This window comes from Ligilactobacillus equi DSM 15833 = JCM 10991, assembly GCF_000615765.1.
Classification (GTDB): domain Bacteria; phylum Bacillota; class Bacilli; order Lactobacillales; family Lactobacillaceae; genus Ligilactobacillus; species Ligilactobacillus equi.
The window spans coordinates 1-55,262 of record NZ_BAMI01000002.1; the positions used below are offsets into that span (position 1 = coordinate 1).

67 protein-coding genes and 9 pseudogenes (1 of these 76 running past the window's edge) are annotated in these 55,262 nt (G+C 39.6%); 7 read left to right on the plus strand and 69 right to left on the minus strand.

The annotated features are described in order from the left end of the window. The 12 genes and pseudogenes from JCM10991_RS00905 to JCM10991_RS00965 all read right to left on the minus strand — a co-directional run. Window positions 1-376 (minus strand): glycosyltransferase (locus JCM10991_RS00905; RefSeq protein ID WP_025020285.1); only part of this gene is annotated, 376 nt, incomplete at its 3' end. Window positions 377-516: 140 nt separating this feature from the next. Then, on the minus strand, window positions 517-1,350 hold the full coding sequence (locus tag JCM10991_RS00910; RefSeq protein WP_025020286.1) for a glycosyltransferase family 8 protein: 834 nt from the start codon (window positions 1,348-1,350) through the stop codon (window positions 517-519). 71 nt (window positions 1,351-1,421) lie between these two features. Beyond that, complete coding sequence (locus tag JCM10991_RS12040; protein ID WP_035187759.1) at window positions 1,422-2,651, minus strand: glycosyltransferase family 4 protein; 1,230 nt, start codon at window positions 2,649-2,651, stop codon at window positions 1,422-1,424. A 121-nt stretch (window positions 2,652-2,772) separates the two neighbouring features. Then, window positions 2,773-3,258: pseudogene (gene msrA, locus JCM10991_RS00920) on the minus strand (peptide-methionine (S)-S-oxide reductase MsrA); the annotation flags it as partial. Between the two features lie 322 nt (window positions 3,259-3,580). Next, on the minus strand, window positions 3,581-4,342 hold the full coding sequence (locus JCM10991_RS00925; protein WP_025020288.1) for a polysaccharide deacetylase family protein: 762 nt from the start codon (window positions 4,340-4,342) through the stop codon (window positions 3,581-3,583). Between the two features lie 490 nt (window positions 4,343-4,832). Continuing rightward, the gene (locus tag JCM10991_RS14240; RefSeq protein WP_161628289.1) at window positions 4,833-5,864 is read right to left on the minus strand and encodes an acyltransferase family protein; all 1,032 of its coding nucleotides are present in this window, start codon (window positions 5,862-5,864) and stop codon (window positions 4,833-4,835) included. A gap of 23 nt (window positions 5,865-5,887) precedes the next feature. Beyond that, window positions 5,888-6,148, minus strand: a pseudogene (locus JCM10991_RS14755) (type ISP restriction/modification enzyme); the annotation flags it as partial. 292 nt (window positions 6,149-6,440) lie between these two features. Next, on the minus strand, window positions 6,441-6,833 hold the full coding sequence (gene rpsI, locus JCM10991_RS00945; RefSeq protein WP_025020289.1) for a 30S ribosomal protein S9: 393 nt from the start codon (window positions 6,831-6,833) through the stop codon (window positions 6,441-6,443). A gap of 17 nt (window positions 6,834-6,850) precedes the next feature. After that, window positions 6,851-7,294, minus strand: coding sequence for a 50S ribosomal protein L13 (gene rplM / locus JCM10991_RS00950; RefSeq protein ID WP_023859603.1), 444 nt, complete (start codon window positions 7,292-7,294; stop codon window positions 6,851-6,853). A gap of 166 nt (window positions 7,295-7,460) precedes the next feature. Continuing rightward, entirely contained in the window at window positions 7,461-8,636 is a 1,176-nt protein-coding gene (locus JCM10991_RS00955) for an SAM-dependent methyltransferase (protein WP_025020290.1), read from the minus strand. Between the two features lie 82 nt (window positions 8,637-8,718). After that, entirely contained in the window at window positions 8,719-9,966 is a 1,248-nt protein-coding gene (locus tag JCM10991_RS00960; RefSeq protein ID WP_023859601.1) for a TIGR00341 family protein, read from the minus strand. An 18-nt stretch (window positions 9,967-9,984) separates the two neighbouring features. Continuing rightward, window positions 9,985-12,162 (minus strand): AAA family ATPase, encoded by a 2,178-nt coding sequence (locus JCM10991_RS00965; RefSeq protein WP_025020291.1) that lies wholly within the window; start codon window positions 12,160-12,162, stop codon window positions 9,985-9,987. A 111-nt stretch (window positions 12,163-12,273) separates the two neighbouring features. Between JCM10991_RS00965 and JCM10991_RS00970 the strand changes: the two genes are divergently transcribed. Beyond that, window positions 12,274-12,597 carry a DUF454 family protein gene (locus JCM10991_RS00970; protein ID WP_025020292.1) on the plus strand — a complete coding sequence of 108 codons (324 nt, stop codon included), beginning with the start codon at window positions 12,274-12,276 and terminating at the stop codon, window positions 12,595-12,597. Window positions 12,598-12,631: 34 nt separating this feature from the next. On the opposite strand, the gene JCM10991_RS00975 is transcribed toward JCM10991_RS00970, so the two are convergent. Continuing rightward, the gene (locus JCM10991_RS00975) at window positions 12,632-14,710 is read right to left on the minus strand and encodes a DNA topoisomerase III (RefSeq protein WP_025020293.1); all 2,079 of its coding nucleotides are present in this window, start codon (window positions 14,708-14,710) and stop codon (window positions 12,632-12,634) included. Window positions 14,711-14,758: 48 nt separating this feature from the next. Between JCM10991_RS00975 and JCM10991_RS12050 the strand changes: the two genes are divergently transcribed. The 3 genes and pseudogenes from JCM10991_RS12050 to JCM10991_RS12060 all read left to right on the plus strand — a co-directional run bounded on the left by JCM10991_RS12050 (window position 14,759) and on the right by JCM10991_RS12060 (window position 16,786). Continuing rightward, window positions 14,759-15,331, plus strand: a complete 573-nt coding sequence (locus JCM10991_RS12050; protein ID WP_225349898.1) for a sugar O-acetyltransferase — start codon at window positions 14,759-14,761, stop codon at window positions 15,329-15,331. Window positions 15,332-15,396: 65 nt separating this feature from the next. Next, window positions 15,397-16,076 (plus strand): annotated as a pseudogene (locus JCM10991_RS12055) (VIT1/CCC1 transporter family protein). A 3-nt stretch (window positions 16,077-16,079) separates the two neighbouring features. Beyond that, window positions 16,080-16,786: pseudogene (locus JCM10991_RS12060) on the plus strand (VIT1/CCC1 transporter family protein). 70 nt (window positions 16,787-16,856) lie between these two features. Here the strand turns inward: JCM10991_RS12060 and truA are convergent. The 10 genes and pseudogenes from truA to infA all read right to left on the minus strand — a co-directional run bounded on the left by truA (window position 16,857) and on the right by infA (window position 22,969). Continuing rightward, a complete protein-coding gene (gene truA, locus JCM10991_RS00995; RefSeq protein WP_023859595.1) occupies window positions 16,857-17,615 on the minus strand; it encodes a tRNA pseudouridine(38-40) synthase TruA in 759 nt (252 codons plus the stop codon). 5 nt (window positions 17,616-17,620) lie between these two features. Continuing rightward, window positions 17,621-18,418 (minus strand): energy-coupling factor transporter transmembrane component T family protein, encoded by a 798-nt coding sequence (locus JCM10991_RS01000; protein WP_025020294.1) that lies wholly within the window; start codon window positions 18,416-18,418, stop codon window positions 17,621-17,623. Continuing rightward, a pseudogene (locus JCM10991_RS12065) lies at window positions 18,411-19,280 on the minus strand (energy-coupling factor ABC transporter ATP-binding protein). The gene JCM10991_RS01000 and the pseudogene JCM10991_RS12065 overlap by 8 nt, the downstream one beginning before the upstream one ends. Next, window positions 19,256-20,095: an energy-coupling factor ABC transporter ATP-binding protein gene (locus JCM10991_RS01010; protein ID WP_025020295.1), complete on the minus strand. Its 840-nt coding sequence runs from the start codon at window positions 20,093-20,095 to the stop codon at window positions 19,256-19,258. The pseudogene JCM10991_RS12065 and the gene JCM10991_RS01010 overlap by 25 nt, the downstream one beginning before the upstream one ends. Window positions 20,096-20,361: 266 nt before the next feature. Beyond that, on the minus strand, window positions 20,362-20,742 hold the full coding sequence (rplQ, locus tag JCM10991_RS01015) for a 50S ribosomal protein L17 (protein WP_023859591.1): 381 nt from the start codon (window positions 20,740-20,742) through the stop codon (window positions 20,362-20,364). Window positions 20,743-20,765: 23 nt separating this feature from the next. Next, the gene (locus JCM10991_RS01020) at window positions 20,766-21,710 is read right to left on the minus strand and encodes a DNA-directed RNA polymerase subunit alpha (RefSeq protein ID WP_023859590.1); all 945 of its coding nucleotides are present in this window, start codon (window positions 21,708-21,710) and stop codon (window positions 20,766-20,768) included. A gap of 83 nt (window positions 21,711-21,793) precedes the next feature. Beyond that, window positions 21,794-22,180 carry a 30S ribosomal protein S11 gene (rpsK, locus tag JCM10991_RS01025; RefSeq protein WP_023859589.1) on the minus strand — a complete coding sequence of 129 codons (387 nt, stop codon included), beginning with the start codon at window positions 22,178-22,180 and terminating at the stop codon, window positions 21,794-21,796. A 30-nt stretch (window positions 22,181-22,210) separates the two neighbouring features. Beyond that, window positions 22,211-22,576, minus strand: a complete 366-nt coding sequence (gene rpsM, locus JCM10991_RS01030; RefSeq protein ID WP_023859588.1) for a 30S ribosomal protein S13 — start codon at window positions 22,574-22,576, stop codon at window positions 22,211-22,213. Window positions 22,577-22,601: 25 nt separating this feature from the next. Beyond that, a complete protein-coding gene (gene rpmJ / locus JCM10991_RS01035; RefSeq protein ID WP_025020296.1) occupies window positions 22,602-22,715 on the minus strand; it encodes a 50S ribosomal protein L36 in 114 nt (37 codons plus the stop codon). Between the two features lie 35 nt (window positions 22,716-22,750). Then, window positions 22,751-22,969 carry a translation initiation factor IF-1 gene (gene infA, locus JCM10991_RS01040; RefSeq protein WP_003689399.1) on the minus strand — a complete coding sequence of 73 codons (219 nt, stop codon included), beginning with the start codon at window positions 22,967-22,969 and terminating at the stop codon, window positions 22,751-22,753. A gap of 351 nt (window positions 22,970-23,320) precedes the next feature. Between infA and JCM10991_RS01045 the strand changes: the two genes are divergently transcribed. Further along, window positions 23,321-24,205: a LysR family transcriptional regulator gene (locus JCM10991_RS01045; protein WP_023859586.1), complete on the plus strand. Its 885-nt coding sequence runs from the start codon at window positions 23,321-23,323 to the stop codon at window positions 24,203-24,205. A gap of 73 nt (window positions 24,206-24,278) precedes the next feature. Here JCM10991_RS01045 and JCM10991_RS01050 read toward each other — a convergent pair whose 3' ends face one another. From JCM10991_RS01050 to JCM10991_RS01185, 28 genes and pseudogenes are all read right to left on the minus strand, one after another. After that, window positions 24,279-25,550 (minus strand): 2-hydroxycarboxylate transporter family protein, encoded by a 1,272-nt coding sequence (locus JCM10991_RS01050; protein ID WP_023859585.1) that lies wholly within the window; start codon window positions 25,548-25,550, stop codon window positions 24,279-24,281. A 27-nt stretch (window positions 25,551-25,577) separates the two neighbouring features. Next, the gene (locus tag JCM10991_RS01055; RefSeq protein WP_023859584.1) at window positions 25,578-27,203 is read right to left on the minus strand and encodes a malolactic enzyme; all 1,626 of its coding nucleotides are present in this window, start codon (window positions 27,201-27,203) and stop codon (window positions 25,578-25,580) included. A 165-nt stretch (window positions 27,204-27,368) separates the two neighbouring features. Beyond that, entirely contained in the window at window positions 27,369-28,025 is a 657-nt protein-coding gene (locus JCM10991_RS01060) for an adenylate kinase (protein WP_023859583.1), read from the minus strand. A gap of 84 nt (window positions 28,026-28,109) precedes the next feature. Beyond that, window positions 28,110-29,438, minus strand: a complete 1,329-nt coding sequence (gene secY / locus JCM10991_RS01065) for a preprotein translocase subunit SecY (RefSeq protein WP_023859582.1) — start codon at window positions 29,436-29,438, stop codon at window positions 28,110-28,112. Beyond that, the gene (gene rplO / locus JCM10991_RS01070) at window positions 29,438-29,872 is read right to left on the minus strand and encodes a 50S ribosomal protein L15 (protein ID WP_023859581.1); all 435 of its coding nucleotides are present in this window, start codon (window positions 29,870-29,872) and stop codon (window positions 29,438-29,440) included. The genes secY and rplO overlap by 1 nt, the downstream gene beginning before the upstream one ends. Before the next feature lie 35 nt (window positions 29,873-29,907). Beyond that, window positions 29,908-30,090, minus strand: coding sequence for a 50S ribosomal protein L30 (gene rpmD, locus JCM10991_RS01075; protein ID WP_023859580.1), 183 nt, complete (start codon window positions 30,088-30,090; stop codon window positions 29,908-29,910). 13 nt (window positions 30,091-30,103) lie between these two features. Next, the gene (rpsE, locus tag JCM10991_RS01080) at window positions 30,104-30,604 is read right to left on the minus strand and encodes a 30S ribosomal protein S5 (RefSeq protein ID WP_023859579.1); all 501 of its coding nucleotides are present in this window, start codon (window positions 30,602-30,604) and stop codon (window positions 30,104-30,106) included. A 21-nt stretch (window positions 30,605-30,625) separates the two neighbouring features. Then, window positions 30,626-30,991, minus strand: coding sequence for a 50S ribosomal protein L18 (gene rplR, locus JCM10991_RS01085; protein ID WP_023859578.1), 366 nt, complete (start codon window positions 30,989-30,991; stop codon window positions 30,626-30,628). Window positions 30,992-31,024: 33 nt separating this feature from the next. Then, window positions 31,025-31,561 (minus strand): 50S ribosomal protein L6, encoded by a 537-nt coding sequence (gene rplF, locus JCM10991_RS01090; RefSeq protein ID WP_025020298.1) that lies wholly within the window; start codon window positions 31,559-31,561, stop codon window positions 31,025-31,027. 31 nt (window positions 31,562-31,592) lie between these two features. Continuing rightward, the gene (gene rpsH, locus JCM10991_RS01095) at window positions 31,593-31,991 is read right to left on the minus strand and encodes a 30S ribosomal protein S8 (protein WP_025020299.1); all 399 of its coding nucleotides are present in this window, start codon (window positions 31,989-31,991) and stop codon (window positions 31,593-31,595) included. Between the two features lie 35 nt (window positions 31,992-32,026). Continuing rightward, window positions 32,027-32,211: pseudogene (locus JCM10991_RS14765) on the minus strand (type Z 30S ribosomal protein S14). Window positions 32,212-32,225: 14 nt separating this feature from the next. Beyond that, window positions 32,226-32,768, minus strand: a complete 543-nt coding sequence (gene rplE, locus JCM10991_RS01100) for a 50S ribosomal protein L5 (protein WP_023859575.1) — start codon at window positions 32,766-32,768, stop codon at window positions 32,226-32,228. Between the two features lie 29 nt (window positions 32,769-32,797). After that, window positions 32,798-33,103, minus strand: coding sequence for a 50S ribosomal protein L24 (gene rplX / locus JCM10991_RS01105; RefSeq protein ID WP_023859574.1), 306 nt, complete (start codon window positions 33,101-33,103; stop codon window positions 32,798-32,800). A gap of 36 nt (window positions 33,104-33,139) precedes the next feature. Further along, the gene (gene rplN, locus JCM10991_RS01110; protein ID WP_023859573.1) at window positions 33,140-33,508 is read right to left on the minus strand and encodes a 50S ribosomal protein L14; all 369 of its coding nucleotides are present in this window, start codon (window positions 33,506-33,508) and stop codon (window positions 33,140-33,142) included. Window positions 33,509-33,580: 72 nt separating this feature from the next. Continuing rightward, entirely contained in the window at window positions 33,581-33,847 is a 267-nt protein-coding gene (gene rpsQ / locus JCM10991_RS01115) for a 30S ribosomal protein S17 (RefSeq protein ID WP_023859572.1), read from the minus strand. A 26-nt stretch (window positions 33,848-33,873) separates the two neighbouring features. Continuing rightward, entirely contained in the window at window positions 33,874-34,068 is a 195-nt protein-coding gene (gene rpmC, locus JCM10991_RS01120) for a 50S ribosomal protein L29 (protein ID WP_023859571.1), read from the minus strand. Further along, window positions 34,058-34,492, minus strand: coding sequence for a 50S ribosomal protein L16 (gene rplP, locus JCM10991_RS01125; RefSeq protein WP_023859570.1), 435 nt, complete (start codon window positions 34,490-34,492; stop codon window positions 34,058-34,060). Before rplP ends, rpmC begins: the two co-directional genes overlap by 11 nt. Beyond that, a pseudogene (gene rpsC / locus JCM10991_RS01130) lies at window positions 34,458-35,155 on the minus strand (30S ribosomal protein S3). The gene rplP and the pseudogene rpsC overlap by 35 nt, the downstream one beginning before the upstream one ends. 13 nt (window positions 35,156-35,168) lie before the next feature. After that, window positions 35,169-35,516, minus strand: coding sequence for a 50S ribosomal protein L22 (rplV, locus tag JCM10991_RS01135; protein WP_023859568.1), 348 nt, complete (start codon window positions 35,514-35,516; stop codon window positions 35,169-35,171). A gap of 18 nt (window positions 35,517-35,534) precedes the next feature. Next, window positions 35,535-35,819 (minus strand): 30S ribosomal protein S19, encoded by a 285-nt coding sequence (gene rpsS / locus JCM10991_RS01140; RefSeq protein WP_025020301.1) that lies wholly within the window; start codon window positions 35,817-35,819, stop codon window positions 35,535-35,537. 51 nt (window positions 35,820-35,870) lie between these two features. Further along, window positions 35,871-36,704: a 50S ribosomal protein L2 gene (gene rplB / locus JCM10991_RS01145; RefSeq protein WP_025020302.1), complete on the minus strand. Its 834-nt coding sequence runs from the start codon at window positions 36,702-36,704 to the stop codon at window positions 35,871-35,873. 27 nt (window positions 36,705-36,731) lie between these two features. After that, window positions 36,732-37,016 (minus strand): 50S ribosomal protein L23, encoded by a 285-nt coding sequence (rplW, locus tag JCM10991_RS01150; RefSeq protein WP_023859565.1) that lies wholly within the window; start codon window positions 37,014-37,016, stop codon window positions 36,732-36,734. Then, window positions 37,016-37,639, minus strand: a complete 624-nt coding sequence (gene rplD / locus JCM10991_RS01155; protein ID WP_023859564.1) for a 50S ribosomal protein L4 — start codon at window positions 37,637-37,639, stop codon at window positions 37,016-37,018. Before rplD ends, rplW begins: the two co-directional genes overlap by 1 nt. Window positions 37,640-37,664: 25 nt before the next feature. Further along, window positions 37,665-38,288 carry a 50S ribosomal protein L3 gene (gene rplC, locus JCM10991_RS01160; RefSeq protein WP_023859563.1) on the minus strand — a complete coding sequence of 208 codons (624 nt, stop codon included), beginning with the start codon at window positions 38,286-38,288 and terminating at the stop codon, window positions 37,665-37,667. A gap of 58 nt (window positions 38,289-38,346) precedes the next feature. Then, window positions 38,347-38,655, minus strand: coding sequence for a 30S ribosomal protein S10 (gene rpsJ / locus JCM10991_RS01165; RefSeq protein ID WP_023859562.1), 309 nt, complete (start codon window positions 38,653-38,655; stop codon window positions 38,347-38,349). A gap of 565 nt (window positions 38,656-39,220) precedes the next feature. Further along, window positions 39,221-39,874 carry an aggregation-promoting factor gene (gene apf, locus JCM10991_RS01175; protein WP_023859561.1) on the minus strand — a complete coding sequence of 218 codons (654 nt, stop codon included), beginning with the start codon at window positions 39,872-39,874 and terminating at the stop codon, window positions 39,221-39,223. Window positions 39,875-40,351: 477 nt separating this feature from the next. Beyond that, a complete protein-coding gene (locus JCM10991_RS01180; RefSeq protein ID WP_025020304.1) occupies window positions 40,352-41,032 on the minus strand; it encodes a TVP38/TMEM64 family protein in 681 nt (226 codons plus the stop codon). 5 nt (window positions 41,033-41,037) lie between these two features. Further along, a complete protein-coding gene (locus JCM10991_RS01185; protein WP_025020305.1) occupies window positions 41,038-41,775 on the minus strand; it encodes a hypothetical protein in 738 nt (245 codons plus the stop codon). Window positions 41,776-41,875: 100 nt separating this feature from the next. Between JCM10991_RS01185 and JCM10991_RS01190 the strand changes: the two genes are divergently transcribed. Then, window positions 41,876-42,964: a DHHA1 domain-containing protein gene (locus tag JCM10991_RS01190; protein ID WP_025020306.1), complete on the plus strand. Its 1,089-nt coding sequence runs from the start codon at window positions 41,876-41,878 to the stop codon at window positions 42,962-42,964. Between the two features lie 107 nt (window positions 42,965-43,071). On the opposite strand, the gene JCM10991_RS01195 is transcribed toward JCM10991_RS01190, so the two are convergent. Both JCM10991_RS01195 and JCM10991_RS01200 read right to left on the minus strand, forming a co-directional pair. Further along, on the minus strand, window positions 43,072-43,806 hold the full coding sequence (locus tag JCM10991_RS01195; RefSeq protein ID WP_025020307.1) for an amino acid ABC transporter ATP-binding protein: 735 nt from the start codon (window positions 43,804-43,806) through the stop codon (window positions 43,072-43,074). Next, on the minus strand, window positions 43,799-45,304 hold the full coding sequence (locus JCM10991_RS01200; RefSeq protein ID WP_025020308.1) for an ABC transporter substrate-binding protein/permease: 1,506 nt from the start codon (window positions 45,302-45,304) through the stop codon (window positions 43,799-43,801). Before JCM10991_RS01200 ends, JCM10991_RS01195 begins: the two co-directional genes overlap by 8 nt. A 227-nt stretch (window positions 45,305-45,531) precedes the next feature. Here JCM10991_RS01200 and JCM10991_RS01205 point away from each other — a divergent pair, with 227 nt between their 5' ends. After that, window positions 45,532-45,714 carry an SPJ_0845 family protein gene (locus JCM10991_RS01205; protein ID WP_025020309.1) on the plus strand — a complete coding sequence of 61 codons (183 nt, stop codon included), beginning with the start codon at window positions 45,532-45,534 and terminating at the stop codon, window positions 45,712-45,714. On the opposite strand, the pseudogene JCM10991_RS12070 reads toward JCM10991_RS01205, so the two are convergent. From JCM10991_RS12070 to JCM10991_RS01280, 16 genes and pseudogenes are all read right to left on the minus strand, one after another. Further along, window positions 45,701-45,999 (minus strand): annotated as a pseudogene (locus JCM10991_RS12070) (nucleoside triphosphate pyrophosphohydrolase family protein). The gene JCM10991_RS01205 and the pseudogene JCM10991_RS12070 sit on opposite strands and share 14 nt — an antisense overlap. Window positions 46,000-46,004: 5 nt before the next feature. Then, the gene (gene yihA / locus JCM10991_RS01215; protein WP_025020310.1) at window positions 46,005-46,604 is read right to left on the minus strand and encodes a ribosome biogenesis GTP-binding protein YihA/YsxC; all 600 of its coding nucleotides are present in this window, start codon (window positions 46,602-46,604) and stop codon (window positions 46,005-46,007) included. Between the two features lie 167 nt (window positions 46,605-46,771). Continuing rightward, window positions 46,772-46,948, minus strand: a complete 177-nt coding sequence (gene rpmF, locus JCM10991_RS14770; protein ID WP_081708776.1) for a 50S ribosomal protein L32 — start codon at window positions 46,946-46,948, stop codon at window positions 46,772-46,774. Window positions 46,949-47,027: 79 nt separating this feature from the next. Next, the gene (locus JCM10991_RS01220) at window positions 47,028-47,573 is read right to left on the minus strand and encodes a YceD family protein (protein WP_025020311.1); all 546 of its coding nucleotides are present in this window, start codon (window positions 47,571-47,573) and stop codon (window positions 47,028-47,030) included. 76 nt (window positions 47,574-47,649) lie between these two features. Continuing rightward, window positions 47,650-48,809, minus strand: a pseudogene (locus JCM10991_RS12075) (nucleotidyltransferase). After that, complete coding sequence (locus JCM10991_RS01230; RefSeq protein WP_023859551.1) at window positions 48,797-49,531, minus strand: class I SAM-dependent DNA methyltransferase; 735 nt, start codon at window positions 49,529-49,531, stop codon at window positions 48,797-48,799. The pseudogene JCM10991_RS12075 and the gene JCM10991_RS01230 overlap by 13 nt, the downstream one beginning before the upstream one ends. A gap of 5 nt (window positions 49,532-49,536) precedes the next feature. Beyond that, window positions 49,537-49,893 carry a ribosome silencing factor gene (gene rsfS, locus JCM10991_RS01235; RefSeq protein WP_025020312.1) on the minus strand — a complete coding sequence of 119 codons (357 nt, stop codon included), beginning with the start codon at window positions 49,891-49,893 and terminating at the stop codon, window positions 49,537-49,539. 11 nt (window positions 49,894-49,904) lie between these two features. Beyond that, window positions 49,905-50,498 carry a bis(5'-nucleosyl)-tetraphosphatase (symmetrical) YqeK gene (yqeK, locus tag JCM10991_RS01240; RefSeq protein WP_023859549.1) on the minus strand — a complete coding sequence of 198 codons (594 nt, stop codon included), beginning with the start codon at window positions 50,496-50,498 and terminating at the stop codon, window positions 49,905-49,907. Then, a complete protein-coding gene (locus JCM10991_RS01245) occupies window positions 50,479-51,129 on the minus strand; it encodes a nicotinate-nucleotide adenylyltransferase (protein ID WP_025020313.1) in 651 nt (216 codons plus the stop codon). The genes yqeK and JCM10991_RS01245 overlap by 20 nt, the downstream gene beginning before the upstream one ends. A gap of 9 nt (window positions 51,130-51,138) precedes the next feature. After that, window positions 51,139-51,459, minus strand: coding sequence for a ribosome assembly RNA-binding protein YhbY (gene yhbY / locus JCM10991_RS01250; protein ID WP_025020314.1), 321 nt, complete (start codon window positions 51,457-51,459; stop codon window positions 51,139-51,141). A 10-nt stretch (window positions 51,460-51,469) separates the two neighbouring features. After that, window positions 51,470-52,588, minus strand: a complete 1,119-nt coding sequence (gene yqeH, locus JCM10991_RS01255; protein WP_023859546.1) for a ribosome biogenesis GTPase YqeH — start codon at window positions 52,586-52,588, stop codon at window positions 51,470-51,472. Further along, window positions 52,575-53,114 carry a YqeG family HAD IIIA-type phosphatase gene (locus JCM10991_RS01260; protein WP_023859545.1) on the minus strand — a complete coding sequence of 180 codons (540 nt, stop codon included), beginning with the start codon at window positions 53,112-53,114 and terminating at the stop codon, window positions 52,575-52,577. The genes yqeH and JCM10991_RS01260 overlap by 14 nt, the downstream gene beginning before the upstream one ends. A gap of 142 nt (window positions 53,115-53,256) precedes the next feature. Then, window positions 53,257-53,613, minus strand: a complete 357-nt coding sequence (gene rplT, locus JCM10991_RS01265) for a 50S ribosomal protein L20 (RefSeq protein WP_023859544.1) — start codon at window positions 53,611-53,613, stop codon at window positions 53,257-53,259. Window positions 53,614-53,721: 108 nt separating this feature from the next. Next, window positions 53,722-53,922: a 50S ribosomal protein L35 gene (gene rpmI, locus JCM10991_RS01270; protein ID WP_025020315.1), complete on the minus strand. Its 201-nt coding sequence runs from the start codon at window positions 53,920-53,922 to the stop codon at window positions 53,722-53,724. Between the two features lie 35 nt (window positions 53,923-53,957). Continuing rightward, window positions 53,958-54,458, minus strand: a complete 501-nt coding sequence (gene infC, locus JCM10991_RS01275) for a translation initiation factor IF-3 (RefSeq protein WP_025020316.1) — start codon at window positions 54,456-54,458, stop codon at window positions 53,958-53,960. 225 nt (window positions 54,459-54,683) lie between these two features. Next, on the minus strand, window positions 54,684-55,262 hold the 3' portion of the coding sequence (locus JCM10991_RS01280) for a YdeJ family lipoprotein (protein ID WP_025020317.1). The gene runs 543 nt beyond the window's last position; only the last 579 of its 1,122 coding nucleotides appear in the window; its start codon lies off the right edge, out of view; the stop codon is at window positions 54,684-54,686.

Below are 55,262 nucleotides of genomic sequence, written 5' to 3' on the forward strand. Positions count from 1 at the left end.
CCTTGGCAGTCTCAGGTAAAACATCATCATCCATAACCCAAACATAATCATACTTTTCCGATAAGCTGGTGGCCAGTTCGATAGCCTTAGCAAAGCCTCCAGAGCCCCCCGCATTGAACTCATTTTGATAAAAGTACTGATAACCCCTTGCGTCATGATTCATATAGAGTTGCGATTTTTTAACATCTTCTTTTAAGAATCCCTGGGCTTTCAAAGCCGGGATAGTCTCATCGGTACTACAATTATCTAAAATCAAAATTCCCGCCGGCTGATGACTTTGTTGCATTAACGCTGCTAAAGTCTTGAGCAAGGTTGCCTGGCGATTATAGGTCACCAAGACCACCAAAACTTGGACGGCATCCTTTTTATCATACATATTTTCTTCCTCAAATTTATCGTTATTATTTCTTAATATCATACCACGGAGTTTACTTTGATAAAAAACCTTAGGAAATCATCGCTTTTAGAACCTGATTTCTTAAGGTTTTTGACTTGTAAAATTTTTTCCGTCTTAATTTAGCATTCCATTTTAGCGACCAAATGCTGGTAATGTTTGTATAAATCAAAGAAATTTCCCCGAGGATTATCGGAGAGCCATGGCTTTTCTCGCCCACAAAAATGCAAGAAAACCGTTTCTTTAATTACCCGATCTAAATTCCAGTAGCCCTTACTTTGTAATTCATACTGGGTAAAGTAGCGAGTATCAAAATTATAAATTTCTTCCGCCACTTGGAAAATTTTATGGCCGTACAAAGCATTTAGAACATCCTGGTCCGGCAAAAATAACCTGTAATCATTATGACGAATATAGTCTAAAATATCTTGGCGTTTAACTTCCTGACGAATCTTCTTTAAATTCATCAATAACGTTCCAGAGTTATAATAAGTCTTTGCCTGATAATTTTCTAGGCGCACCTTATTAGCAATATCCACCAAACCATTTTCATTAACGTGACTCGCTGCCGCATACAAATAATCATTAATTTCTAAATCATAAAGTGGGGAAATATCATTGGTTACTAAAATATCGGCGTCTAAATACAAAATTTTGTCCAATGTCTCTGGTAAATATTCATGTGCTAATAAACGATAGTAAATAGTTTCCGGATAGCGATCAGTTGTTGGTGCATCTTCAAAGGCTCTCTCCCCAATAATAATTGGGTGATAGTTAATTTCGAGTTGATTACAAAATTTCTGAATCTCCACCGTTTTAGCAAGCTTTTGCTTTTGCAAAACATAGACATCTAACTCCGGATTATCTGAATTTTGATACAAGGAATAAAGTGTCACCTTAAACTGTTCGACATAACCATCATCAATCGAAAAGAGAATATTCATCGGTTCCTTCATTCCCAAGGATAATTCTGATCTACTCGGCGTTATCTGTTCGTCATGCATATTATGACTGCTATTACGTTTAGTTAAATACTTAAAAACCCGCTTGGTAAGTAAGTCAGAGCCTTCGGAAAAGACTTCTCCCCACCATAACTAGCTAAGCGAAAATTATTATGCGCAATGAGCTCACCATAGTATTTTTCCAACTCTTGCCCGAAGTGAGTCGCAGAAATTTCGAAACATTTAGCTTGATAAGCGTCAGCCGTCATTGTTGGTGTTTGACTCACCGCCGTTAAAATTGCCTCCGCTAAATCCCCTTCGTCAGCATAGAGATAGCCAAACATAGGATCAGAAATCACATCATCCAAATATGCATTACTTTGAGCAATAACTGGTGTCTGGGACGCAATAGCTTCTAAATAAGTTAGCCCTTGAGTTTCACTAGTGGAAGCCGAAATGAAGAAGTTCGCCGCTTGGTAGTAGAGCACTGTTTGATCTGAAGGTACCATCCCAGTAAAAACTACATTTTCTTCAATCCCATTTTCTCTCACTAAATCCTCTAGGCGTTTGCGATATGGACCATCTCCAACCACAACCAGTTTAATTTTCGGATTAACTGCTAAAGCTTGAGGTAAAGCCTGAATCACCGCTTGAATGTTTTTCTCGTAGGAAATCCGCGACAAACTCAAGAGCATAATCTCATCATTAGCTATTCCGAGTTCTTGACGTTTAGCCTGAATCTCAGTTGCTGCAAATCGGGTTTGAAACTTCTCCAACTCAATCCCGGTTGAAATCACTCGCATCGGCGGTTTCACTTGATAACCTTGTAAAATATTTTTGACGATACCACTAGGACAAATCACCCCGTCAACGTCACTCAAAAATCCGCGTACAATATATTTAACCATACTAGGCCGAATTAAAAGCCCATTAGCAATGTAACGCGTGTAATCTTCATATTGCGTGTGATATGTGTGAACCACGGGAATTTTTAATTTATTAGCGATTGAAATCCCCATTAAGCCCAAAGAAAATTCAGTTTGGGTATGGATAATATCTAAATTATGTTCGCGAGCAATTTCTAAAGCTTCACTGGCTCCAGCAAAAGCTATTCGCCGATCGGTGAAAGCAAAGAAGGGAATACTTGGCAGTCTTACGATATCTTCATCTTCTTCAACGTCTACCCCCTTATCGGTGGTGGTGAAAATAATTACTTTATGCCCAAGCTTTTCAAGCTCTTCTTTGGCTGTACGAATACTAGTCGCCACCCCAGATACTTGTGGAAAGTATGTATCTGTAAAAAGTCCAATATTCAAAACATAAGCCTCCCATTTTAAATTCTTCTATCCATTATACCACGCTTTACTTAAAGCTAAGTTAATTTTTAGCAAAAGAAAAAGCCCCCAAAAATGAGAGCTACTTCTAATCTTTTTAACGTAACGGTACTTTCGCCAAGTTCAAATCAATGTGGCAGTAACCATAAGGATTCTTAATTAAGTAATCTTGATGATAATCTTCGGCTACAATGAAATTTTGCAAAGGTTCTAATTGCACCGCTAATTTTCTTCCGTCATGCTTAGCACTTACTCCATCCATCATTGCTTGAGCAATAGGGGCATCAGTTTGATCAACATAATAAATTCCAGTCCGATACTGACGCCCACGATCATTTCCTTGACGATTAACAGAAAATGGATCGATAATACGGAAATAATGCTGCAAAATTTCCTTAAGACTGATAATTTCAGGATTATATTTAAGATGAATAGTTTCCGCATGGTCCGTTAAAGCAACTAACTGGTAGTTAGTCTTAGTTGAAATTCCATTAGCATACCCCACTTCAGTCTCGATAATCCCAGACAGTTGACGGAAATAACCTTCTACTCCCCAAAAGCAACCAGCTGCTAAATAAATTTCTTTCATTAAGATTCATCCTTTCGCAAAAACATTGTACACGTCATAATTTAAATATACGCTTCCAGCCTCCAGCAGTCAAAATTTTTGCTTTAGAATCTCTTGGTGTATTCTGAAGTGCTAATACCATTTAGCTAATCATATCCAACGATCAATTTTTGTAACTTATCAATCCTCTGGGATCCTACCAACTCAAACTATCCCCTAATTTCTCTATTCGTTCCTACTTAGTCTTGAGTTTGCGATTACATATCTCATAACTATCCCCTAAACAAATAAACAGGCACTGAAAATTGCATTACCTGCTAATGCTTTTTCAGCGTCTGTTTGATTATTTATATGCAACTGATTCAATAAATGAATCTAATGTCATTTGTGCAGGAATTCGAACTCGCTTCAAGTCATAAAGTCCATCAGAAGCTTTAGCCCAACCTGGCTGAGTAGTTAATGCTACCTTGTAGCCCGCATTTTTAGCAGCAACTTTTGAATAATCATTATAACGACCGGCAGGATAACAGTAGGATCGACTGTTGATACCAAAATCTTTTTGCAAAGTTCTCTTAGAATCTACCGCCTCATTATCTTGTTGTTCTGGTGTTAGTGTTCGCAAATCTACGTGCCTAACTGTATGGCTTTCAAAAGAAATAAGTTTGGTCTTTTGCATTTTTTTAATCTGGTCAGTTGTCAACATACCATTAGTATTAATTGAAGAAGTAATCATGTTAACGGTGGCTTTTAATTTGTACTTCTTCAAAATTGGTAAAGCCACCGTATAGTTATTAGCATAACCGTCATCAAAAGTAATCCAAACAATCTTTTTATCCTTTGGAACTTCATTTTTTGTTAGGACTCGAATAGCCTGTTTAGGTGTTAGAGTATAGTAATCGTTTTTATGAAGCCAAGCCATTTCCTCTTCTAATTGCTCCTTTGGAACACATAACCCGTTTCCTGGAACATTATCAATACTGTGATACATTAGAATTGGAAAGCTCGCCTCACCCTGCGCCTTAACCCAAGTTACTTTTTTTGCTTGAACAGTAGAAAAGGTCCCTAAACCAATAATCAATGTGATTAGACAAAGTAATTTTTTCATAATCAACCTCCACATAGTACGGGTTAATTATATAGTATCTCTTCATAAAATTTCCACACTATTTTTACATAATTCTTAAGTTTTATAGTGAGAATGGCAAAGTTCATATTAATTTAATTAAGGATATAATTTAAAAATATACAAAAAAACACACCATGGTGTGAACCATGAAGTGCTTTTAAACGTTGATATAACAGTATATATTAACGTTTTGAGAATTGTGAAGCCTTCCGAGCTTTCTTAAGACCTGGCTCTAAAAAATTTTATTTCATTTAAACTCAAATCACTTTAATATCAAGGCTTTTCATAACTTTACAATTCAAAAATTTTCATACAGTTTCAACTGATTTCATTTAAATAGGGTGAATTATTACCAAATTACCAACAAATTTAGCCGAAAAACACCAAAATTCACCCTATAATAAATATCTACTTTCATTGAATAATAGGTACATTAATTTGTGCCTATTTTTTTCAAATCAATTTTACTTCATACTCTGATTACCCTATGAACTAAGTACCAGTATACAACTGCCACATAATAACTGATAAGAATCACAAATATACCAAACAATAACTGCTTATTTAATCCATTGGGTGCTATTAACCACATAGTTGAGAAGACCGCCATATGCACTAAGTACCATTCATATGAATACTTACAAAAATCCTTCCATAGCTTTTTAGTAGCATTACCAAAAAGCCTATATAATAACAGTGCTACAGCCATGTAACCAAATGAAGCAAATATATCATTAAATGCTTTAAATGAAGGTATCTTAATCGCAATTAAGCCATCCATACCAAGCCCAATTATTGCGATTATAAACAACTGTAAAGTACTAAGTTCTAACTTCTTCCCCGATTTTAAAAGACGTGCAATCTCCATCCCTAAACAAAACTCCCAAATAAATTGAATACAGGAACTATTAAATATTCGTTCACTACTTAAGCCGGTAGCTACAATAAAAAACGAATAGCACATACTAATAATAAACGCACCAGTTATAAAGTATTTACCACTTACCTTCTCACGAAGCTTACAAAGTGGTATGAAAAGCAAATAAAGTTGAAATAATGTTGAGATATACCAAAGTTGAGCTCCAAGACTCTCTTCATATCTCGGAATAAACATCTTATAAAGAAAGATATGACTCAGCAAGGCTTGAACTCTGTCTTGTTCATAGTACATCCAAGGCAGAAAGAAAGATATTATCACAATAATAATGTATGGAACATAAATTTTCCACAATCTTCTTTTTACAAATTCCAAAAAACTTGTTTTATGTTTTAAATAGCTTAGATATAATCCAAACCCCGAAGCAAAAAGAAACATATGAGCCCCTGTTCCACCCAAGGAAGATGCTGTTACAACCAGCCCATTTATTCCCTCTATATAACTTTGAACCATGTGCATTACCACTATTGTAAAAATAGAGAATGCTTTTAGAAAATCTAAGCTCTGGACATGTCCATTATCATCCAGACTAAAAATAGTCTTTGGGCTACTTTTATTTGACAAAAACAAAATTCCCCTTTCAGAACTTATTCAATAACCTCAAGTTTAGGCAAACTATTAACTAAATCAACAGTTTGAACAGAAACATTAATAATCCGTAACAAAAGATTGAAAATGTACTTAGGATCATTACTAAAATCATTAGGATTATCTGTAATACCAGACTTTTTATCAGTCTTAATCTGGTATTGTTCCATAATCCATTCAATCGCAGACTTGACATTAATAACATATTAATAGGCTTTTTCAGGTATATTTTCTATTGTTATATCGTCATTATACACAATAGCAGGTATCATTAGAAACAATTTCTGAAGCATTAACTCATAGCGACCGTTCAGTTACTCAAGTCTATGTCAATTCAGCTAATAACGTTGCTATGCTTATGGGAGAAATTGCCTTTCGTAGCCTTGAAATTTAATATACTTTTGAATTAATAACATTAAATTTTCCGTATAAAAAACCAGTTTCCTATTTTCATATCACCCTCTATAGAATGTTATTGAATACAAATTCTCAAAAAAACACCCCATGGGGTGAACCATGAAGTGTTCCAAAATACTGATATGACAGTATATATTAACGTTTTGAGAATTGTGAAGCTTTACGAGCCTTCTTAAGACCTGGCTTCTTACGTTCTTTCATACGTGCATCACGTGTGAGTAAGCCAGCTGACTTCAATACTGGACGGAAGTCTGGGTCTACTTGTAATAAAGCACGTGCAATCCCGTGACGAGTTGCACCGGCTTGACCTGAGAAACCACCACCATTAACGTTAACTAAAACATCGTATGCACCTTTAGTTTCAGTAACGCTGAATGGTTGTACCATAACTTCACGTAAGTTTGCAAATGGAATGTATTCTTCTGCTGGTTTGCCGTTCATAACGATCTTACCTGTACCAGGTACCAAACGTACCCGCGCAACAGAGTTCTTACGACGACCTGTACCCATGTATTGTACTTGAGCCAATTTCGTTTCCTCCTAGATTAGATTAAGTTTGTAATGTCTAAAACTTCTGGTTTTTGTGCTGCGTTGTTGTGTTCTGCACCACGGTAAACGTGTAACTTCTTAGCTTGTTGACGGCCAAGAGTACCCTTAGGAAGCATGCCCTTAACGGATAAGGCAATTAACTTTTCAGGATCCTTTTCACGGTAGTCACCAGCAGTCCGGGCTTTCAATCCACCTGGGTGATTTGAGTGGTGGTAGTAAACTTTATCTGAAGCTTTCTTACCTGTCAAAGCAACCTTTTCAGCGTTGATTACGATTACGTAGTCACCTGTGTCTACGTTTGGTGTGAAAGTTGGCTTGTTCTTACCGCGTAATACGGAAGCAACAACAGTAGATAAACGTCCCAAAGGAACATCTGTCGCATCAACGACATACCATTTACGTTCTACTTCGCCTGGTTTTGCAATATATGTTGTACGCACGTTTAATTTCCTCCATTATTATGTGTATGCATGTTTGACAAACAATAAGTTTAACGGGGCTCACTGTGGGGCAAACAATACCAGTTACTATATTATATAAAAATCGTTCATTAGTCAATCATAAAAAACAGATTTGTAGAGAATTTTTTTACGGTCTAAATACCTCTTAACCTAACATGTAATCCCGTGTCATTGGTAAGTTTTGACCACTAGCACCTTTAGTCAAGAGATATTGGATACAGTCAATATTTCCTGATTCAAAGGAAGCCGCACAAGCTTGTAAGTATAAGTCCCACATGCGAATGAAGCGTTGGTCATGACTTTTTTCAACTTCAGGGAGCGCTTGCTTAAAGTTGCGGTCCCAAATTTCCAAAGTTTTTTGATAGTGACGACGTAAGGTTTCCATATCAGCAACTTGTAAACCAGAATCTACGATCCGGCCCAAAATTTCAGTCATCCCAGGGATGTAACCACCAGGGAAAATGTATTTATTAATCCAACCGTTGTAGGCACCACCCTGTTGCCGGGTAATTCCGTGAATTAAAGCCACCCCATCGTCAGCCAAGTATTTGTAGACTGTTTGAAAGTATTCGGCCAAATTTTCTGGACCGACGTGTTCAAACATCCCCACACTGGTAATATAGTCGAAGGGTTCGTGCTCCAATTGCCGGTAATCTTCCAAAATCACTTGGGCGCGATTCTCTAAACCTTCAGCTTTAATACGGGCTTTGACTTCCTTAGCTTGTTCTTCACTTAAAGTAATACCAACAACTTTTAAGTCATATTCCTTAGCCGCTGTCAACATCAAAGTGCCCCAACCACAACCAATGTCTAGCAGTGTTTGTCCTGGCTTAGGATCTAGTTTCTTTAAGATATGGTGTACCTTAGCTAATTGTGCTTCTTCCAACGTAACTTGAGGATTTTCGAAGTAAGCACAAGAATAGGTCATACTTGGATCCAACCACAAAGCATAGAAGTCATTTCCCAAGTCATAGTGACTTTGCACATCTTCTTTAGACTTAGCCTGGGTATGCTTTTGCTTAGGTAGGAAACGACGAAATTTACTACTTCGTAAAAAGGAATCGGCTGATTGATAAGCAGATAAGATTACTTTTTGAATCGAACCGTCAATTTCAATCTTACCATCCATGTAAGCTTCACCTAAAGTTATCGAGGCATTACTGGTTAAATCCTTAACTGCGATGTTTTCATTCAATTTGATTTTAACCTCAGGTTGCCCCTTTCCTCCGTACTGTTCAGTCTTACCATCTGGATACGTTACAGCCACTGGAATATTAAAAGAATTCTTTAAAACTTTTTTTAAAACCAAGTTATCTAACATCATAATATAATACACTTCCACTAGAAAAATTATTTGTAATTCTAGTGTAACACTTTGAAAAAAATTGGATAAGGATTTTTACTTACTTTACGGTAAATTTAATTTGATCAACTTGCTTTAGAGTTTTCTTAATCTTCTTTATTACTTTTCCTTTTTGACTATCACTAAGCTTATCTTTAACAATAATTTCTACATCATAACTTTGGACTATCTGCTCAGCAGAAACATCATAGTTAGTTTGTAAAGTGACTTTAGTGAACTTTTTCCCCAGCTCAGCTTGAGCAACTTGTCGCACCTTGTCTAGTTTTTTAGTAAAACTCACCTCTTGTTTGGCTTGGTAGTCCTTACGATTATTATTAATTAAATTATTGATATACTTGCTGTATTCACTACTTGTTAGTTGATTTAAGTCTGCCACTTGAATAATTTGTAAGTCATAATCTTGTAAATTGTACTTACTTTTTGCGTGATTGATTTTCTGAATTTCCTGACGATTGAGATTAGCTTGTGCAATAGAGAGTCTAATCTTCTTGCTTTTAACATCGATACTTTGGGAAATGATTGTTCCTTGCTTAAATTCCTCAGCAATCATCGTTTGGATGTTACTTTGGGCAATTGTTTCTTGAACTACATTTTTAGTCGTTACTAAACTTGGAATCCCTCCCAAAGCAATCATTACAATGGTGATGAAACGCATCAATGGGCGACGTTCTACAACTTGATTCTTTTGGCGATAGATAAATTTAATTCCTAACCAAGCTGTTAACATGATAAAAAAGGAATTAATCAAAAAGAGATATAAAGCACCTCCAAAGTAAGTTAGGTTTCCCTGAGCTAAACCATAACCAGCAGTACATAGCGGTGGCATCAAGGCCGTAGCGATTGCCACCCCAGGAACAATGTTATTTGCTTGCTTTTTAGTCGCCCCAATTACCCCTGCGGTGCCCCCAAAAACAGCAATTAAAACATCCCATAAGGTAGGTGCGGTCCGATTTAAGATTTCACTTCCACCTACCGTAATAGGGGTAAGTTTAAAGTATAGTGTCGAGGCCAAAAGACTAATAGTTACTTCAATAATTAAAGCTAAAGCAGCTTTAAAAAATAATTGACGATGTGAAGCTGCTAACCCCACCCCCAGGCCTAAAATCGGTCCCATCAAAGGTGAAATTAACATAGCTCCAATAATCGTGGCCACCGAATTCATATTCAAACCCACACTAGCAATCCCAATCGCGCAAGTTAAAATCACAAAGTCAGAAATCTGAAGCTGACTATCATTTTCAATTTTAGTAATAAATTCGCCGTAACGATATTGTTTTTCTCCTTGCATTCCCAGTCCCCCATTATTTTAATAGATATTTACTTTTTCATGTGGTTGGTAGTTAACCGCCGCTAACAAAGCTTGACGGTCACACCCACAAAAGTATAGTTGATTCTTACTTCGTGAAACGGCTGTATAAGCCAATTTAAAATCGGATAATTCTGTAATATAGACTTGCTCAGCACCACTTCCTTGGGCTTTATGCACAGTTAAACCATAGGCCAAGAGCAAATCTTCTTCCGCGCGTTTGAGTGGTAACTTATACGTTCTTTGAGAAGTTTCAACCTCCACAAAAATCTGATATTTTTCTTGGCTTAACTTTGTAACCTGCCCAAATTCGCTATTAGTATAACCATATTCTTGGCTAGCATCATCATTTTGGTAAAAAACAACCTGTGCCCCCACAAAAAATCCACCTCTTCCATAAGAGCCCCGTATAAAAAAGGGCGTTTTTTCCTGATTGGGAGCAGGTAACTTTTCCCAAAAAATCCGATTAATTTCGGCTACCATCCGGTTAGTATGAGCCAGAATAAGACACGCTTCGTTACTAAGCTTTTGACTTTTAGCGTTAATCATGGCTTGAAAACTTACTTCTTTAAAAGCAGTGTTGTGAGCTAAAGCTTGGATATCTTTTTGCCTTACCTGCTTAATTAAATCCTTTGTAGCGGGATTTTGGCAACGTAAATTAGCTTGAAAATAAAAAGTCGCCGACTTTTGCTTGAGGAAATACATGAGATTGCCACAAACTGTTAGCGCATCTTCGTCTTGACTTACTGGGGGTAATTGTTGATCATCGCCGACTAAAAGATAGCGATAATCCGTCCCTAAAAAATCAACTAGCTTGGCCAACATTTCCGTAGTTACCATAGAGACTTCATCAATCACAATCACTTGGTAAGGTTGCTTAGGCTCAAACTCTTGCTTGTTTTCAGCTTGGTAGAGGAGACTTTGAATCGTTTGATTATGCTTAAAACCATGAGCAGACAAATTAAGACGGGCTTTATGGGTAGGTGCTAAAGCCAAAACCTTGTCACTATCCAGAATCTTTCCCAAAGTAAAAGTCTTACCACTGCCTCCAACCCCCAAAAGCGAAACCACCCTATTTTTCTGAGCATAGAGCCATTTCATGAATGCTAATTGTTCTCGGGTGGGACGGAGGCCTTTTTCTGGGTGCTTAAAGGGTAAAGCCATTTTAGACTGAGCTTTTAGCAAGGCCAATATTTTCCTTTCGTAGTGACATTTATCTGCAAGATGAATAGTATTTTGACAATTTTGAGCACAGATAAAGCCAAAATCTCGCAGTAAATCCAAATCCTCAATTTGGTCAGCTTGACTTAAAGGTAAGCTTTCACCACTTTGCTTAAGTTTGACCAAATCCAAACAAGCTGCTAAGTGATGTTCCTCCATTTCACTAAGTAAATCGGCTTGAAGAAGGTTTTGGTGAATTTCCGTCTGACTAAAGATTCGTGTTAATAGTAAGGCAAAAACTTTAGAACGTGCCCACTTATCGTGAAAGTATTTATCTTCTTCTAAGTAGTCATTGAACCTGGTAATTTGATACCAAGACTTTAACTGAGGTAAATACTTACGATAATAGTCGCGATCATCGAGTACCTGACAGGTCAAATAATTTTTTACCTGACCTTCCTGAGGTTCGTTAAGGTATAACTCTAACCATTGTTTGGAAGCAAGCTGCTCTTTTTGAGCATTGGTCAAATGGGTTAAGATAAGATACTTACCCCTAAAAAACGGTTCTTGGCTACGACAGATCGGTGCTTGACTGCTACTATAACGCTCTAATTTTATCTTTACATAGCGAGGATACTCACCTCTAGCCGGTTGTTTTTTGCGTGGTGGAAGCTTCGCATGTAACTTAGCAATTCTTTGTAGTTGCTTACCATAATTTCGTGCCTGCGCAAGGTCTTGACGAGCTAGTTCATAATGCTTTTGCTTGAAACGAATTTGCGCCCGGAGGAGGAAGGCTGAACCTCGATTAGTTTCTTTGCGACTAGCTAGAAATTCATCTAACAACTGTAGAGCCTGAGTTTTATGTTTTAATAAAAATAAGGTTTTCGCATAAAAGTAACGGACTGATTTATAATCCGGCATGCGCTGGTAAAGCTCGGCATACAGGGCTTGCGCTTGAGAATAATCCTTAGTCTTAAGGAATTTTCGAGCAACTTGATATTGATTTTTAAAATCCATACAGGTCCTTTCTTTTTCTTTAAGATTTAGCTCCCTCTTTTGTAAACGTTTTATTGATGTTATAATTATCTTAGAATTAATTACACATGATTTGGTAAGTGAGGTGTTGCCATGAAGTATTTTAAACGTTCATTATGGCTAGTCTTGGCCATCGTCTTTTTCGTCTTGACGGGAGTAGGCTTGATGTTACCTGTCCTACCACAGATTCCCTTCTTTTTAGCCGGAATCTTCTGTTTAGCACAGTTTTCGGAAAAATTTCATCGCTGGCTACAAAGACAGCGACTTTATCAAAAGTTACACCACAGCTATGCTCCCAAGTTCGATGCCTTTTTTCAGAAAGAAAAAATGAAATTTGAAAAGCGTCGTTTTCAAACTTGGTACCATATTATGTGGTTCAATTTACTTTTATTGGTTTATACGACAATTTTCAAGTAAAAATGCTGAGGTGGATATCCTCAGCATTTTTGCTTTACTTACCCATAGCTGCTTTGAGCGCTTGAGCTAAGGCACTTTCTTGTGGTTCGTTATCTTGATTAATCTTTTGCATTAGGCGACGTTCTTCCCGCTTGGTCATCTTCTTTTTACCTTTCTTGCCACCTTTTTCCATTTTTTCTGTGGTACCATCATACTTACACTTGAAGTAGTCTCCATTCTTACCTGTTACAATTAGCATCTTTTTATGACATTGCGGACAACGGTGATTAGAAACCTTAGCTTCCGCCCGACGCCGGTAAGAACATTCCGTATTGGTACAGATTAAAATCTTACCGTCCCTGGTATTCTTTTCCCGCAATTGAGCGCCGCAGTCTGGACACTTCTTTTGAGTTAAGGAGAAATCTTGGTAGTTAGCTTGACTGGACTTGACTTCATTCACTAATAACTTAGTTTCTGAAGTAATTTCCTTAATAAAGGCCTGGCGACTAAACTTGCCATGAGCAATATCTTCTAATTGTTTTTCCCACTTAGCAGTTAATTCTGGTGTTACTAAACTCGGATTAACTAATTTCAATAACTGCTTACCCTTAGGTGTAACCTTGAGCATATTTCCACTGCGTTCCATCAATTCAGACTTAATCAGTTTTTCAATGATTTCCGCCCGCGTCGCCGGAGTACCAAGACCATGTTTTTCCATCTGTGCTAAAAGTGCACCTTCACTTAAAGCAGCAGGTGGTGTCGTAAGTTTTTCTTCAATCCGGAAATTAGGTGTAATTGTCTGCCCTTTCTTAAAAGGCGTTACCTTAGCACTTGGAGTCTCTTCTTCCTTCCAACCAGCTTCTAAGACACGACTTTGGCTGAAAATAAATTTCTCCTCCCCAAAGCTCACCGTCGTTTTTTCTTGCTTAATCCTGTGAGCCTTAGCGAAGATTCCTAAGAAACGCTTGACAATCAAAGTATAAATTTTGTGTTCATCCCCGGATAGTTTGGCATAATTAGGCGTTTGTTCTGTTGGAATCAAGGCGTAGTGGTCTGTCACCTTGGCATTGTTGAAAATCTTCGCTTGGCGAATTTGCGCACCCTCTTTAAGATAGCTTTCGGCTTCAGGAGCTAAGTTTTTCACTGCCCGTAAGCGATCCTTTAATGTCGCCTTAATATCATTAGAAAGGTACTTACTGTCAGTTCGAGGATAAGACACGACTTTGTGAATTTCATAAAGACTTTGAACCAAAGATAAGGTCTTTTTAGCTGAGTAACCATAACGCCGGTTAGCTTCTTGTTGTAATTCCGTTAAATCGTATAAGAGTGGTGCACCTTGTGACTTTTCTTTCCCCTCAACTTTACTTACTTGACCTTGACCTTGTTTGAGTTGGTTAACTACATCTTGGGCTTCTTGCCGGGTTTTGAAGGCAAATTGATTCTTCATTTGCATCTTCGCTGTTTGTCCTTGGGCTAAAAGCGATATTTGGTAGTACTTTTGTGGTTTAAAACTTTCAATCTTTTCTTCTTGCTTGCGTACCATGGCCAAGGTTGGGGTTTGGACCCGACCAGCTGATAAGTTATCTTGATATTTAACCGTTAAAGCACGGGTCACATTTAAACCAACTAACCAATCAGCTTGACTCCGAGCTAAGGCCGATTGGTAGAGATTATCATAATCCCGACCATTTTTGAGGTGGGCAAACCCTTCCTTTACCGCTTTAGTCGTTTGAGAAGAAATCCAAAGTCGCTTAAGGGGCTTTTGTAATTTCACATATTCAAAAATCCATCGCGCCACTAGTTCCCCCTCACGCCCTGCATCCGTAGCAATCACAGCTTCCGTAATATCCTTGCGTTGGGCCAATTTTTTTATCGTATTTAATTGTCCGCGTGAACGTGGTAAAGGTTTAATTCCAAAATATTTTGGGACCATAGGGAGGCTTTCTAAATCCCATTTTTGCCAATTTTTGTTGAGGTCTTCGGGCATTTTTAAAGTTAACAAGTGACCTAAAGCCCAGGTTACAACGACCTTCTTACCTTCATAGTACGTTTTTTTATTTTCATTAGCGCCTAAAATTTTGGCGATATCGCGGGCCACACTGGGCTTTTCCGCTAAAATTAGTTGTTTTCCCATAAATTTATTTCCTCTTTTTCCATGGTACAATTAGCGTGAGGTGATTTTTTGAAAACAGAACTTATTCGGGCTAAACTCGCCCAAAAATCCATTCCTAGCAAGGACCCCGACCTGTTACAAGCGCAACAGAATGCAGCCCAGATTACACGCCTATTCAATAATCAAGTCTACCATGAAAATCGCTATGATTATAGTCTTTTACATGAACTCTTTGGAAAAATTGGTGCTGAGCCTTATATCGAACCCAATTTTAACTGCAGTTTCGGCTTTAACATTTTCCTGGGAAACAATGTCTTTTTTAATCATGATGTAACCATCCTGGACTATGCGCCAGTCACTTTTGGAAATAATATCAACGTAGCACCTAAAACTACCTTTATCACGGTTAACCAGGCTACTGACCCAGCTTTGCGTAAAACTGGCGCCTGCACCGCTGCCCCGATTACCATTGAAGATGGGGTCTGGATTGGTGCCAATGCTATTATCCTCCCCGGGGTTACCATTGGGGAAAATACTATTATTGGGGCCGGAGCTGTGGTAACCATGATATTCCTAAAAATTGCGTTGCGGTTGGTAATCCCGCTCGCATCCAGAGAAAAATCAAAAAATGAAACCATTTAAATTGCATCCCACTTATTTTGGCATTATAATATTCACGAAAATAATTTTAATCGAGGGGATTAATTATGAAAAAAAAGCGGACACTTGCCCAAAAAATTAATATCTTGCGGGCAGCAGTTATGGGCGCCAATGATGGTATTCTCTCTGTAGCTGGAATTGTTGTTGGGGTTGCTGGAGCCTCAACCGATAACTTTGCCATCTTTATTTCTGGGATTGCCGGGATGTTAGCCGGTTCTGTCTCGATGGCGATGGGTGAATACGTTTCGGTCCATGCCCAAAAAGATGCTCAAAAAAAGCTATTATGGAACAAGAAGTGGCTTTGAAAAACAATTACCAACACGAATTTGATTTTATCAAGGAAAAATACTTGGCTCGCGGAATTGCGCCTGAATTAGCTCACAAAGCCACCTACGAAATGATGACCAAAGATCCGGTCCGAACAACTATTCGGGAACGTTTCGGATTTGATGTCCAAAACGTTATCAACCCCTACGATGCCGCCTTTGCTTCCTTAGTCTCTTTCCCAATTGGTTCGATTCTTCCGCTGGCCTCTATCTCACTTTCTAATCCATCTGATCGAGTGCTTATAACCTTTATTGCCGTAATTATCGCTTTAGCTATCACCGGTTACAGCGCCGCCATTTTAAGCAAAGCTAACCGCTGGCGTGGGGTTTTACGAAATGTGATTTCCGGGATTTTAACTATGGTAGTTACTTATACCATTGGGACTTTGATTGGGGGCTAAACAATGTTTAAAAAGAATTTAATTTTAAAGAAACATCCTAAAAAAACTAAGTCCATGGAAGAACGCATGAATACCTTACGTGCCGGCGTTTTAGGCGCTAACGATGGTATTTTAACTGTCGTCGGGGTCCTCTTTTCCGTGGCCGTCGCCACGCCCAACCGCTTTACCATTTTTATTGCCGGCTTGGCTGATTTGATTGCCTGTGCTTTCTCCATGGCTTCTGGCGAGTATGCGTCAGTGTCTACTCAAAGTGATACCGAAAAAGAAGCCGTTGCCTTGGAGCAAAGAAAACTCGACACTAATCCTGAAGAAGAATTAGCCGCCGTTAGTGCCTACTATCAAGAACAAGGGATTAGCCCCGACACCGCCGATGAAATCGCGCGCGACCTCTTAAGTAAAAAGCCCCTGGAAACTGTGGTGGCGGTCAAATATGATTTAACCTTGGGGGAATACATGAACCTTGGGACGCGGCCTTCTCTTCTCTTATCTCTGCTTCACTAGGTGGTATTTTGCCCCTCCTAGCTATGAGCCTCTTTCCCGCCCACCTTATGTGGCAAGCAACTATCGTGGCCGTTTGTATCTCCGTTTCTATTACTGGATTCTTGAGTGCCAAATTAGGGAACGGTTTAGTTAAAATTGCTGTATTTCGGAATTTAATTGTCGGAATTTTAACGATGATTATCCACTATAGTTTAGGTTTGCTCTTATAACAATTAACAGCCAGGACTTCTTGGCTGTTTTCTTTTACCCAAAAAAGCAACAAGCTTTCAAACTTGTTGCTTAATCTTCTTTGGGATAAACGACTTCTTTTAAGTAAAGCCCAGAAGCTGGGGCAGTTTCTCGTGCTTCAGCTCGGTCTTTGACTTCATAGAGCCGCAAAAAATCATGAATTGGACGACTGCCGTTACCAATTTGTAGGAGCGTCCCCACCATAATCCGCACTTGATTATATAAAAAACCATTGCCGTAGAATTCAAAAATCACTTCATCATTTGCTTGATCTTCACGCACCGTAGCCTCGTAAATCGTCCGTACATGGTCATCAGTTTGACTTCCTGAAGCCACAAAACTGGAATAATCGTGCGTACCTTCTACATCAGGCATAGCTTGCTTAATTCGCTCAATATCCAAAGCATACTTATAATGTCCAGTATAATTGCGTTTGAAAGGATTGGTAAAGCGTCCTCGACTTACTCGGTAGAGGTAACGCTTACCATGGGTTGAGAAACGCGAATGGAAGTTCGCATCAACAATCTCACAGTCAATAATTTCAATTTCTAAAGGTAGGATAGCATTTAGTCCTCGCATCATCCCTTGAGCTGGAATGTCATGAGGAAAATCAAAGTGGGCCACTTGCGCCAAAGCATGTACCCCGGCATCCGTCCGCCCCGAACCGTGAATCGTGATGAAATCATCGAACTTACTCATTTTATTAACAGCATTTTCCAAGGTCCCTTGGATCGTTCTTTGATTAGGTTGTCTTTGAAAACCGGCAAAATTTGTACCATCATAGGCCATCGTAATTTTATAACGTTGCATTTTTTCTACATCTTTCTTAAAAATAATAAAGCAACCGTCACTAACAAGAAGAACACTAGCGCTAAGCTATCAGCACATTGCCACTTATTTTGACGGTATTTTGTCCGACCTTGACCACCACGATAACCTCGCGCTTCCATAGCCGTGGCTAAATCTTCAGCACGATTAAAAGCCGAAACAAAAAGGGGGATTAACAGCGGAATTACCGCTTTAACTTGGTCTTTAATCTTGCCTTGACCAAAATTTACTCCTCGTGAACGTTGGGCGTTCATAATCTTTTGGGTTTCATCCAATAAGGTGGGCACGAAACGTAAAGCAATGGATAACATTAAAGCAATTTCATAAACGGGAACCTTTAGGTAAGCCAGAGGCTTCATCAAAGACTCCAATCCATCGGAAATTTCCAGCGGTGAAGTCGTTACAGTCAATAAGGTTGACATGAAAATAATCAAGACAAACCGACAAAAAACATAGATTCCATTGACCAATCCAAAGCTGGTTAAGGATAAAATCCCCCATTGCCAGTAAACATGACCACCACTGGTGAAGAAGATTTGCAAAACAACGGTAAAAATAATCAACCAGAGTAACGGGCGTAAACCTTTAAGGAAAAAGCCTAATTTTATTTGTGACATCATTACTGATAACATTACCACTAAAAATAAGAGGCCATAAGTCCAGACATTGTTAGCTAAAAAAATAATCAAGATGAAATACATACTTAAAATTAATTTAGCTCGCGCATCTAAGCGGTGTACGAAAGAATCGCCACTTAAATAACGTCCTAACAAGAAATTAGACATCTCGGATACCTCCTTGACGATAAAGTTGTGCTAAATCACGCGCTAATTCTAGCTTAGTCAATGGAATTTGCTCAAACTTCAAGCCTCTTTGCATCAACTTGTAGCAAAAGCCGTGGTCTGTGGTAAACCTAAGTGGTGGTCTAAAAGCCACTGGGGATCCGCAAAAATTTCACGTGGTTGCCCTTCTTTAATCAGGTGCCCCCCTCCATAACTAAAACATGGTCCGCATAATTGGCGACATCATTCATATTGTGAGTCACTAAAATCGTCGTTAAGCTCTTTTGATCGTGGAGACGTTTGAATAGTTCCATCATCTCTTGGCGTCCTTGAGGATCAAGGCCGGCCGTTGGTTCATCTAAAACTAAAACTTGTGGCTCCATCGCCAAAATTCCAGCAATCGCCACGCGTCGCATTTGTCCGCCAGAAAGTTCAAATGGTGACTTTCCCCAGAGTTCCTCTGGTAGATTGACATCTTGAGCAACCCGTTTCGCAATTGCCAATGCTTCTGCCTCACTTCTACCAAAGTTTTTGGGAGCAAAAGCAATGTCTTTAAGAACGGTTTCTTCAAAAAGTTGAGCTTCTGGAAATTGAAAAACAAATCCCACCTGGCGTCTTAAACTATTCAATTCCTTATTTTTGGTTTCTGGTGTGATGTGATAACCGTTAACCTCTAAACTTCCCTCGGTAGCTTTAAAAGCCCGTTGAGGTGTTGAAGTAAGGTTGACTTTCCACTCCCCGTATGACCAATAATTGCGGTATAAGAGTGATCATTAATCGTGGTCGAAACGCCACTCAAGGCTCTTTGTTCCATGGGGGTATTGGCTTGATAGGCATAGCCTAGTTCTTGGAAAGTAATTGCCATAACCAGTCCACCATCCCTTCTTCATCTAGATATTGACTTGGGGTTGCTAGTCCTTCTGCTTTTAAAGCCTGTTTAAGCTGCTCTGAATAGGGTAAACCCAACCCCATGGCTTCTAACTCTTGGGCATGTTGGAAAACTTCCGTAGGCTGACCATCCAATGTAATCACCCCATCATTCAACACGATAATCCGATCCGCTAAAGCCGCTTCATCAATATCATGGGTAATTGAAATTACTGTGAAGCCTTCTTCGTGGTTAAGCTGCTGCATCATTTGAACAATTTCCCGTCGACCTTTAGGATCGAGCATACTAGTAGCTTCATCAAAAATAATAATTTTCGGCCGCAAAGCAAGCACTCCCGCAATAGCTACCCGTTGCTTTTGCCCTCCAGAAAGGTGTTCAGGTTGCTTTTTAGCGAAGGCTGACATATTAACCGCTTCAAGGGCATCAGTTACCCGCTTAACCATTTCGGAATGCTCGGTACCTTGGTTTTCTAAACCAAAAGCCACATCACCTTCAACATCAGCGCCGACAAACTGGTTATCTGGATTTTGGAAGACAATTCCGATATTAGCACGCACGTCCCAAACGGTTTCTTCATTTAAAACTAAATCGGCAACTTCAATTTGGCCTTGGTCAGCCACCAAAAGACCATCTAAGAGTTTAGTCAGGGTGCTTTTCCCACTCCCATTATGACCAATTAAAGCCACCCATTGACCCGCTTCAATCGTTAAATTTAAATTATCTAAGGTTGGTTTACTTTGTTCTTCATCGTAGCGATAAGTAAGATTTTTAATTTTAATAACTTCACTCATTGCTTATCCCTCACTTGATGTTATTTATATTGTTATTGTTAAAAGCAACACTAATTAAATTATAACACACAAAAGCGGTTAAGACGAAAATCTCAACCGCTTATCTATTTAACCCGATAGAGCATTTTACTCCAAATAAAAAATCACTTTTCATAATGAAGGTTTCACCTAACGGCTACTTAGGACTAGACTTGGATTTTACCCCATCATCGTAACGCCCAGTTATCATTATGAAAGTGACAAAATAATCTTAAAATTTATTAGTATTAAACTAATTCAAGAACAGCCATCTTAGCTGCGTCACCACGACGTTGTTCCATCTTTAAGATACGAGTGTAACCACCATTGCGTTCAGCGTAACGAGGTGCTACATCGTCAAATAACTTTTGCAAAGCAGTTTGAACAACAACCTTGTCTTCAGTTTCTTTAACGTCAGCAACAACGTCCATTACAAAAGCTGCTGCGCGACGACGAGAAGCTAAATCACCCTTCTTGCCTAAAGTGATCATCTTTTCAGCAAATTTGCGAACTTCTTTAGCGCGTGTTTCAGTTGTAACGATTTTGCCGTTAACAAGTAAGTCAGTAGTCAAGTTCCGTAACATTGCTTTACGGTGTGCACTTGTGCGACCTAATTTACGGTATGCCATGAAATATTTCCCTCCCTTAATTCTTAGTCATCATGACGTAAGGATAATTCTAAATCAGCTAACTTAGCCTTAACTTCTTCTAATGACTTGCGACCCAAGTTACGGACCTTCATCATATCAGCTTCAGACTTGTTAGTTAATTCTTGAACTGTATTGATTCCTGCACGCTTCAAACAGTTGTATGAACGAACAGATAAATCAAGTTCCTCAATTGTCATTTCGAGCATCTTTTCTTTGTGTGATTCTTCTTTTTCCACCATAATTTCAACATTCTTGGCTTCATCAGTTAAATCAACAAATAAAGTTAAGTGCTCTGTTAAAATTTTTGCAGACAAGCTAATTGCTTCACTTGGAGTGATTGAACCGTTAGTCCAAACATCTAACGTTAACTTGTCGTAATCATTTTTTTGACCAACACGTGTTTTTTCTACTTGGTAGTTGACACGTTCGATCGGGGTATAAATAGAGTCAATTGCCAAGACACCGATAGGCATATCGTCGTTCTTAGCTTTGTTTTCATTTGCAGAAACATAGCCACGACCTTTGTCCGCAGTCATCCGCACGTGGAGTGAGTGACCTTCAGCAACCGTTGCAATATATAAATCATCATTTAACACTTCAACGTCGCTAGGTCCTTTAATATCACCGGCTGTTACTTCTAACGGACCGACAACATCAATTTCCAGTGTTTGGCTTTCTTCTGAGTCCATCTTCAATGCCACTTTTTTCAAGTTCAAAATAATTGTGGTTACGTCTTCTAACACACCTTCAACAGTGGAAAATTCGTGTAACACACCATCAATTTGAATATCAGTGATGGCAGCACCTGGTAAAGAAGATAACAAAGTACGACGTAACGAGTTACCTAAAGTTGTACCATAACCACGTTCAAGTGGTTCGATAACGAACTTACCGTAGTTTGTTTCTTCTTTGATTTTGTGAATTTTTGGCTTTTCAAATTCGATCATTCTTATCTTTACCCCTTTCAAAACGTAACGTGTAATCTGGTGCAAACATTATGAGTTGCCCTCAAAATGAAAACTACTCCAAATTAAACACGACGGCGCTTTGGAGGACGGCATCCATTGTGAGGAACTGGTGTAACATCCTTAATAGATGTAACTTCAAGACCAGTTGTTTGAAGCGCACGAATTGCGGCTTCACGACCGGAACCTGGGCCTTTAACGGCAACTTCAACGTTCTTCATACCATGGTCCATTGCAGCTTTGGCAGCAGCTTCTGAAGCCATTTGAGCAGCAAATGGAGTAGACTTACGAGAACCCTTGAAACCTAACGCACCAGCTGATGACCATGCTACGGCGTTACCGTGAACATCAGTAATCATAACTAATGTGTTGTTAAAAGTTGAGTGAATGTGTGCCACGCCGGTTTCAATATTTTTTTTCACACGACGCTTACGTGATTTTTTAACAGCCATGAACTAGCTATACCTCCTTTATAGTATTAATTATTTCTTCTTACCGGCAATTGAAATTGCTGGGCCTTTACGTGTCCGTGCGTTGTTCTTAGTGTTTTGACCGCGAACTGGTAAATGACGACGGTGACGTAGACCGCGGTAAGAACCGATTTCTGAAAGACGCTTGATGTTTAAGGAAACTTCACGACGTAAGTCACCTTCAACCTTAATCTTATCCACAGCAGCACGGATAGCATCTTCTTGATCTGCTGTTAAGTCGCGAACGCGAACATCTTCTGAAACTTCGGCTTCAGCTAAAACCTTCTTAGCTGTTGTGTTACCGATTCCGTAAATATAAGTTAAGCCGATTACGATACGCTTGTTACGTGGTAAATCGACACCTGCGATACGAGCCATTACAATTACACCTCCTGTTTAATTATTATCCTTGACGTTGTTTGTGCTTTGGGTTAGCGCAGATAACCATAACGCGACCTTTACGCTTGATTACTTTGCAGTGTTCGCACATTGGTTTAACTGATGGTCTTACTTTCATGAATTATACCTCCTATATAGTGTCGAAAGTACAATCTATTTAAAGCGATAGGTAATGCGACCCTTAGTCAAATCGTAAGGGGACATTTCAACTGTAACCTTGTCCCCTGGTAAAATCCGAATGTAGTGCATCCGAATCTTACCGGAAACATGGGCTAAGATTTCATGCCCGTTTTCGAGTTCAACCTTGAACATCGCATTGGGTAACGTTTCTTTGATCGTACCCTCAATTTCAATCACATCATCTTTCGCCACGCAAAAGTACCTCCTTAAAATTGGTTTTAAAACTTTACACGAAAATTGTGAGAAGCTTTGTTGGAGTCCCACCTTTTTCCGCAAGCCAGTTTACTCTCTTCTCAAGAGCAAACTGAGCCTATTGAAAAGATAAACCTGATTTATCATATCATAGCCCCCACCATAGTGCAAGAAAAAAATCTAAAATTTCACTAATTTTTTTATGAGAAAATATTTTCACTAATTTCTTAATCTCCTGTTCTCTAATTAGGGATTATTTTATTACCTTTTACTTCCGATTTTTATGGTACAATTCTTTACTAGTAACAGAGTTTTCATCCATTTTGTTAGAAAGATTGAGGACATGTATTAATGAAATTAAAAGACATTGAATATTTTTACCAATTATCACAACTCAACTCCTTCACCCGTGCGGCCAAATATTTTGGCGTCAGTCAGCCCACTATTTCTTATGCTATCAAACGGCTCGAGGATAAACTTGAATGTGATTTAATCGTCAAAGATCCATCCCATCGAAGTGTAGCTCTCACACGCCAAGGAGAAATTTTTGCCGCTCAAGCTGAAGAAATTATCAACTTGGTTTCTAATTCTGTTAATAAGGTCAAAGAGTCCCTACATCCTGATATCACCATTGGCTTTCCCCCAATGATTTCAAACTATATCTTCCAAACTTTATCTGGTCGAGATTACGACCTCGAACAACTTTCGACGTATAAATTTGTCCGAGGAGGTTCTAACGATCTTTTGGTTGGCTTAGAAGAAGGTAAATTTGATTTAAGTGTATTGGGCTCACTTGAGCCAATTCAAAATCCTCACCTCGAAATTACCCCTCTATTTACCAAGGAATTTTATATTGTGGTATCCAAAAAGCATCCCCTTGCCTTGCACCGACAAATTGCTTTTCGCGATGCCTTAAAGGAAAAATTCGTCCTCTTAGATTCACATAATGTCCACTTGACAGCCTTCAACCGCCTAAATCATCTTTACCGCGATCAAGTTAAACCTGCGTTAATGCTCGATGACTTAGCTGCTATCAAACAAATCGTTAAGCAGAATAAAGGTATTTCTTTCTTATCTGGACTAGCCCTTTCTAAAGCCGATGAAAAAGATTTAGTCAAACTCCCCTTAGTTAATAACGAAAAAATGACTTTTTATATCAGCTATGCTTATCCTAAAAACCTTTCTTTGCCCAAAGAACTAGACAGTTTTATCAAACTCATCAAACGTGTTAAATAGCTACGAAAAAGTCGACAAAGCATAACTTTGTCGACTTTTTTTCGTGGTTTTATTATTATTCTTTACTTACTGGTTAGTGGAAGAAAGGAATTAAGATTCCTCCAAGGATTAAGATAATCGCCCCACCTAAACGGTTAGCCATTTGCGCAAAGGCAATCATTTCCATCCGGTCAGCAGCAGATAAGACCGCAATGTTACCAGTTCCACCCATAGAGTTGTTAATCATCCCGGCACCAATCGCAGTTTCTACTGGGTATAACCCTAAAAGTTTCCCAATGATAGCTGCACTCAACCCCATAACTACAACTGAAGTTAAGCTCAGCACAATAAATTGCCAAGTCATCGCACTAGCTAATGATGATAAGTCAATCATAGCCAAACCAATTCCTGCTAAGACAGCGTGAGTTAAATTTGTCATGACAACTTGATTGAACATTACTACTGATTGTTCAAGTTCCTTAGGAACAATGTTAGTCGCTTTTAAAATAAAGACCAAGATAATCATGAACGCGTAGCCGTGAACCTTTGGTACAAAAGCATTCAAAATCGTTCCGATTAAGAACAACATGAAGGCAAACATTAGTCCCACACCAATCCGACTAGCATCTAATTGAACTTTTTCCTTTTTTAATTGTGAAGGATCTACAGGAATTAAAACCCCGTGGCCATTATACTTAGTATTGGCAAAAGCCTTTGAAATAAAGACTGCCCCAATAATTGCTAAAATATTTCCCAAAGTTGTGGCAGGAGCAAGTGTGGAAAGAATTACTCCTTGGTTAGCATGTAAACCAGCCGCATAAATCTTTGATAGTGGCACAATTCCAGCCCCCATCCCACCAGCCATTTGCGCAAATGAGATATACATAATTGAGTGGCTAAAACCTTGGCCTAATAAGGCTCCAACACCACCTACTGCTAGTGCACCAATCACCATGGAAATTAATGCCACCGGAATGAACTTTGCTGAGGCTTTCACTAACAAGTCACGGTTCATACCTAAAATTGCTCCACAGATTAGAGCAGCGATATAAAAATCAAGAAAACCCCAATCACTCATGAAAGTATTGGTAGCACTAATTAAATCCTTAGGAATCCATCCTAAAGCCGAAACTACAGCCCCCGCCAACAAGGTAAAGACTGAGCCACCACCTAAATAGGATTTAAAAATCGGCAAAATTTCACCAAGATAATAAAATAAGTGCCCTAATACAATTAACATAAAAGTAATTCCCAACATGTTTGCTGGTAATTTTCCCATTGCAATTGTAATTGCCAAAATAATTACCAAACCAGCATAAAGTGGCAAACTTACACCGGAAATTTTAATTTCATTTAACTTCTTCATTCTCTAATATGCCTCCGAACTCAAAAATTATTTATATTCTGGAGTCCATGTAAGGTCGCGTACGGCCTTAGTCATATCAGTTTCTTTTGTTTGTGCTAAACCTTGCTTTTGTGCTTCCTTAGCCACAGCTTCGGCAACCTTAAAGGAAACTTCGTTAATGGCACTAAATGGAGGTAAGACAGGTGCTCCCGGTTGGGTTACATCAACAAAACCACCCAATGAGCGCGCTGCTTGCCCCATCATTTCATCAGTTAATAACTTAGCTTCAGAAGCTAACATTCCCAAACCTAAACCTGGGTAAACTAAAGCGTTGTTAGCTTGACCAATGTAGTAAGTTGTTCCTTCATATTCAACTGGAGCTGATGGAACACCCGTTGCAACAAAGGCTTTACCCTTAGACCATTCGATTACTTGTGCAGCAGTTGCTTCAAGTTTACGCGTTGGGTTAGAAATAGGGAAAATCACTGGACGTTCTGTGTTAGCACACATTGCTTCGACAACTTCCTGAGTGAAGGCACCGGCATTAGTTGAAGTCCCAACTAAGATAGTTGCCTTAGTAGCTTTAATAATGTCAGCTAAGTTTGTCATATCACCAGCATTAGCAAAGTCCGCGCGCTTCTTAGCAAATGGTTTTTGGGCTGGAGTTAAATCATCCATGTCATCAAATAAGAGACCTTGCTTATCAACCATGAAGAAACGACTGTAGGCTTCTTCTTCAGTTAAACCGTTAATAACCATCTCTTGGTGAACACGACCAGCAATCCCAGCACCAGCCGAACCACCACCATAGCAGAGGTAAATTTGGTCAGTTAACTTTTCTTTCTTAATATCTAAAGCACCAAAAACTCCACCTAAAACAATCATTCCAGTACCTTGGATATCGTCGTTGAAAGTTGCAATATCATTCTTGTAACGATTTAAAATATCAGCAGCAGTTTCACGGCCGAAGTCTTCCCAGTGTAAGTACAATTTAGGGAAGAGATTTTCGGCAATGTTAACAAACTTGTCAATGAATTCAAAGTATTTTTCATCGTTTACACGAGCATGACGGTTACCTAAATAGTTAGGGTTGTCTAATAATTCTTGACGATTAGTACCGTTATCGATAACCAATGGTAAGACATTTTCTGGGTTAATACCGGCAGCACCAGTATAAATCATTAACTTACCTACTGCGATGTCAACCCCTTGAACACCCCAGTCACCGATTCCTAAAATACCTTCGGCGTCAGTAACAACAATCAAACGAATTTCACGGTCACCCGCTGCATTCTTCAAAGTTTCTTCGATATTTTCAGGGTGGTTAACATCTAAGTAAGCAGCGTATTGTGGATCAACAAATAAGTCACTATATTGTTCAATGGTTTCAGCAATCACTGGATCATAGACAATAGGATTGAATTCTTCCAAGTGTTGGCTAAATAAGTAGTAGAACAGAGTACGATTTGTATTGAAAATTTCCATTAAGAAGTGACGCTTTTCAAGGTCAGATGGCTTCTTAGAAAAGTGTTCGTAAGCTTGCTTAGCTTGTTCCTGAATTGTTTGGATGTAAGGAGGTAAAATCCCAACTAATCCTAATTCTTGACGTTCTTCCATTGTAAAGGCAGTACCTTTATTCTTGAATGGATCGTTTAAAACTTCATGTGCACGCATTGTTGCACCTCCATTATTTTTTTTAAATCTAACACCGCAAAATTGCTTGTTGACAATCGCTATTATAGTAAGCACTTTTCGTTATAGTCAAATTCTACCTTTAGCATAAATCGTGTTTATAACAATACGCAAAAAAAATCTGCCCAAAAGCAGATTTTAAATATCTTATAAATTATCCAAGACATCCTTTACGTCAGCAAAAACTTTGTCGATATCTTGATTACCGTCAACTTGGTGTAAGAGATTCTTTGCTTCGTAGAAGTCAAGTAACGGAGTATTCATCTTGATGTTAACTTCTAAGCGGTTCTTAACTGTTTCTGGCTTATCATCTTCACGTTGGTAGAATTCATGTTCACCACAACGGTCACAGGTGCCTTCAACCTTAGTTGGATTGAAAACCTTGTGGTAAGTAGCACCGCAGTTCCGGCAGATGTAACGCCCCGTTAAACGTTCCATCAAAGATTCTGGATCAACGTGAATGTTGATTACCCCGTTTAACTCGCGGCCTAATTCCTTACCAATTTCTTCCAAAGCTTCAGCTTGAGCCATGTTTCGTGGAAAACCATCCAACAAGAAACCTTCCTTAGTGTCTTCTTGGGCTAAACGTTCCTTAACGATACCATTCGTAACTTCGTCAGGTACTAATTCACCCTTATCAATGTACTTCTTGGCTTCCAATCCCATTGGTGTTTCATTCTTCATTGCTGCGCGGAAAATATCCCCCGTTGAGATGTGAGGAATCTTGTAAGCATCAACAATTCTTTCGGCTTGAGTACCTTTACCAGCCCCAGGAAGTCCCATTAACATTAAATTCATTGCCATTATAAAATCTCCTTTGATTAAATCATCATACGTTTTATTATACCATAAAAAATGGCAAACAAAAAGCAGGCCTAAGCCTGCTTCTTATTTGTTGCTATCTAAATCAGCCGGACGATTGCCCCGAATAAATCCAACATATTCTTGTTTCATGGTCATACCTTCTAATTGGCGCATTGATTCAAGGGTTACCCCAATCACAATTAAAAGACTTGTCCCACCTAAACCGATAGATTCGTCTAAACCAAAGTAAGCAGAGGCAATTAATGGAATCAATGAAACTAACCCCAAGAAAAGTGCCCCCACGGTTGACAACCGCATTAATAAGCGGGAAACGTAACGTTGTGTTTCCAATCCAGGCCATACAGATGGAATGTATGAGCCTTGCTTTTGTAAGTTTTCTGCCATTTTTTCAGGGTTTACTTGAACAAAAGCATAGAAGAAAGTAAACAAGACAATCAATACTGTGTATAAGGTCATACCTGCTCCTGTGGTGGTGGAGAAGATATTCGTCATCACCTTATACCAAGTATCGGTTGAATGATTTTCTGCAAAAGCCACCAAAATCGTTTGTGGTAATGCAATGAATGAACTGGCAAAGATAACCGGAATAACCCCCGCTACGTTGACACGTAATGGTAAATAAGAGTTATCAGTGGCCCCTGCCATACGTCGCGTGTAACGAATTGGCACCCTGTAAGTAGCTTGTTGGACATAAGTCACAAAAGTAACGATAATTAAAATCGCCACCACTAATAACACTACAAACAAAATTGGTTGCCATAAATCAGCTTTTTCAACTCCGCTAAACTGATCTAAATAAACCTGTTGAATTCCAGTTGGGACGCGGGCAATGATACCGGCCATGATAATCATAGAAATCCCGTTACCAAACCCACGATCAGTAATCATATCCCCCAACCAAGTGGTGAACATGGTTCCACCTGTCAGGATAATTCCGATAGTAACATATGTTTTTACACCAGGATCAGTCACCAGGTTCAAACTCGAAAGATAGTTGAACCCAGCCGTAATCCCAATTGATTGTATAAACGCAAGCACAATCGTCAAGTATCTTGTCACTTGATTTAGCTTCCGTCGACCTACTTCCCCCTGTTTACTCCATTCAACAAAGCGAGGAACTATATCCATTTGTAATAATTGCACAATAATTTGCGCAGTAATGTATGGGGAAACCCCCATAGCCAAGATGGAATAGTTCGTCAAGCCGCCCCCACTAAAAGTGTTCAAGATACTAATTAACCCTGAAGATGCAACGCTGGACAGAGCCTTTGCGTTGATCCCAGGGACAGTGATATATGTGCCTAAGCGAAATACAATCAAGACGCCTAAGGTAAATAAGATCTTTTTACGAATCTCTTTTACAGCTAAAGCGTTCTTCATTGTCTTAAGCATTAGATCACCTCAGCTTGACCGCCTTTAGCTTCGATAGCAGCTTTAGCAGATGCACTAAACTTGTTAGCCTTAACAACTAACTTCTTGCTTAATTCACCATTGCCTAAAACTTTGATACCATCTTTTTGGTCCTTAACGATACCAGCTTCAAATAACAATTCTGGTGTTACTTCTGCACCGTCTTCGAACTTGTTTAAAGTTTCTAAGTTAACAATTGCGTAGTCCTTACGGTTAATGTTCTTGAAACCACGTTTAGGCATACGACGGAACAATGGCATTTGTCCCCCTTCAAAACCTACACGTACTTTAGAACGAGCTTTTTGACCTTTTTGACCACGACCTGCTGTCTTACCGTTACCGGATGAAGTACCACGACCAACACGGTTGCGTACTTGACGTGAGCCTTCTGCAGGTTGTAATTCATGTAATTTCATTAGGGTTGGCACCTCCTTATTAACTAAATGCTTGACTATTTAGCCAATTCAACGTCCACTAAGTGATTGATTTTGCGAATTGCACCGCGCATAGCTGCATTGTCAGGAACAACAACAGAGCTGTTAATACGGCCAAGGCCTAAACCTTTAACAATTTCGCGTTGGTTTTGAGGACGTCCAATGACAGAACGAACTAAAGTAACTTTTAAGTTAGCCATGTATTTGTCCTCCTTAATCTGCTAAGTGTTGAACAGAAACGCCACGTAAAGCAGCAACTTCTTCAACACTCTTCATGTTTACTAAACCATCAATTGTAGCACGAACAACGTTGATTGGTGTGTTAGAACCTAATGATTTACTTGTAACATCACTAACACCGGCAAGTTCCATAACGGCACGAACCGCACCACCAGCAGCAACCCCAGAACCGGCGATGGCTGGCTTCAACATAATACGACTACCACTGTATTGACCGACAACTTCGTGAGGAAGTGTAGTTCCAACCATAGGAACTTCGATTAAATTCTTACGAGCAGCTTCAACAGCCTTACGGATAGCTTCTGGAACTTCTTGAGCTTTACCAGTACCGAAACCTACGTGGCCATTGTGGTCACCGACGATAACTAAAGCAGCAAAGCGAAGACGACGTCCACCTTTAACAACTTTAGTAACACGGTTAATCGCAACAACGCGATCTTCTAATTCTAATTGAGCTGGATCAATAAAAGTCATTATCGTTATTTCCTCCTTTTCCTAAAAGTTTAAGCCATTTTCGCGTGCAGCTTCAGCTAAAGCTTTCACACGACCATGGTATAGGTATCCGCCACGGTCAAATACAACATCTGTGATACCTTTTTCAGCAGCACGTTTAGCAACAACACTACCTACTGAAGCAGCTTGTTCAGTCTTAGTATTACCACTAACTTCGCTGTCTAAAGTAGAGGCACTAACTAGCGTCACACCCGCTACGTCATCAATAACTTGAGCGTAGATGTTTTTGTTTGAACGGTAAACATTTAAGCGTGGGCACTCAGAAGTACCAGAGATTTTACCACGAACACGTGCGTGACGACGTTGACGTGTCTTGTTTTTGTCTGGTTTTGAAATCACTATTTTCACCTCTTAGATTTGATTAACAGTTAAAACTGTTTATTACTTACCAGTCTTACCTTCCTTACGACGTACATATTCACCAACGTAGCGAATACCTTTACCCTTGTAAGGTTCTGGTGCACGAGTAGCACGAATGCGGGCTGCCACATCACCAACTACTTCTTTGTTAATCCCAGATACGATTACGGAAGTTGCAGATGGAGCTTCAAAAGTAACTCCTTCTTCCTTTTCGAATTCAACTGGGTGAGAGTAACCAACATTAAGAACTAATGTTGTACCCTTCATTTGAGCACGGTAACCAACCCCACGCAATTCAAGTTCCTTCTTGAAACCTTCAGAAACACCTTCAACCATGTTGGCGAAGTTTGCACGAGTAGTTCCGTGTAAAGCTTTTGTCTTGCTATCATCTGATGAACGTGTGAATGTTACCACGTTACCTTCGATGTTGATAGCAATTTCTTTTGCAAATTCACGAGTTAATTCACCCTTAGGACCTTTAACAGTCACCACGTTGCCGTCTTGCTTAACTTCAACGTTTGCTGGTAAATCAACTTCTTTAAAACCGATACGACTCACTAGTAGGCACCTCCTTACTTGTCTTTATTTATTACCAAACGTAAGCGATAACTTCGCCACCGATTTTCTTGGCGCGAGCTTCTTTGTCTGTGATAACACCTTCAGATGTTGATAAGATAGCGATACCTAAGCCGTTTAAAACCTTAGGAACAGCATCTGCTTTAACGTATTTACGTAAACCAGGCTTTGAGATACGACGAAGACCTGTGATTACACGTTCTTTATCTGTACTGTATTTCAAGAATACACGGATAACGCCTTGTTTGTCATCTTCGATGTATTCCACATCGCGAACGAAACCTTCACGTTTGAGGATTTCGGCGATGTCACGCTTGATTTTTGAAGCAGGAATTTCAACAGATTCGTGCTTAACCATGTTAGCATTCCGAATACGAGTTAAAAAGTCTGCGATTGGATCAGTCATGACCATGTTTTGTTTGCCTCCTTTATCTTGTTGTTACTGGTTTACCAGCTAGCCTTCTTCATACCAGGGATTTGACCTTGTGTGCAAGATCGCGCAGGCAAACACGGCATAACTTGAATTTACGATATACAGAGTGTGGACGGCCGCAACGTTCGCAACGAGTGTATTCTTGAGTTGAGAACTTAGCCGGACGCTTGTTTTTAGCGATCATTGATTTTTTAGCCAATGTTTTAAGCCTCCTTATTTAGCGAATGGCATACCAAGTTGAGTTAATAATTCGCGAGATTCTTCGTCAGTGTTAGCTGTTGTAACGATAACGATGTCCAAACCACGAACCTTGTTAACGTCATCAAAGTCGATTTCTGGGAAGATTAATTGTTCACGTACACCTAATGTGTAGTTCCCACGACCATCAAAAGCACGCTTACTTACACCGTGGAAGTCACGGACACGTGGCAATGAAACAGAAACTAACTTGTCTAAGAAGTCGTACATACGTTGGCCACGTAAAGTAACTTTGGCACCAATTGCCATACCTTCACGTAAACGGAAACCAGCGATAGATTTCTTAGCACGTGTGATAACTGGCTTTTGACCAGAAATCAAAGTTAATTCTGCAACTGCTTCGTCTAAGTTTTTAGCATTGCTTACAGCATCACCAACACCCATGTTAAGCACGATCTTTTCAACCTTAGGTGCTTGCATGATTGATGAGTAGTTGAATTTTTCCATCATTGATGGAACGATTTCGTTAGTGTATTTTTCCTTTAAACGGTTAACCATGAAGAAAGTATCCTCCTTTCTGCTCGATATTAAAGAGTTTCACCAGTCTTTTTAGAAACTCGAACTTTCTTACCATCTTCTACCTTGAAGCCAACACGTGTTGCTTCGTTGTTAGAAGGATCGATGAGCATAACGTTAGAAACGTGGATTGGTGCTTCAACTTCAACAATCCCACCATTTGGGTTTGCGTTAGTTGGCTTTTGGTGTTTCTTAACGATGTTAACGCCCTTAACAATCACGCGGTCCTTAGCAGGGAAAACCTTTTCGATAACGCCTTCCTTACCCTTATCTTTACCGGCAATTACTTTAACTTTGTCATTTTTCTTGACGAACATTTTTCTTGTGCACCTCCTTGTTAGATAGATGGAATATTATAACACTTCAGGTGCCAAGGAAACGATCTTCATGAAGTTTCCGTCACGTAATTCACGTGCAACTGGCCCGAAGATACGAGTACCCTTAGGTGATTTGTCTTCACCAATGATAACTGCCGCATTTTCATCAAACTTGATGTATGAGCCATCTGCACGGTGTGCACCAGTCTTAGTACGAACAACAACGGCCTTAACGACGTCACCTTTTTTGACAACGCCACCTGGTGTTGCTTGTTTAACAGTAGCAACGATGATGTCACCGATATTAGCTGTCTTGACACGGGAACCACCCAAAATCTTAATAACTAAGATTTCGCGGGCACCAGAGTTATCAGCGACTTTCAAACGACTTTCTTGTTGGATCACTTTGTGTGTCCTCCTTTCGTTATTAGATTAGAATACGAATCAACTGCGATATATCTTATTTATCAAAGAAAATTAGATAATAACTGCTTCTTCAACGATTTCTAATAAACGGAAACGTTTTGTAGCTGATAATGGACGAGTTTCCATAATTTTCACGATGTCACCAGTCTTAGCTTGGTTGTTTTCATCATGAGCTTTGAACTTCTTTGAGTACTTAACACGCTTGCCGTAAACTTTGTGGTTTACATAAGTTTCAACAACAACTGTGATAGTTTTATCCATTTTGTCAGAAACGACACGTCCTTGGTAGACTTTGCGTTGGTTACGACCTTCACTCATCAGTGGTTAGCCTCCTTTTCGTATTCTTATTTGTTTAATTCTGCTTGGCGCAACGCTGTTTTGATGCGTGCGATATTCTTACGTACTTTGTTTAAGCGTGCGGTATTTTCTAATTGACCGGTAGCTAATTGGAAGCGTAAGTTGAATAATTCTTCTTTGTATTGCTTTTCTTTTTCAAGCATTTCAGCAGTGGTTAATTCATTAATTTCTTTAGCCTTCATTTGATTCGCCACCTACTTCCTCACGTATTACAAACTTAGTCTTAACTGGGAGCTTGTGAGAAGCAAGACGTAAAGCTTCACGTGCGACTTCTTCGGATACACCGTCGATTTCGAACATAACTTTACCACGCTTAACTGGAGCTACCCAACCTTCAGGAGCACCTTTACCGGAACCCATCCGAACACCAATAGCCTTAGCAGTGTAAGACTTGTGAGGGAAAATCTTAATCCAAACTTTCCCACCACGCTTCATGTAACGAGTCATAGCAATACGGGCTGCTTCGATTTGACGGTTTGTAATCCAGTGTGAATCTAACGCTTGGATACCGTATTTACCGAAAGTGACTTCCTTGCCACCCTTAGCTTCACCACGCATCTTACCGCGGAATTCACGACGGTGCTTTGTACGTTTTGGTACTAACATAGGTACATTTCCCTCCTTTTACTTTTCTTTCTTTGTAGGTAAAACTTCACCACGGTAAATCCAGACTTTAACACCTAACTTACCGTATGTGGTTGCAGCTTCAACCCATGCGTAATCGATATCTGCGCGTAATGTGTGCAATGGCACAGTACCTTCTGAGAAACGTTCAACACGTGACATATCTGCCCCATTCAAACGACCAGCAACTTGTACCTTGATACCTTTTGCACCGGCACGCATTGTCCGTTGGATAGCTTGCTTCATGGCACGACGGAAAGCGATACGATTTTCCAATTGTTGAGCAATGCTTTCACCAACTAATTTTGCTTCTAAATCAGGTTTCTTGATTTCCACAATGTTAATGTGAACTCGCTTACCTGTTAAGTTATTTAATTCTTTACGAAGTTTTTCTACTTCAGAACCGCCTTTACCGATAACCATACCAGGTTTTGCAGTATGGATAGAAATGTTAACACGCTTTGCAGCACGTTCAATTTCTACGGTAGAGACAGAAGCGTCGGCTAATTTTGTTTCAATGTAACTACGAATGCTTAAGTCTTCGTGTAAGTTACCGGCAAATTCTTGGTTGTTTGCAAACCATTTTGAATCCCAGTCACGAATAACTCCGACACGTAATCCAGTTGGATTTACTTTTTGACCCACGCGTTATCCCTCCTTATTTTACAGATACGACTACAGTGATGTGACTTGTACGCTTGTTAATTGGGGAAGCAGAACCCTTTGCACGAGGACGGAAACGTTTCATAGTTGGTCCTTCGTTAACAAAAGCTTCGCTAACGTATAAGTCTTCAACATCTAAGTCAAAATTGTTTTCTGCGTTAGCAACGGCAGACTTTAATACTTTTTCGATGAGACGAGCACCTGAACGTGGTGTAAACTTCAAAATGCCCATTGCATCGGCAACTTTCTTACCACGAATAAGATCGATCACAAGACGTGCTTTACGTGCAGGGATTCGAACTGTCTTAGCAGTTGCCTTTGCTGATGTAACTTGTTCAGCCATTTAAATATCCTCCCTATCTTATTTTCTTACGCCTGTCTTCTTATCGTCAGCTGCGTGACCGTGGAAAGTACGAGTTGGTGCGAATTCACCTAACTTGTGACCTACCATGTCTTCTTGAATGTAAACTGGGACATGCTTGCGACCATCGTAAACAGCAATTGTGTAGCCAATAAAGCTAGGGAAAATTGTGGAACGACGTGACCATGTTTTGATTACAGACTTCTTTTCTTGATCAGCTTGTGCTTCGACCTTTTTCATCAAGTGTGCGTCGACAAAAGGTCCTTTTTTCAAACTACGACTCAAGTGTGTATCCTCCTTCCAGATAACAGGTTAATCGCCTAAGCGACTAAGCGATTATTTTTTCTTCCGTCTACGGATGATGAATTTGTTTGATTTTGCCTTCTTAGAGCGAGTCTTAAGACCAGTAGTCTTCTTACCCCATGGTGACATTGGAGATGGACGACCAACAGGTGCCTTACCTTCCCCACCACCGTGTGGGTGATCGTTAGGGTTCATTACAGAACCACGTGATTGAGGACGCTTGCCCATCCAACGTGAACGACCGGCTTTACCAATGTTAATTAATCCGTGTTGTTCGTTACCAACAGCACCGATTGTTGCACGACATGTAACTAAAATCATGCGAGTTTCACCAGAAGCCAAACGTACGATTGCGTACTTGCCTTCCTTACCAAGTAATTGAGCTGAAGTACCAGCTGAACGAACTAATTGTCCACCCTTACCTGGCTTTAATTCGATGTTGTGGATAACTGTACCATCAGGAATATCAGCTAAGGCCATTGCGTTACCAACTTTGATGTCGGCACCTTTACCTGATTGGATTTGTTGACCTACTTCAAGGCCTTTTGGTGCAAGGATGTATGACTTAACACCATCAGCGTAAACAACTAAAGCGATGTTAGCTGAACGGTTTGGATCATATTCGATTGCTTTAACAGTTGCAGGAACGTCATCTTTAATACGCTTGAAGTCAATCAAACGGTATTGACGCTTGTGTCCACCACCACGGTGGCGAACAGTCTTGCGACCGTAAGAGTTACGACCGGCAGTCTTACTTTGTGATTCAAGTAAGGACTTTTCTGGCTTTGTCTTAGTGATTTCAGCGAAATCAGAACCAGTCATGTTCCGCCGACCGTTTGTGGTTGGTTTGAATTTCTTGATTCCCACGGTTTTGCCTCCTATTAGAGTTATTTATTAGTCTTCAAATAATTTGATTTCTTTTGAATCGGCAGTCAAAGTAACAATAGCCTTACGACGCTTCTTAGTGTAGCCTGAGTAACGACCCATTGTCTTCTTCTTACCTTTAACATTCATGATGTTAACTTTAGCAACTTGTACGCCGAAGATTTCTTCAACAGCGGCACGAACTTGTGTCTTAGTTGCGTTGACGTTAACGTCGAATGTGTAACGCTTGTTGTCCAATTCTGCCATTGATTGTTCAGTAATAACTGGACGTAAAATTACATCGCGTGCTTCCATTATGCAAGAACCTCCTCTACTTGAGAAAGAGCTCCTTGAGTGATGACCATCTTGTCGTTGTTCACAACATCTAAGACGTTCAAGCCCTTAGCAGGAATAACTGTAACGTTTGCTAAGTTACGAGCAGCTAATGCAGCTGTCTTGTTGTCATCTTCAAGAACTACTAAAACTTTTTCGTTTACATTTAAGTTGTTCAATACTTCAGCAAATGCCTTTGTCTTAGGTGCGTCGAAGCTTAATGCATCAACAACAACTAATTTTTCGTCAACAACCTTTTGAGAAAGGACAGACTTGATAGCCAAGCGACGAACCTTACGAGGCAATTTGTAGGCGTATGAACGTGGTGTAGGACCGAATACGGTACCCCCACCTACCCATTGTGGTGAACGGATTGAACCTTGGCGAGCACGACCAGTACCCTTTTGACGCCATGGCTTCTTACCACCACCGCGAACTGCGGAACGGTTCTTAACAGCGTGTGTACCTTGACGTAATGAAGCACGTTGCATAAGCACTGCGTCAAAAACTACGTTGTTGTTTGGTTCGATACCAAAAACTGCGTCGTTTAAAGTAACGTCACCGTTTTGTGTACCATCTTGTTTAAATAATGCAACTGTAGGCATGTTTGTTTTTCCTCCCTTCCTCTAATTATTTAACTGCGCTTTTGATAACAACTAAGGACTTGTTTGCACCAGGTACATTACCCTTAATCATTAATACGCCATTTTCAACATCTGATTTAACGACTTCCAAGTTTTGGATAGTAACACGGTTGTTACCCATGCGACCAGGTAATAATTTACCCTTCATAACACGGTTAATAATAACACCCATTGAACCAGGACGACGGTGGTAACGAGAACCGTGAGCCATAGGACCGCGGTGTTGGCCGTTACGCTTAATTGAACCTTGGAAACCATGACCCTTGGATGTACCAGTTACGTCCACGATTTCGCCTGCTTCGAATAAGTCTGCCTTAACTTCGTCACCGACGTTGTATTCTCCAAGCTCAACATCGCGGATTTCACGAACGAAGCGCTTAGGAGTAGTATTTGCTTTTGCTGCATGACCTTTAGCAGGTTTGTTTGTTAAAACTTCACGCAAGTCATCGAAACCTAATTGAATAGCTTCGTAACCGTCATTTTCCATGGTCTTAACTTGTAAAACAACGTTAGTACCAACTTCAACAACTGTTACAGGAACTAATTCACCATTTTCAGTAAAGACTTGTGTCATACCTACTTTTTTACCTAAGATTCCTTTAGTGGTCATGAGTACACCTCCAATAATAATGAATTTATTTTTTAATTTAGTAAGTTTTAATTATGAATTATAACTTGATTTCAATATCAACACCAGATGGTAAGTCTAACTTCATAAGTGAGTCAACTGTCTTTGGTGTTGGGTTAACGATGTCGATTAAACGCTTGTGTGTGCGCATTTCGAATTGTTCACGAGAATCCTTGTATTTGTGTGGTGAACGGATAACCGTGTATAATGTGCGTTCCGTTGGCAATGGAATAGGACCTGAAATTTGGGCACCTGTTCTCTTTGCTGTTTCAACAATTTTGTCAGCGGATTGATCTAAAATGCGGTGTTCGTAAGCCTTTAAACGAATACGAATTTTTTGTTTTGCCAATTGTATTCCCTCCTTCGTCTATTTTAAAAATAAGACTAGCTCCGTAGAAATTACCGTCGCACTCGTGGCAAAGCGGCCGGGTGTGTCGCAACCTTCTACATCTTAGCTTATTTAAAATTAAACAACTAAATCCTTGTACTTGCCCTTACACAAGTACTTTTTATAGTATTACATCTAAAAAGGAATTGCAAGGATTTTTTTCAATTTCTTTTAAATATTTCTTTGATTGCTTAGTACAAAGAACTTCCAGCGAAACGCTACAATCTTTACCTATAGAAAGTAAGCATAATATAAGATCCCCCCACTAATCAACATACTTCCAAATCCTAGTACAAATAAGATTAACTTTGTCGCCCAAGAATCTCTCGCTTTAATTGTAAAACCATTCCACACCATCAGAAGACCAATCACAAATAACAACATAATGATTAAAGTTTTTGACAGGCGCACATATATCACCTCACATTAATTATCAGTAATTATCATTATAACGGATAGCAAAAAAAATGTCCCTACATAAATAGGAACATTTTTGATAATTCGCTGTTTTTTTACATACTAAATCTTAGTACCAGCCATTAGCATCCCAGTGAGCCTTAGCAGCTGTCCAGGAACCGTAACGAGAAGCTACATATTGATCAGCCACACGTTCTTGATTAGCAGCTGAGTAGTCACCGTTTAAGTAAGAAGCTGTTAATTGGTACTTACCGATATATTGACCGTTACGGGCATTGTAGTTATTACCTGATTCACGGTTGGCAATCCAAGCCTTAGCTGCTTCATCTGATGACGAAGCTACGTTACTTGTGTATGAGCTAGCTGTATTAGCTGATTGGCTGTATGAACTTTGTGGTTGGTTGTATGAGTAATTAGCTGAGTAGTAGTTTGAAGTTTGGTAAGAGCTTTGTGGTTGGCTATATGTGTAAGTCTGAGCTGGCGCAGAAGCTTGAGTATCAACAGCTGTGTCAGTAGTAGTTTGTGCATCAGCTGTTTGTTGACCTGGGGTAACCTCTAAAACTTCCCCAACGTAAATCAAGTTTACGTCAGCCATATTGTTAGCTGCTTCAATGGCTTCAACTGTTGTATTATATTCGTTAGCAATCTTAGAAACCGTGTCACCAGCTTGGACTGTTACTTGGTCAGCGTTAGCAGCAGCTTGTGTTGCAAATAAGAAACCAGCTGCAGCAGTTGTTGATAATAATACTTTACTTAAATTCATGTGTAATCTCCTAATATATTTGTTCTAAATACTTTTTTCTACTTAATTTGATTTCTACACGACTTGCTGTCGCGCTAACAAAATCTAGTATAGGTGGTTTACATGACAGAAAAACACTATTTAAATTACCAGAAACCACCTTTTTGTAACAAACTCCCTTAGCTTGTAACAATCTGTAAAAAACAAAATACCTTTATTTTTTTACTTACCACAAGCAAAAGCTAATTAGATGGGCTTTCAGTACTTTGACGGTAACCTATATAAACAAGAACAAATGTTCACTAAAAAAACGGATTTTTCCAGAAAAAAAGACTTTTCCTCCTTAAAAATTTTTTTCCACTGGTCTTTTTGCTATGTTTTTATCTTTTTCTCCCCACCTTTGTAACTTAATTGTCACTTCGTAATGACCTTTGGACAGCTTTTATCTTAACAATCACAAAAGAGCCTTAGTCATTACTAAAACTCTTTTCTACTATATTAAGCTATTTTTTGCTGGTACTTTTTGCGGATGACATAATATAAACCAACCAAGGCGAGTAAACAAACTAGTGCCAAGATAATCTTTTTGTCACTATCATTAAAGATAGCATCCCCACCAAATGCGTAAAGAAAAGATGAAGGAAAAATCCCAATCACAATACATATTAGTTGAATTTGTGGTTTCATCTTAAGTTTAAGCGCCGTAAAGTTAACCAAGAAAGACGGAATTACCGGTACCATATATCCAATAATCATCCCGACCATCTTATTTTTAAATTTACTAATACCCTCAATCACATGTCCCAATTTCTTGCTTTCGTGACGTAAGCCTACCTTTTGCAAAACAAACGTAACTACTATATTTCCTAGAGTATTCCCTCCAACATTTAAGAGTAAACCTATCCAAGGACCAAAAAGAATCCCATTAAAGATACAAACCACCGAACTGGATAGGGCTGGAATTGCTGAAGTCGTTGCGGTCAAAAGTAACAATAAAAACATATCTTTAGGACCGTGATTACGGAACATATGTTTTAACATTCGCGTTTCCCTTGCTGGATCTAAAAGTAATTTAATTTGAGGATAGTAATCTCGAATTAAAAAAGCTATGATTACAAGCGCCAAAAGCGCATCTAAAGTGATTATCAAGCGTAACCAAAACTTACGCCGTTGTACCATTTCTTTCACAAGCATTTCCTTTCTATATTAACTCGGTAAACATAATCCTTAATAAAATCAAAAGGTTGATGATGAAGATTCAAAGCTGGAAGTAACTCCAGTTGCGCTTCTTGCCAAAAGCGGGACGAATTCGTCGCCCCATTTTTTTCACCAATTACATAAAATTCGCCAGACCACCCAACTTGTTGTAGCCACTGTAAAATCTCCCAATCTTTTTGGCCTTGATCGGGGGCCCATGCCATCCAAATAACCTGACTTTCCGATGCATACTTCTGCACCGCCTCCAAAGCATCCAATTTTTCTAAGGGATACCAAGGATGCGGGTGCGTTACATCTTGCCCCCGCCACTTGAGATTGTCTGTCAAGCGGGTGTGTCCCAAACTTCCACCTAAACTGCCATTACCAGCCATTAACTCTAAGCCAACTTTTGGACCTAGATAGTTTTTTACATCTGCCACCCAGACTTGATTACAGACATGCCAAATACCAAAATTTTCAATCAACACCTGACGCAGGTTCAGTAAATCACTAGCTAAAGTCATAATATCAGCATATTGATCTAATAAGCGATAAATCATTCCTTGACTCAAAGTTAACTTAGGCAACGGCTTTTGAGGTAAACGCTGGGCTTGATAGGCGCACACCGTCTCACACACCGCTTGAATTTTTTTGACAATTAATGTTTGATTTTGATAACGAGCTTGATAAGCTTCCATTTTACGTAAGTAGGTTTCCCATTGCAAAATTATCACCTCAATTTCTTATTTTATCACGAAGCAAGGCTAGTCTAGAAGCTTATTGTGTGGTACAGTAAAATTAATTAGATTGAAACGAGGAACTCCCGTGAAAAAGACACAATATATCAAACTCTTTTCGCACAATGACTTAGATGGCTTTGGCGCACCGAGTCTCTTTTATACTTTAAAAAACGAAATTTTCCCAACTGTCGAGTTTGATTTAACTACCTGCTCGGCTGGTAATTTAGACCGTGAACTAGCTTATTGGTTCCGACAACCAGAAGCTAGTCGCTTTACAGACGTTTACATTATGGATATGACCCCGGACAGCGACTACTCCTTCCAATTATTGGAACAAAAATTTGCTAATCATTGGTTGATTTTTGACCACCACGAAAGTGAAGCCGACCTCAGACAAAAATATCGGGCTAACTGTCCTGGCCCTCGTGATGAATCCGTCAATCCTAGTGCAACTAGCCTTGTTTGGGATTGGTTGACTGAGCAACCTCACTACAACAAACTCTCCGCCTCACGCCAAACAGAACTGGCCTACTTGGTGGAGTTAATTCGGGCTTACGATACTTGGGATTGGCAAAACGATCCCTTGTTACCTGAAGAAGAAAAAAAAGATGCTGATGAACTAAACCAACTCTTTTGGTTCTATCCTTTAAGTAAGTCAGAGGAATTCATACATAATGTTTTCCAAGCAGGTTGGGAAGACTACCGCGATCAAAACGACCTCTTAATTGATACACTCAACAGTCGGCGGGCAAATTATCTTAAACGTCACTTACGAACCATCAAGACTTTTGAGCTTGACGGCTACAGTTTCGGCGTTGTTTATGCCAGCGACTACAAGTCAGAAATCGCCCATGAATTACTTTTGAAAAACGACGTGGATGCGGCTTTAGTTATTGACCAACACAGCGTTTCTCTGCGTAGCAATGGTCGCTTAGATGTAGCTCGGTTTTCAGAAAAATACTTCCGTGGTGGTGGACACGAAGACTCTGCCGGTGGCACCCTCGAATGTAATCCCATTGAAAAAGCTGAAGAAGCTGTAATTGATGAAGTTTTACAACAAGCCCAAGTCAACGCTAGTGTCGAAGCTGAAGAAAAAAATGAAAGTAGCGGTGGCCTAGGTGACCAACTAGATCCTGAAATGGCCGCAAAGTTAGCTGCCCTCTTCGAAAATTAATTAGAAAAAATCACAATAACAAAAGCCCTAAGAAATTATGTCTCAAAAACATTAATTTCTTAAGGCTTTTTTTATTAAAAGTTACCCAAATTAGATAAAATACTACCTTATAATACTTTAGCTAAGAAGTCTTTAGCCCGGTCACTTTGTGGATTTTCAAATACTTCTTGTGGTGTCCCTTTTTCTTGGAGATATCCATCCGCCATAAACCAAATTTCATCAGCTACTTCCTTAGCAAAACCCATTTCGTGAGTTACCACCACCATGGTCATCCCGTCTTGGGCCAAGTCTTGCATAATCTTCAAAACTTCACCGACCATTTCTGGGTCCAAAGCTGATGTTGGTTCATCAAACAACATTACTTCAGGATCCATGGCCAAAGCCCGCGCAATAGCCACCCGCTGTTGTTGCCCTCCGGATAAGCTAGTTGGAAATTGTTGAGCCTTGTCAGCTAAACCAACCTTGGCTAACAATTCCAACGCCGTCTTTTCCGCTTCGGCTTCCGCTACACCTTTAACCTTCATCGGTGCTAACTTAATGTTTTCTAAGACATTCATATTAGGAAAGAGATTAAATCCTTGAAAAACCATTCCCATCTTTTCCCGTAAAGCATTTAACTGCTTATCGTCAATGTGCGCTAAATTGACCCCGTCAAAGACTACCTTACCGGCACTTGGCTTTTCTAAGAGATTCAAACACCGAATAAAGGTTGATTTTCCAGAACCAGAAGGACCAATGACACATATTACCTGGCCTTTTTCCACAGTGGCATTAATATCTTTTAAAACTTCATTTTGATCATAAATTTTTTTTAGATTTTGAATTTCAATCATTTTATCCATTGTGCTTCATCTTCCCTTCAAAGTAACCCAAAAACTTAGAAACAGTAAACGTCATCACAAAGTAAAGTAACATTGTAATAAATAATGGTAAAACCCCTTTGTACGTTGTCGTTTGGACTAATTGAGTTTGGTACATTAATTCAGTAACCCCAATAATCGAAACCATGGAGCTATCCTTCAAAAGTGTGATAAATTCATTCCCTAAAGCTGGCCAAATGTTCTTCAAAGCTTGCGGAATAATAACATAACGGTAAGTCTTTCCTTGGCTCAACCCTAAGGAACGCGCTGCTTCAGTTTGACCAGCAGGAATTGATTCAATCCCGGACCGAATAACTTCAGCCACGTAAGCTCCTGAGTTTAAAGAAATCGCAATAATCCCCGCTAATAAAGCTGGTAAGGAGCCGATTAAAGCCCCAATCCCGAAGTAAACGAACATAATTTGCACCATTAGCGGTGTCCCACGAATAAATTCAATATAACATACCGCAATAGCGTGCAAGAACTTACTCTTAGCTAACCGCATCAAAGCTAATAATGTCCCTAAGACAAAACCAGCAGTCACAGAAATTACAGTAATTAAGATGGTGTAACCCACCCCTTTAGCGAAGTAGTTCCAGTAATTTAACATACCATTTGATTGCTTAACAGTTTCCATATACTTCGCAGCTTGTGGGACGTACTTCTTATCGATTAAATTATCTTTTTTAATTTGACCTAAAGTTTTGTTAATCGCTGCCTTTAAAGCTGGCTGATTTTTAGGTAGCGCTACAGCCACCCCGGACTGATCTTCAGATACCTCAATCCCAGAATCAATAGCCAAAAATTGCTTGTTATTAGCAGCGTAAGCTTTAGCAATTAAGGAATCCATCAAAACCCCGTCAATCTTGCGTGATTGTAAGTCTAAAACTAAGTTACTTAACTTGCTTAAACCTTCTGGAGTTGCACCCTTAACATCACTTTTAATCAACTTATATTCAGTAGTTCCGTTTTGTGCCCCTACTTTTTTACCAGCAAAACTATCCTTATCCTTGTACTTGTTTTTGTCTCCCTTCATGATTAAGAAGGATTTTCCTCCAGAATAGTAGGTGTCTGAAAAGTCAACACTTTGCTTTCTTTCAGCCGTTGGATTCATCCCGGAAATAATCACGTCAATTTTGCCAGTTTCCATCGCTACCAATAAGGAATCGAAACTTAGATTCTTGATTTCTAGCTTAACACCTAAGTCCTTCGCAATTTGCTTAGCAATCTCAATATCGACCCCAACATATTCGGTCTTGCCATTAATCTTCTTTGTAAATTCCAATGGGGGGTAATCAGCAGACAATCCCACGACTAATTTTCCGTTAGCTTTAATCTTGGCGAGTTCATCACCACTAACTGCACTACTGCTAGTACTATTACTTGATGAACTTGCCCCTGCTGCCAGCGCTGGTGTAATGCAAGTAATAAAACCTAAGAACAAGGCTAGCAGCACCACAACTTTCTTAATTTTTTTCATATTCTCTCTCCTCCGATAAAACTATGATTTATTCATCATTCAACTTATGTGCATAATCATAACATTCAATGATTATTTATGCAATAAAATTGGATAAAATTAATATTAATTGTATATATTCATTTATAAAACAATAACTTTGCATGTATTATTCATAAGAATGGATATTTGACTATTAAAGAAGCAATTATTATAATCGAGGTAAGATTTACTATGGAGGCATTATTATGAGTTTAAAAATTAACCGTCAATCCGATCTCGATGAACTATTCACCAAATTTGCTATCGACCCAGTCGACCCCCCTAAGAAAAAGGAAAAAGAAAATGATGTAAAAAAGAAGAATCCAAAACAGATTCTTCTAAATAATTTCACAAGATTGTCTACTGGCAATCTTTTTATTTATCCATAGAAAAGCCATCGGGATAACGTCTATTTAAAGTTCGATATTCTTTTCAGCCACTTCGTTAAAATCAATATCCGCCCACTCTGCAATTTGTGAAAGGTACCATAACACATCACCCATTTCGTGGATTATTTGTTCCCGATCAAATTTTTTTCCCTTAAAGGTGTAATCTTTAATTAAATATACTAATTGACCGGTTTCACCCGATAAACCTAAAGCACAATTTGTCAAAACTTGCTCTGTCCCATATAAAGTTCGGTTCGCTTTTTCTTGATATTCGTTAAAATCCATCCTATTTACTTCCTTTCAGGAAATGTCTTTACCTGGTCAATCCAGTTCCAAATTTCTTCCCTACCAGTTTTATCCACTGCTGAGAACAAAATTACTTTGTCTTCTTTGTTTAAATTCAAGGTTTTGCGAATGATACTTTCAGCCCGATTGCGCTTATTCTTCGCGATTTTGTCTACCTTAGTTCCAACCACCAAAATTGGTAAGTTATAGTAGTGTAAAAATTCTATCATTTGCTGATCAAGCACCGTCGGCTCATGACGTGCATCAACGAGAGAAACCACCCCACGCAAGGCAGCTCTTTGTTCAAAGTAGGTTTCCAACATCCGAGCCCACTTTTCTCTTTCTTTTTGAGAAACCTTGGCATAACCATAACCTGGTACGTCCACAAAGTATAATTCGTCCTCTAAATTATAGAAGTTTAAAGTCTGGGTTTTTCCCGGTTGACTGGAAGTTCGCGCATAATTGCGGCGATTAATTAGAGTATTAATCAATGAGGATTTACCGACATTTGAACGCCCTGACAAAGCTATTTCAGGGTAGCCTTGCTCAGGATATTGTTCCGGCCGGACCGCACTAATTGTTAAATCAACATTATTGACCTTCATAAAATCCCCCGTCTATTTTTAGTTTACTCCTATCATTTTAACATACCTCAAGGAAAAATATGTATTTCATTTTTTACGATAAAAGAAAATCCCCTCCAAGTCTCCTTGAGGGGATTAGAAAAGCTAACAAAGGGCCATGGTCCCTATCTTAGCTTTTAAAAAGTTAATTACTTAACCTTTACAACTTCTTTGTCACCGTAAAAACCACAGCTTGAGCATACGTGGTGTGACTTACGGAATTCACCACAGTTAGGGCATGCACTCATGCCTGGGGCAGTGATCTTGTAGTGTGTACGACGAAGACGCTTGCGAGTCTTTGATGTTCTACGTGCTGGTACAGCCATTCTTGGCACCTCCTTAAATTAATTAAAAATACAATCAAGAAAATTTTACTTGTTTCTAAGTAACTTTGCAAGAGTTATTCTAATCTTCTTTGAAAAAATCGCCTAACTTTGCTAAGCGTGGATCAACCACAGGCTTTTCCTCTTTCTTGATTTCTTCTAAACGGGCTTCACTTACCACTTGCCAATCATCACCTTCTAAGAAAGTTTGGTCCGCAGTACGCTCTGCTTCCGTTAGAATCTGCATTGGAATATGCAACAAAATATTATCAACCACGACTTCATTTAAGTCTAAAATATCTTCATCTAAGACAATTACCACATCATCGTCATCAAATCGTGATAAATCATGCTCGTGATGACTGACATAGTGTTCTGTCAAATCAAAAGATAAGGTTAATTGCGCTGGTTCCAAGGACCGAGTCGATGGTAAAGTCAAGGAAACCTCAACTTTAGCATAGCCGAGAACCCCTAAGGAATCTACGGAAAAGAGTCCGGAAACCTTTGCTTTTGTCATGTCTATCAATTCTGGTAAACGTGACTTTAATAATGAAGTTACATCTAACTGCTCTTCAAAAGCAATCGGTTGTGAACCTGCCTGACGCAGTTCATTTAAAGACCATTTCATGCTTTTATCCTCCTAATGCAACAAATTTTATTATACTTACAATATTAGCCTTTGTCAATGTTTTTTCCTTGACAGCTTAAAACCTTATCACTTGGCGTTTTATATCCTGTTGTCGCCCATTTAAAAGCTGATAAATCCGTCCTACTTTATAATCGGTAGCAAGAAATGTTTGCTTATCTTTTTGAGTCACCCGTGTTACCAAAGGATAAGGGGTGTTTTTCTTAACTTTATTAAGTAAGGTTTGCCCCGCCTGGCTAAAGCCAAGTAAACGTAAGAAAGGTGCCTTTTGGTAGACTTGAACTTCTTCAGTCCGTAAATCAAGTAATACAGCCGTTGCTAAGCGACTCAAGCGCGTATAAGTGAAACGTTTATTCTTAACCGCCTTGAGCCACTCTTCAAACGTCGCCTGCGGACCTAGCTGTTCTAATTGTTGAACCAAACGGTACTCAATACCTTCTGCCATACCATAAATTTGCCCTAAATCCTCAATCCTCGCCATAGTTAAACGATAGCGTAATAATGGCCAAAAGTCCGCCCATGATAACATTTTTTGAGACTCTAAATCCACAAAGGTAGACTTGGGTACATATGCTTGCAAATCCGTAAGTTTCCCAGCCAGATAAGCTTGGCGGATAGCCGTCGCACTAGCAATAACTTGGTCCTTGTACAAATCTTCTTCGTGATAAGCTGCCTTTATTCTTCGAATCGGGTACAAACTTAAAGGCTCACCTAAAGCTAAATTGGCCTTGGCATAAGCTAAACCCAATAAATCATTGGGGGATGAGACTTCATGCCCTATTTTTGGGCAATCGCTTCTTGCCAGGAAGCTGCATAAGCTTGGTCATATTTTTTGAAATTTCCAGTTAAATTTTGCGTAAGTCGGGCATAAGCCATAAAGTCATAAGTGGCATGCTCAGCCCCGAAAGCGAGCACTTCAGCCCCAAAAGCAGCTAACGCCCGTACGCCCCCAAAGGCAAAGCGGTCCGCCGGCTGCAAAGCATCCGCCACGGGCAATTCAAGGACCACATCCGCACCATTAGCCAGAGCTTGCGTAGCCCGAGTCCACTTATCAAAAGTGGCTGGTTCCCCTCTTTGCAAGAAGTTGCCACTCATGGCCACCACAATTTTAGCCCCCGGGAAGCGTTCCTTGACTTGTTGTAGCTGGTAAAGATGACCATTGTGAAATGGATTATATTCGGCAATAATACCGACGATTTCTGGTTTTACTTTTGACATGCGAAAAACCACCGCGTTGTTTCGGCATTAATTTCAGCTTGGCCAAAGTCAGCCGTCACCGTTACTTTCTGGAAACCAGCCTGAGATAAAAGTTTTTGATAAACTTCCAAATCATAAGTCCGCTCGTGGTGGTCTTCAGCTAGTCGGTCGTACCCTCCCAGGTTTTCATTCCAATTAAAGAAAGTTAGGTCATGGACCACGCTGTGTGGCGCTTTATCGGCATATGATGCCCATAAAAAGGCCCGACTCTCATCATTATAATTGTACATGTAACCTGGATAAACTACATCGGTTTGATAAGGAGTAATGACATCAAAGATGAATTTTCCGCCCTCATTTAAGTGCTGGTAGACTTCCTTAAAAGCTTGGCCCACTTGCGCTTCATCTTTTAAATAACAAAATGAATCCGCAAAGCATGTGACTTGGTCATATTGATCTAATGCACTTAAATCCAACATGTTACCTTCAATTAAAGGAATTTCAACTCCTGCTTCGTGGGCATGCATGTCAGCTAGCGCCAACATTTCAGTAGAAAAATCTAAACCAGAAACATCAAAACCCGCCTGAGCCAACATCACCGCTAAGCGCCCTGCACCACACGCCAAATCAAGCAGGGGGCCTTTATTCTTGTCGAGCTCTTTTTGCACAAAAGCCAACCATTGCTCATACATGGTTGGCTCCATTAATTCATCATACAACTGGGAAAAAGTTGTATAAATCATCCCAATTATTCCTTAATCCAGCCAGCTACATCGACAAGCGGTGCATCTGCCCAAAGTTTTTCTAAGTTGTAGAATTGGCGTGTTTCTTCCTTGAAGACGTGAGCAACAACATCACCCATATCAATCAAAATCCAATTGGCAGTACTTTTACCCTCAACTTCACGAATGGTACCACCCTTTTCTTCTACTTGTTCTTGAATTTCTTCGGCAATGGCCTTTACTTGACGATCAGAAGTGGCTTGCATAATCACAAAGTAATCAGCCAATAAACTGACCCCTTGTACATCTAAAGCCACGATTTCTTCAGCCCGCTTGCTATCAGCAGCAGTTACGACAGTTTGTAATAATTCTTTACTATCCAAATTTTTTCCTCCTAACGGCCACAAACCCAAGCATTATAGGTTGAAATTGCAGCCGGATATATTGTTTTTTCGTTTGCGATTAAGTGCGCTAAGGTGTGGGAAGTTTCAAAAGCCACCGCTTCTTTTAAATCGTTTTTGGCAATCGCTCGCGCGGTTTTTACACCCGGAAAATCACGATTTTCTTCAATGTAGTCTGCAACATATACAATTTGATCGAGCCTTGTCATGTTAACGGCCCCCACTGTATGCCGGCGCACTGCATTCAAGATAGCTTCATCTTCAATTCCCAATTCTTGCCGAATAATTTCGGCTCCCACAACTCCATGCCAGATAAAGTTAGACCAATTTTTAAGGTCCGGATCAAGCTGACAAGCATCAATCATAGCCAAAAATTCCTGGTCACTTTTTTCTTTCGCGTAATCATGCACTAAGGCCGCCACTGAAGCCAACTCTAAATCAACACCGTTATTTTGAGCTAATTCAAGAGCAGCTTTTTCCACACCGAGGACATGGCGAAAACGAAAATCACTAAGTTCCGCGGCAATTTTGGCCACCAATTCTTGGCGACTACCTGCGTAATAATGTTTATTGTAAGCTACTTCCATCTTGATATAATCCTTCTTCCTTAATAAAATCCGCCACTTCGTCTCTCACTAGATAACGAATGGAACATCCACTCGCCACTTTTTGACGAATCAAAGACGAAGATACTTCAAAACCTGGCACATCAACCCATAAAACGGGATAAGGACTCGTGAGCTGATAGCCTGGTCGCTTAACTCCTACAAAATTAACAATCTTAACTAATTCATCAATTTTATACCAAGTTGATAAGTACTCGACCATATCGCCCCCGATAATGAAGTAGTATTCATTTTCAGGATGTTCACGCCGTAATTGTTGGACGGTGTCATAAGTATAACTTACTCCGCCTCGTTTTAATTCGATATCACTAACTGAAAAATGCGGGTTCCCTTGGATACTGAGTTTCGTCATTTCCAAGCGTGTTTGCGCACTAATTGTCTTTTTTTCATCGATATGAGGCGGTTTATTATCAGGAATAAAGATAACTTCATCTAACCCTAATTGGCTTAAAACCTGTTCGGCTACCAGCAAATGACCTAGATGCGGCGGATTAAACGTCCCCCCCATAAGCCCGACTTTACGTCTAGGTTGGTCATGTACTAAATCAACTTGGATCTGTACTTCTGGAATTTTTACAGTTTTTAATGCCATTTTGTCACCTTATTTCGCTAAATCTCTAACTTTCCAAGAAATGTCACGGTTGTCCTTATTATCAGCTTGCTTGTAAAGCACCAAAACGTGACCAATCTTTTGGACCACCGTTACGCGGCTATTATTTTCAATAAATTCAATTACTTCATCTTCATCAACCATGGTGTTTTGTAAAAGGTTAATCTTGAACAATTCGCGTTTTTCAATCGCTTCGTTAATTTGATCTAACCATGCTTGACTCAAGCCATCCTTCCCGACTTGGAATAAAGGACGCATATTGTGCGCTTGGGAGCGCAAAAATCTCTTTTGTTTACCTGTTAATTTAACCACAAAATTCTCCTTAAATCATTGCTTTTCTAAGTAAGACAGCTACCCCTTCTGGAGCATACCCAGCGACGATACTACCAGCTTTAACAGTTACCCAGCCAAGGCCCGCAAAGACTAAATCGCTCTTTTCTTCAACTTTAAATTCAAAACGTGCCAATTTAGGAAAATCCGCCATTTGTTTTTCACCCGGAGGAGTCAAGAGCTTGCCGGCATGCTTATCATAAAAAGCATCCGCTTTTTCAGTCTTAGTCCGGTGAACCATCAAGTTATTTTCCATATAGACCACGACTCCCTGTTTAGGACCAGCAATAAAATCAAAGCGCGCTAAAGCCCCAAAGAAAAGGGTTTGCCCTGGATTTAATTGGTAAACCTTCGGCTTAATTTCCTTTTGTGGGGAAGCTAAGCGTAAGGACTTAGGATCCAAGTAGTGAGCCATTTGTTCTTGGTGAATAATCCCCGGTGTGTCAACTAACATGTGGCCATCATCCAAAGGAATTTCAATGCGATCCAAAGTCGTCCCAGGGAAACGTGACGTTGTGATAATATCTTGCATTCCCGTGGTATGCTTGATGATTTGGTTAATCAACGTCGACTTTCCAACATTAGTAACCCCCACTACATAAACATCGCGACCTTCACGGTACTTATTGATTAATTCTAATAGATTGTCTACTTCATGGTTCTTCTTAGCAGACGTTAAAACCACATCAATCGGCCGTAAACCTTGGGCATTGGCGGATTGTCGAACCCAATCCCGTAAACGACTGCGTTTTAAGGATTTAGGTAACAGATCTTCTTTATTTCCCACCATTAAAATTGGATTTTTACCGACAAAACGGTGGAGGCCCGGGATAATAGAACCAGAGAAGTCAAAAATATCAATCACATTAACAATCAAGGCATCGGCAGAACCAATTTCGTTTAGTAAAGCTAAAAAATCATCATCACTTAAAGACACATCAGCTACTTCGTTATAGTGACGTAATCTAAAACAACGTTGGCAATAAACTTCTTGATTTTCAATTCCTTTTTCTAAGGCAGATTGGGGGGTATAACCTAATTCATCTTTGTTTTCAGTTTGAATCTTAGCCCCGCAACCAATACAGTATAATTCTTCTCTAAGCTCTGTCATCCAGTGAATTCCTCCAATTCTTACTTAAAAGTTTTTGTTTGTAAAGACTACCCTTCACCAGGTTTTCAATTCCCCGGTTGATTTTCGTGTTCCACGCATCGGATTCGACAATTGGCTTGACTAAGACCGAGCGAATCTGAGCGTTATTAGCCGCCCAAACATCCGTTAACAATTGGTCCCCCACCAAAATAACCTCGTCATTGGCCACTTGATAACGTTTCTGTGCTTGTCTAATCCCTCGCGTCAAAGGTTTTAAAGCCCGGGAAACAAAAGGTAAGTTTAAAGGACCCACGGCACGCTTCACCCGTTGATGGTTGTTATTAGAAACTACTACTACGGTAATTTTTTCTTCTTCCATTAACCTTAACCAAGCTCTTAGCTCTGGTGTCCCATCAGGATTATTCCAGGCAATCAAGGTGTTATCTAAATCTGTCAAAACAACCTTAATATTATTCTTGTGTAAATCGGCAGCAGTTAAATTATAAATTGATTCAATTTGCCAGGTAGGTGCTAATCTCTTAAACATCTTCTTTGCCCTGTTAAACTGGGCTCCTCCTTCTATCAGTCTCACTTTTTATTATAAACCAGACTCCATATAACTTGCAAAATTTTGACGATAAAGAATAAAGGCCGAGACAAACTCCTTCGTCCCAGCCTTTACAAAATTATTAAGCTAAAGCCTTCTTAGCTTCTTCAACGAGTGCTGTAAATGCAGCTGCATCGTTAACGGCTAAATCAGCTAACATCTTACGGTTAACATCGATTTCAGCCAACTTTAAACCGTGCATTAACTTGCTGTAGCTGATACCGTTCATCCGAGCGGCAGCGTTGATACGAGCAATCCATAACTTACGGAAGTTTGACTTAGTCTTACGACGGTCACGGAAAGCGTATTGGTATGACTTCATTACTTGTTGCTTAGCAACTTTGAATTGAATGTGCTTTGCACCGCGGTAACCCTTAGCTAATTTTAAAATGCGTTTGCGACGACGACGCGTCACAGTTCCACCTTTAACACGTGGCATGTGAATTCCTCCTTATTATCGACAGCAATACTGTCTCCCATTCTGGGATTTGATTCATATGGGCATCTTGCCCCAAGATTTAAGCTTTAGTCGTAAACGAAATACTAATTATTTCATTTGTGAAAGCATTTGTTTGATACGCTTCATGTCTGAAGCAGATACCATTGATGCCTTGCGCAAGTGACGACGTTGCTTCTTTGTCTTACCGTGGAAACGGTGTGATGTGTAGGCGTTTGAACGCTTTAAACCACCATTTCCTGTACGCTTGAAGCGTTTTGCTGATGCGCGGTGTGTTTTTTGTTTTGGCATGATACAATCCTCCTAGAAATATTAACCAACAATTATTACTTGTCAGCTTTTGGTGCAAGCATTAAGAACATGCTCCGACCATCCATTTTTGGTTTTGATTCGACTGTCGCAACTTCTTTAGTTTCGTCAGCAAATCGATTTAAAACGTCACGCCCAATGTCCTTGTGTGTGATAGCCCGGCCTCGGAAACGAATCGAAACCTTAACTTTATCACCTTTAGCCAAGAATTTTTGTGCGTTTTTCATTTTTGTGTTGAAGTCATTCGTGTCAATCGTTGGGCTCAAGCGGATTTCCTTAACGTTAACCACTTTTTGCTTCTTACGAGCTTCACGTTGTTTCTTCTGTAACTCAAAACGGTACTTCCCATAATCCATGATCTTGGCAACCGGTGGCTTAGCCTTTGGCGCAACCAAAACCAGATCTAAGTTTGCTTGTTCAGCTAAAGCTAACGCTTCATGTTTAGTTTTAACTCCAAGTTGATCACCATTATCAGCAATCAAACGAACTTCACGGGCACGAATACCATCGTTTACCATCTTATCAACAGCTATGGCAATTCACCTCCAAAAAATTTCAGAGAAAACACAGAATCCACAAAAAATACGGTACTTAAGAAAAGCACCGTATCCACGCCTTTAACGGCATTAAATTCGATTCATCAGCCCGGAAACCTCATTTCCTAGGCGAGAAGTTATCACTTCTGCTTTTCTCAACTTTCTCATCTTAACAAAACTTAACTTCCCTGTCAAGAGTTTACCCAATCATTTTAAATCACTATTTTCCGACAGATTGGCCTTCATTAGATTCAGCATATCGCTATCAATTGGTTTTAATTTAATAATATGTGGATTATCCATATATTCGTTAGCCTGTTCATTCGCCCAGACACTATCATTGTCCCAACGAGGATCTTGGAAATGTGATGGCACATCATAAACACGAATCTCATCATCACTAATTCTTTGGAAGGTTAAAGTTCCTGCTGCAGTAGGTGTCGCTGAGACTACATAAGTATTAGTTGGGAAAGTCCGTTTAACCACCGGACTAAGATCAAAAGTAACAGATTCTCCACTTCTATTACTTACTCCAATAGATGAAATATCATGATTTTGAAGCGCTTCGTATAGGCTATCACGATTATTATACTCCATTAAAAATGTATAGTAGGCTTGCAATGCTTGCTCTGTAGAAACAGGAAGTCCTGCTTGGTCCTTACTAGAACTTTGACTCTTACTTGAGTTAGAACTTGAACTACCACCTGCATAAGCACTTGGCACACCTTGACCGTGGAAAATTTGTTCAAAACCACCTTTTAAGTCGGTGTTTTGTGTTTGCGAAAA

Excerpts from the sequence above, each read along its gene's own strand:
- secY (WP_023859582.1), bottom strand. The coding sequence starts at position 29,438 with ATGCTTAAGACAATGAAGAACGCTTTAGCTGTAAAAGAGATTCGTAAA.
- rpmC (WP_023859571.1), bottom strand. The coding sequence starts at position 34,068 with ATGAAGGCTAAAGAAATTAATGAATTAACCACTGCTGAAATGCTTGAA.
- rplC (WP_023859563.1), bottom strand. The coding sequence starts at position 38,288 with ATGACCACTAAAGGAATCTTAGGTAAAAAAGTAGGTATGACACAAGTC.
- rplV (WP_023859568.1), bottom strand. The coding sequence starts at position 35,516 with ATGGCTGAACAAGTTACATCAGCAAAGGCAACTGCTAAGACAGTTCGA.
- JCM10991_RS01245 (WP_025020313.1), bottom strand. The coding sequence starts at position 51,129 with ATGGCATTAAAAACTGTAAAAATTCCAGAAGTACAGATCCAAGTTGAT.
- yqeH (WP_023859546.1), bottom strand. The coding sequence starts at position 52,588 with ATGACAGAGCTTAGAGAAGAATTATACTGTATTGGTTGCGGGGCTAAG.
- rplD (WP_023859564.1), bottom strand. The coding sequence starts at position 37,639 with ATGCCTACAGTTGCATTATTTAAACAAGATGGTACACAAAACGGTGAC.
- yqeK (WP_023859549.1), bottom strand. The coding sequence starts at position 50,498 with ATGGAAGTAGCTTACAATAAACATTATTACGCAGGTAGTCGCCAAGAA.
- rplT (WP_023859544.1), bottom strand. The coding sequence starts at position 53,613 with ATGCCACGTGTTAAAGGTGGAACTGTGACGCGTCGTCGTCGCAAACGC.
- rpmF (WP_081708776.1), bottom strand. The coding sequence starts at position 46,948 with ATGGCTGTACCAGCACGTAGAACATCAAAGACTCGCAAGCGTCTTCGT.
- rplO (WP_023859581.1), bottom strand. The coding sequence starts at position 29,872 with ATGAAATTACATGAATTACAACCTGCAGAAGGCTCACGTCAAGTACGC.
- rpsH (WP_025020299.1), bottom strand. The coding sequence starts at position 31,991 with ATGGTCATGACTGATCCAATCGCAGACTTTTTAACTCGTATTCGGAAT.
- rplQ (WP_023859591.1), bottom strand. The coding sequence starts at position 20,742 with ATGGCATACCGTAAATTAGGTCGCACAAGTGCACACCGTAAAGCAATG.
- rpsM (WP_023859588.1), bottom strand. The coding sequence starts at position 22,576 with ATGGCTCGTATCGCAGGTGTCGATTTACCACGTAACAAGCGTATCGTA.
- JCM10991_RS01200 (WP_025020308.1), bottom strand. The coding sequence starts at position 45,304 with ATGAAAAAAATTAAGAAAGTTGTGGTGCTGCTAGCCTTGTTCTTAGGT.
- JCM10991_RS01050 (WP_023859585.1), bottom strand. The coding sequence starts at position 25,550 with ATGAAGAAGTTAAATGAAATTAAAATTTCCGGTGTAAGTTTGCCACTT.
- JCM10991_RS01195 (WP_025020307.1), bottom strand. The coding sequence starts at position 43,806 with ATGGATAAAATGATTGAAATTCAAAATCTAAAAAAAATTTATGATCAA.
- rpmD (WP_023859580.1), bottom strand. The coding sequence starts at position 30,090 with ATGGCTAACTTAAAAGTTACTTTAGTTCGTTCTGTCATTGGACGTCCT.
- JCM10991_RS01060 (WP_023859583.1), bottom strand. The coding sequence starts at position 28,025 with ATGGCAATGAATTTAATGTTAATGGGACTTCCTGGGGCTGGTAAAGGT.
- rpsQ (WP_023859572.1), bottom strand. The coding sequence starts at position 33,847 with ATGAGTGAAGGTCGTAACCAACGCAAAGTCTACCAAGGACGTGTCGTT.
- JCM10991_RS00970 (WP_025020292.1), top strand. The coding sequence starts at position 12,274 with ATGAAGTATTTTAAACGTTCATTATGGCTAGTCTTGGCCATCGTCTTT.
- rplW (WP_023859565.1), bottom strand. The coding sequence starts at position 37,016 with ATGGAAGCACGCGATGTAATTTTACGTCCAGTTATTACTGAACAATCA.
- rpsK (WP_023859589.1), bottom strand. The coding sequence starts at position 22,180 with ATGGCTGTTAAAAAATCACGTAAGCGTCGTGTGAAAAAAAATATTGAA.
- rpsE (WP_023859579.1), bottom strand. The coding sequence starts at position 30,604 with ATGACTTTTATTGATCCAGCTCAATTAGAATTAGAAGATCGCGTTGTT.
- apf (WP_023859561.1), bottom strand. The coding sequence starts at position 39,874 with ATGAATTTAAGTAAAGTATTATTATCAACAACTGCTGCAGCTGGTTTC.
- JCM10991_RS01000 (WP_025020294.1), bottom strand. The coding sequence starts at position 18,418 with ATGTCTAATTTCTTGTTAGGACGTTATTTAAGTGGCGATTCTTTCGTA.
- rplE (WP_023859575.1), bottom strand. The coding sequence starts at position 32,768 with ATGGTTAACCGTTTAAAGGAAAAATACACTAACGAAATCGTTCCATCA.
- JCM10991_RS01260 (WP_023859545.1), bottom strand. The coding sequence starts at position 53,114 with ATGTTTAAGAGATTAGCACCTACCTGGCAAATTGAATCAATTTATAAT.
- rplX (WP_023859574.1), bottom strand. The coding sequence starts at position 33,103 with ATGTTCGTCAAGAAAAATGACAAAGTTAAAGTAATTGCCGGTAAAGAT.
- rplP (WP_023859570.1), bottom strand. The coding sequence starts at position 34,492 with ATGTTAGTACCAAAACGTACAAAGCACCGTCGTGAATTCCGCGGTAAG.
- JCM10991_RS00960 (WP_023859601.1), bottom strand. The coding sequence starts at position 9,966 with ATGCAAGGAGAAAAACAATATCGTTACGGCGAATTTATTACTAAAATT.
- truA (WP_023859595.1), bottom strand. The coding sequence starts at position 17,615 with ATGCAACGTTATAAAATTACGATGGCCTATGATGGTACAAATTTTGCC.
- JCM10991_RS01205 (WP_025020309.1), top strand. The coding sequence starts at position 45,532 with ATGAGTTTAAAAATTAACCGTCAATCCGATCTCGATGAACTATTCACC.
- JCM10991_RS00975 (WP_025020293.1), bottom strand. The coding sequence starts at position 14,710 with ATGGGAAAACAACTAATTTTAGCGGAAAAGCCCAGTGTGGCCCGCGAT.
- JCM10991_RS01020 (WP_023859590.1), bottom strand. The coding sequence starts at position 21,710 with ATGATCGAATTTGAAAAGCCAAAAATTCACAAAATCAAAGAAGAAACA.
- JCM10991_RS01055 (WP_023859584.1), bottom strand. The coding sequence starts at position 27,203 with ATGCGTGCACATGAAGTTTTAAACGATCCATTCAAGAATAAAGGTACT.
- JCM10991_RS01180 (WP_025020304.1), bottom strand. The coding sequence starts at position 41,032 with ATGGTACAACGGCGTAAGTTTTGGTTACGCTTGATAATCACTTTAGAT.
- JCM10991_RS00955 (WP_025020290.1), bottom strand. The coding sequence starts at position 8,636 with ATGTTAGATAACTTGGTTTTAAAAAAAGTTTTAAAGAATTCTTTTAAT.
- JCM10991_RS00910 (WP_025020286.1), bottom strand. The coding sequence starts at position 1,350 with ATGAAGGAACCGATGAATATTCTCTTTTCGATTGATGATGGTTATGTC.
- JCM10991_RS01045 (WP_023859586.1), top strand. The coding sequence starts at position 23,321 with ATGAAATTAAAAGACATTGAATATTTTTACCAATTATCACAACTCAAC.
- JCM10991_RS01230 (WP_023859551.1), bottom strand. The coding sequence starts at position 49,531 with ATGATTTATACAACTTTTTCCCAGTTGTATGATGAATTAATGGAGCCA.
- JCM10991_RS01220 (WP_025020311.1), bottom strand. The coding sequence starts at position 47,573 with ATGAAATGGTCTTTAAATGAACTGCGTCAGGCAGGTTCACAACCGATT.
- yihA (WP_025020310.1), bottom strand. The coding sequence starts at position 46,604 with ATGAAGGTCAATAATGTTGATTTAACAATTAGTGCGGTCCGGCCGGAA.
- JCM10991_RS00925 (WP_025020288.1), bottom strand. The coding sequence starts at position 4,342 with ATGAAAAAATTACTTTGTCTAATCACATTGATTATTGGTTTAGGGACC.
- rpmI (WP_025020315.1), bottom strand. The coding sequence starts at position 53,922 with ATGCCAAAACAAAAAACACACCGCGCATCAGCAAAACGCTTCAAGCGT.
- infC (WP_025020316.1), bottom strand. The coding sequence starts at position 54,458 with ATGGTAAACGATGGTATTCGTGCCCGTGAAGTTCGTTTGATTGCTGAT.
- JCM10991_RS00965 (WP_025020291.1), bottom strand. The coding sequence starts at position 12,162 with ATGGATTTTAAAAATCAATATCAAGTTGCTCGAAAATTCCTTAAGACT.
- JCM10991_RS01010 (WP_025020295.1), bottom strand. The coding sequence starts at position 20,095 with ATGAGTGAAGTTATTAAAATTAAAAATCTTACTTATCGCTACGATGAA.
- rpmJ (WP_025020296.1), bottom strand. The coding sequence starts at position 22,715 with ATGAAAGTAAGACCATCAGTTAAACCAATGTGCGAACACTGCAAAGTA.